We start from the raw sequence: 55,147 nt of genomic DNA, 5'->3' as shown, positions 1-55,147 counted from the left end.
GCACGGAGCTCCGCACGGCGCGAGGAGCCGCCGGGCTCACCCAGAAAGAGGTGGCCCGTGAGATGGAGTGGTCGCCGAGCAAGCTGCTGCGGATCGAGGCGGGCGAGGTGGGAATCTCCGTCAATGATCTACGCCAGCTGCTCATCCTGTACGGGATCTCCGGCGCCGAAGAGATCAACTCGCTGCTCGACCTGGCTCGGCAGAGCCGTAAAATGCCGTTCACAGAGTACCGGGACCTTTTCGACAAGGAGTTCCTGGAATTCCTCGCGATGGAGTCGTCCGCCCATGTAACACGGACTTTCCAGCCACTGAACCTCCCTGGCCTCCTCCAGACAGAGGAGTACGCAGAGGCGGTCATCCGCATCTACTCACCACAGAGCCTGGCCTCCGAAACGGAGCGCATGGTCGAGGCACGCATGTTGCGCCAGGAAGTCCTGGAAAGAGAAGAGGCACAGTTCTTCTTCATACTCGACGAGTCGGTCATCCGACGGCAAGTGGGCGGCCCCGGCGTGATGCAGGCCCAATTGCACCGCCTGGCAGAGCTGGCCGACCATCCGAACATCAACGTGATGGTGCTCCCGTTCCATGTCGGGGCACACCGTGCGGCCGCGCATTCCTTCACGCTCTTCGAGTTCACCGAGGCGATGCCTTCATTCGTCTACGTCGAGGACCTCACGAACGCGGCCATCAGCACGGCGCCCGAGGACGCCGCACGCTACCTCGATGTCTTCTGGGAACTGGAAGAACGGACGATCAAGGGCGACGTGATACCCCAGGTGCTGCGGCGGGTCGCCGCGGGCCTCACCACGACACCGGCCGAATTCGAGCCGGACGGCAGCGAGTAGACCACCACCCACGGGTGGCCCCGTGCGCCCCGGCTCAGCCCGGGGCGCACGGAAGCACGGGCACGGCGCAAGGTCGGACAGAGAGACAGGGCAAGGCTGTGGCTCCGCGCATGCGGAGCCACAGGGGGCGTCCTCGCTGCAACGAGTGCGCCCCGGCCAACCGCCCGGGCCACCGGAGGTCGGCACAGACACAAGGGGACCGCCCGACACCGCGCGCATGCCGGATCGATGCTGGTCAGAACATCCGAGCCGACTCGGGGCAGTCATCTCCTTGTGATGGTGTCTTTCCCCTGCCGGACCTGTTAAACACCAATCTGCTACCTAGCGTGTCGCCGGATCGCAATCGGGCCAACTCCGGAACGAGAGCGCGTCCACGACGATTTCCGCGTCGACCACGGGGCGCATTCGCGTGCACCCCGCCAGTGCGCTGACCGAACGATCAAATGACGGATGATCACAGCTGGGTCCGGGAATTGATTCAGACGGGTCCGGCCGCCTGCAAACGGCCGGGCTCGAAAGCAATCCAAAGTCCCGGGCCATCAGGAGCAGGCATGTCGTCATTACCGCAAGAACCGTCCTCCCACCGGGAGCCGGCACGGATACCCAGGCTCCCCCGAGCGAACGCCATAGCCGCGATCACCGTATCCGTCGCCTCACTCGTGGCGGCGATTCTCGTCCTCTGGCTCGTCCCCGACGAAGCGGGACGGGCCATTGCCGGCACGGTGGCCACGGCGGGACTTTCCCTGGCCGGACGGCTGGGCGCCCCGCACCGCTGATACGAGGAAGGCGAGGGCTTGCGTGCCGCGTTCCGAACACCGCCCGCAAGCCCTCGCCTTCGGACGGCGAGCCGGAAACATCAAGTCCAGGGCCGTCCCGGCGCGCCCGTGTAGCTCAGAACCGCCGAGTCCGTTCTTCGGCGACGGCGCTGGTGAGGAAGAACTCCCAGGTGCTGGGCGCGAAATGAAGGTGTGCGCGTTCCGGTTCCTTGGAATCGCGCACCAACACCGCACGGCCCGTCCATGCCACTTCCACACACTGGTTTCCGGCGCCGTCACTCCACGACGCCTTTCTCCATGTCCAGCAGTCCTTCACGCCAGCCCTTTCCAACGGGGAATCCCCCGGGGTCCAGGCCATGGCTGAACCTGCTCCCTCGAATCCAGGGGACTCAGGATGGCCAGAACCCTACAGCACTCGGGACACCGCGCCGCGCAGCTGACACCGAGGGCCCCGCTTCCCCAATTGCCCTGTCGAATAAGGTGATTACGAACCCCGGCAGATCACTCGGGACACGTGGCGCACACACCGGTCGCCGGGCCGGCCCGTTCCCGTGTTCAGCCGGGCAGTATCAGTACGAACGCCGTGTGCCCGGGACGACTGCTCACATGGACGGTGCCGCCGTGGGCCCCGATCACGGCCCGGACGATCGCGAGCCCCAGCCCCGTACCGCCGGTACTGCGCGCACGTGCCTGGTCGGCGCGGACGAAGCGGGTGAAGACCTCCGGCTGGAGCTCCTCGGGAATGCCCGGTCCGTTGTCACTGACCGTCAGCCGCGTACAGGTGCCGTCCCGGGTGAGGGCGACGGTCACCTCGGTGCCGGGCGGCGTGTGCGTCCGGGCGTTGGCCAGGAGGTTGCCGACGGCCTGGTGGAGGCGGTGGGCGTCACCGCTGACCATGACCGGCTGCTCCGGGAGGTCCAGCAGCCATTGGTGCTCCGGGCCCGCCACGCGTGCGTCGTCAGTGGCGTTCAGGACCAGCAGGGTCAGGTCGACCCGCTCGTGCTCCAGGGGCCGTCCCGCGTCGAGTCGGGCGAGCAGGAGCAGATCGTCGACAAGCCGGGTCATGCGGCGTGACTCGGACTCGACGCGCTCCAGCGCGTGGCGGACCGCGCCGGGTACGGGGCCGGGATGGCGCAGGGCGAGTTCGGCGTGGCCGCGGATGTTGGCGACGGGCGTGCGCAGTTCGTGGCTGGCGTCGGCCGCGAAGTGCCGCAGGCGCTCCTCGCTGGCATGGCGCCGGAGCAGAGCGTCTTCGACGTGTCCGAGCATGTGGTTGAGAGCGGTGCCGACCTGGCCCACCTCGGTGCGGGGATCGGTGTCCGCCAGGGGCCGCGGCATGGCGACCTCACCGTTCGCCAGCGGCAACCGCGCGACGCCCGCCGCCTGGGCGGTGACGCGCTGCAGGGGACGCAGGGAGATCCGTACCCACACCGCGCCCGCGACACCGGTGGCGACGAGAGCCACGCCGAACACCAGGGCCTCGACGGCTTCGAGACGGTGGAGCGTCTCCTCCACGGGGTGCAGCGGCAGACCTGTGAGCAGGATGTCCCCGTCGTCCCCCCTGGTCGCGACCACACGGTAGGCGCCCAGCGCGGACAGGCGGACCCGGTGGCCCCGCCCGTCGACCGCGACGCCGAGCAGTGCGCGGCGGTCCTCGCGCGTGAGCGGTACGGGGCGGTCGGTGGCATCGTCGACCACGGCCGCCCGGGTGACGGAGCCGTTCAGCAGGCGGGCGCCGAAGGTGGCTTCGGCCTGGCCCCTGGTGTCGGGGCGGTTGTCGGCGTCCGGGGTGGACTCGTGCTCCAGACTCGCGGCGAACCGGCCGCCGGACGCGACGAGTTGCTCGTCCAGCCGCCCCATCAGGAAGCCCTTGAGGGCGAGGACGGTGGTGACCCCGACGGCGGCGCACGCGAGGGCGAGGAGCAGGAGGAGCCCGGCGGTCAGCTGGCAGCGCAGGGTGCGCGGCCACGGCCGTCTCATGATGCCCCGGGCTTGAGGACGTAGCCGACCCCGCGGACGGTGTGGATCATCGGCGCGCGTCCCGCGTCGATCTTCTTGCGGAGATAGCTGATGTAGAGCTCGACGATATGGGCCCGGCCGCCGAAGTCGTAGGCCCACACCCGGTCGAGGATCTGCTCCTTGGACAGCACCCGGCGTGGATTGCGCATGAGGAAGCGCAGGAGCTCGAACTCGGTACGCGACAGCTCCACGACCGCCCCCGCCCGCCTCACCTCCCGGGCCTCCTCGTCCATCGTCAGGTCGCCCACCGCCAGCCGGTCCGCGTCCGACTCAGCGGTCATTCCGGCCCGGCGCAGCAGGCCGCGCAGCCGGGCCAGGACCTCTTCGAGGCTGTAGGGCTTGGTCACGTAGTCGTCCCCGCCTGCGGTGATCCCCGCGATGCGGTCCTCGACCGCGTCGCGTGCGGTCAGGAACAGCACGCACACGCGCTGCGCGTCGCGGCGCAGGGCGCGCAGCACGTGCAGCCCGTCGAGGTCGGGCAGCATCCAGTCCAGGACGACCGCGTCGGGCTGGAAGTCGCGTGCCACGGCGAGCGCGGACGCCCCGTCGGCCGCGGTGCGCACCCGCCAGCCCTCTGCGGCCAGGACCCCCGCCAGGACGTCGGTGACGTCGAGTTCGTCATCGACGACCAGGACCCGTACGGGCTCTCCGTCGGGACGGTGCAGGGCAGGTGGTCTACGGCGCTCTTCCATGATTCGTCCAGCATCCCTCCCCCACGGCCCCGCACACGGCCCCGGCACCTCAGAGTTTGCTCTGAATCCCCGCTGAGGCCGGTCCGAGGAGGGTTTTCAGAGGATACGCAGAGGTTGGGCTGTGAGGCTGACCGCCCACCACCCGAGCGAACCGCTGCGAGACGCGTATGACCGCCACGTTCCCCACCCCGGCCCGCGCGGGCCGCGCCCCGGCGAGCTGGCGGCCGTCGTCGCCGTCGACGGCGAACGCGCCGTCGCCACCTCGGGAACCGCCGAACGGCCGGAGCACCTCACCCCGTCCGCAGCACTCACCCGATTCCCGAAGGAGCCCCCTGTGGGACCCGACCTCATCAACGGCATTCCCGCACACGTCCTCCTGGTCCACGTGGTCGTGATCCTGGTGCCGCTCACAGCGCTCTGTCTGATCGTGTGCGCGTTCTGGCCCTCGGTGATGCGCCGTTTCGGGCCGGTCCTGCCGGCCCTCGCGCTGGTGGCACTGATCAGCGTGCCGCTCACCACCCACGCGGGTGAATGGCTGGAGCGGCACGTGGACAGCAACGCGCTCGTCCGGCGCCACACCGAACTCGGAGACCAGCTCCTGCCCTGGGCCACCGCCCTCTTCGCCGCCTCCCTCGCCCTGTGGTGGGCCTACTCCCGGGCCCACGGCGCGAGCCCCGCGTCCGACGGCGGCACCGCACGGCCCGCCGTGCGCCTGCCGCTGCGCGTGATCGCCTCTGCGCTCTGCCTCGCCGTCAGCATCGGCGCGACCGTGCAGGTCTACCGGATCGGCGACTCCGGCGCCAAGGCCGCCTGGCACGACGGTTACTCCGCCACCGCCCGTCCCGACCACGGCTGACACACGGTCAGCATCTGTCTCGAAGCGCCTGTCGTGGTCCGGAGCGCGAGGACCGGGTGCCCGGGTTTGGCGGACCGGCACCGCGCCGGACGGGCAGGACATGTCTCCTCAAAAGCCCGGGGTCGGTCGGTACTCGTCAGGGCCGCTCGGCCCCTGCCCCGGCCCGCGGCGCCAACCTCGAAGCAAGGGCACCCATCCGCCGCGAAGGGCCGCAGTCGGTGCGGTCCGGGAATGCCCCGGCCCCCTAACCACGGCTCAGGTCGCGGGATATGGTCCCCGCCCACTCCTTGATGGCGTCGAAGTCGCGGAAGTCGCCGCCCTTCCCGGAGCGGAGGATCATCGTGGCCATCCGCCCCTTGGCGCCTTCCCTCAGACAGCCGCCGAAGGTGACATGCCCCCGCACACCCAGCCGGGTCATCGCCCGCTGCACGCCGCTCACGGGCGGCAGATCCTTCTCGGATGCGGAGGCGTCGAGCGGGCCGCTGCTGAAGAACCACACCGGGCAACCCGCCAGCAGCGCGCGGTGGTGCCGTACGAAACGGCGTGCGTCCTTGTGCCAGCGCCCCGCGTACAGGGCGCCGCCGAGCACGACGGCGTCGTAGGGCGCGATGCTCGTCACTGTTGACGCCGCGAGCACCTGCGCGGTCAGCCCGCCCTTGAGCAGGACATCGGAGACGGTTTCGGCGATCTCCTTGGTGGATCCGTTCGTCGTCCCGTAGGCGACCAACACCATACCGGTCATGTCCGTTTCCCTTCTCAGCGCGTTCGGCGCGGGTACGGGTCCTGGGAATGGTTCGCGTCCGGCGTACACGGGCCGCCGGCGCCTGTACGGGGGACTAACCGGCCCGCCGCGGGCAAGGGTCGGCCGTCCGCTCCCGCCGCTTCGGCCCGCGACAGCGGCGGGTGCGGACCTCAGCGATGGGGCACGACCGCCACGGGAACTCGGGCGTGATGGAGCACTCCGTGCGTCACGGGCCCGATGTGGAGGAGACCGCCTCGGATCCGGCGGCCCACCACCAGCAGCGCGGCGCCCTCGGCCGCCTCGACGAGACGCTCGGCGGGCCGGTCCACGACACACCCCAACTCCATGGGCACCGAGGGGAACTTGGCGCGCCACGGCGACATCATCTCCTCCAGCACGTTCCTCTCCTCGGCTCCCAGGGCCTCGACGTGGCGCCGGTCGACCGCCGCGGGGTCGTACCCGTAGATCGGCGGCGGACTCCAGGTGTGGACGACGCGGAGTGCGCCCTGCCGGGCCGCCGCGGCGCCGACGGCGTACTCGATCAACTCGTCGCAGGGACGTGACAGGTCGAGTCCGAGCACGACATCACGTGATCCGCCTCCGTCCCGTACCGCGTCGTCGGCGCAGGCAGGACAGCTTTCCTCGATCGGCGGTCCCTGCCGGACGAGGGTGACCGGCCGCCGTGCGTGGGCCAGGACGGCCATCGACACCGACCCCGTCAGGAAGCCGGCCAGAGTGCCCAGCGCCCTTGACCCCAGGACCAGCACCTCGGCCTCGTCCGACGCCGATCTCAGGATGTCCACGGGCCGGCCGGGGATCTGCTCCGCGACGACGTCCGTGCCGGGGTGGGCGTCGCGCACCCGCTCGTACACGTCGTCCAGCATGCGTTCGGCCCGGAGTTCGTCGTTGTCGGGCCCCTCCGGCAGTACGACCGCGTCGCCCATCGGGGCGTTCGCGAAAGCGGGCGTCCACGGCTGCCACACGTGCAGCAGCCGCAAGGAGAGCCCCCGCCGTGCCGCCTCGTGTGCCGCCCAGAAGGCAGCGGCTCTCGACTCGGGCGAGCCGTCGATTCCGGCGATGGCCTGACGGGGCATGACGTCCTCCGGGAGGGGCCTGGGAGCTGGCGGACAGCTCCAGACTGCTCCCCGCACCGCCCCGGCCGGGAGGGCCGAACGGTCCCGACCCGGCCGCGGGTCCGGCGGGCGCCGGGCAGGGTGGCCGCCGCATCACCCACGTGCCCCCTCCCGGCGCGGGCACCGGTCGGCGCTGCTCGCCGGGCAAGGCGGCGGTGGGGGCGGGCACGGTTCAGACGACGAGGACCCGCCGCCCGCGCGTGTGTCCGGCCTGGCTGTCGGCCTGCGCGGCGCCCGCCTCGGCCAGCGGGTACGACTTCTCCACCGGGATGCGGAGTCGCTGCCGTGCGATGAGATCGGCGGCTTCGGCGAGGGCCTGCGGGACGTCTCCGGTCACACCGGAGAACCGGACGCCGTGTTCCGGTGCGCCGAGGTCGGCGATGGAGATCACCTTGTCCGGGTCCCCGGTCAGCTCAACGAGTTCGCGGATCACGCCCGAACCCGCCAGATCGAGTGCCGCGTCCACCTCGCCGAGGCCACGCACCCGTTCGACCCAGCCCTCGCCGTACGTCGTGGCGAGGGCGCCGAGTTCGCGGAGGTACTCCTGGTTTCCGGCTCCGGCCGTGCCGATGACCGTGATGCCGCGCTCGCGCGCGATCTGCAGCACCGCCGACCCGACTCCGCCGGACGCGCCGCTGACCAGCAGCGTCTGCCCGGGCCGCACACCGGCCTGGCTCATGATGCGCAGCGCGGTCTCCACCACCGACGGATACCCGGCGGCCTCTTCGAAGGTCAGGTCCTCGGGCATCCGGGCCCAGGCCGACAGGACGGCGAACTCGGCGTACGCGCTCACACCCCGGCCGAACACGTGGTCGCCGACCTCGACCCCCTCGACGCCCGGGCCGACCTCGTCCACCACCCCGGCGGCGTCCTGCCCGATTCCGGAGGGCAGCTCGATCGGGCGGGTCTGCTGGAACTGGCCTTCCCGGATCCTCCAGTCGACGGGGTTCACACCCGCCGCCCGCACGGCGACGCGTATCTGGCCGGGGCCCGCGTGGGGCTCCTCGGCATCGGTGAGGTGCAGGACGTCCTGGCCGCCGAACTCGGCGAAGCTCACTTTCTTCATGGGGCCGACCGTAACACTAACGGTTAGGCTTTTGAAACGGTTACGGATTTGGATTTGGTAGTGTCAGCGGCATGACCGTGCCGACCGGACGCCGTGAACGCAAGAAGGCCGCCACCCGCCAGAAGATCGCCGACACAGCGCTGCGGCTCTTCCTGGAACGCGGGTACGACGCGGTGGGCATCCGCGATGTGGCCGCCGAGGCCGACGTGGCCGTCACCACGCTCTTCTCCCACTTCGCCTCCAAAGAGGCACTGGTCTTCGAGCAGGACGACGACTTCGAACAACGGCTCACACGGGCCGTCACCGACCGGGCCCCGCACGAACCGCTCATCCCCGCACTGCACCGCGAGGTCCTGGGCATGGTCCGCCACTGCACGGCGGACGGCTCCGCCCCGGTCTACCGCATGATCGACGAGTCACGCGCGCTGCGGGAGTACGAGGAGTCGATGCGGCTGCGCCACGCGGAGTCGCTGGCCGCGGCCCTCGTCGCCGACCCCGGCCTGCCGCAGAGCGCCACCGCCTGCCGGACGATCGCGAGGTTCGTGATCGACGCCTACGCACTGGCCCGCGAGACGGCCGACCCCGAAACGGCGCTCGACGAGACCTTCCGGATGATCGAGGCGGCCTGGGAAGCCGCCTGACGCGGGCCACCCGAAGGGATCGACCGCCCGCCCTTGCGACGCCCGGCCAACCGGGACGCGGGAGGCAGAATTGACCCTCACACCATGTGAGGCGGTGGACTGCTCCCACCTGCCCGGCAATCCGCCGGGGCAGGGCTCACCGCAGTCTTCGCGAAGGGCTCCCCGTGCTCGACTACACCGGCTCCGGCCCCTACTGCTACGCCAACTCCCTTGCCATGGCGCTCGGTTCGGAGTCCCCCTCCACCGCCGTCATCGAGACCCTGACCGGCTCACCGTTCGGCGCCCAGCTCATCGCCGGATCCCTGCCGCTCTTCGACCCCTACGGCTGGCACCCCGAGATCGGCCTCGACTCCGCGATCGCACACTTGGGCTGGAGCTGTGAGCGCACCGAGGGCGGCACGCCCGCCGAGGCACTCCAACGGCTGCGGGCCGCGTGCTCGCGCGGCCCGGTCCTGGCCGGGCCGGTGGACATGGGGCTTCTCCTGTACCAGCCCGGTACGCCGAACGCCGACGGCGGCGACCACTACGTGGTGGTGCTCGCCGTCGACGAGGACACCACCGAGCTCCACGACCCGCACGGCCACCCCTACGCGACCATGCCCACCCCGGCGTTCCTCGCCGCGTGGGAGGGAAAGTCGATCGGCTACCTCGACGCCCCGTTCGTCCTGCGGACCCATTTCACGCGCGAGCGCCGGGTCTCCCCCACCGAGGCGCTCCGGCAGTCGCTGCCGACGGCCGCACGCTGGCTGGCGGGCCGGGACGACCTGCCCATGCCTCCCGGCTCCCTGGGCGGCGCCGCCGCCGTCGAAGCGCTCGCCGACATGGCCGCCCAGGGCCTGCCCTCCCCGGTACGCACGCTGCTCACCCACTTCGGCGTCCGGGTGGGCGCACGCAGGCTGAACGACGCGGCCACCTGCCTGGACGAGCTCGAACTGCCGCACGCGGCCTCCATCGCGCGCCGCCAGGCCCGGATTCTGGGCGGCCTGCAGTACCCACTGGTACAGGGCGACGACCGGGCCGCCGCAGCCCGACTGCGCGAACTCGCCCCCACGTACGCACGGCTGCATGCGGCCTTGCGCGAGGACCCGGCGACAAACAGGACGTCAACTGCCGTTTCCAGCAACGGCAGTTGACGTCTCAACGCCGGTGCGTCCGCCTCCTCAACCGCCGGATCCGACGCGGGCCGTCTGCTGGTCGGCCAGCGCCCGCTGCGCGCGGAAGTTCTCCCGGTAGGCGTCGTGCACCGCGGCGTCGTCGTACTTCAGGAGCGCCTCGTCGTTCGTCGTCAGCGCGCTCTTCGTGTACGGGTGGCTGCCGGTGAAGACGATCTTCTGGTCGGCCTTGCCGAGGTAAGTGCCGTCGATCAGCAGGTACTTGGAGTGCGTGGCCATCGCGTTGCTCGTCGCCGGGTTGGCGTCGCCGTCGTCCGCGTCGTCCAGGCGGTGCAGCGCGATCCCGCCGAACCTGGTCGGCTTGGCGAGCTGGTCGGCGATCGCCGTACCGGCCCCGGCCACGTCGAGGTAGCGGTAGACGATGTCGACGTAGCAGCCCGCGTCGTCGAGCTCCCAGAGCTTCTTGGCGACCTCGGGGCGGGTGATCTGGTGCATCGCGACCCGCACGACGGTGCGGCCGTCCTCGGTGCCGTGGCCCGGGGAGTTCCCGTGGCAGGCGGGCTGTCCGTTCACCGGGTCGTCGACGGTGTTGAGGATGTTCATGATCGGGTCGGAGGCGGCGCGGGGGAAGAAGTACGCCTTCGCGTCGCCCGCCGGATACTCCGTCGGGTAGTCGGCGACCCGCGCCTTCGTCCCGGCCTGGGCGGCGGCGAGGTCGTTGAAGTAGCCGGTGTACGCGGTGTACAGCGCGGTGTTGCCCACCACGGTCAGCGCGTCGTTGAAGGCGTGCTGGCGGTCCCACGGGGTCTGGTTGGCGGATGTCTGCACCACCACGTCGTCGACCGGCACCGTGCCCGTGCCACTGCCGGTGGTGCGGGAGAAGAGCACGAACTTGTTGTGGTTGACCCCGTGGAAGGAGTCGTTCGGGTTCGGGTCCTTGGCCAGGCACGCCTGGTTCTCCGCACAGACCCGCACCCATGAAGTGCCCGACCCCGGCACGGGCTTGAGGCCCTCGGCGAGCTTCGGGTAGGTGACCTTGCCCGCCCAGTGCAGCAGGCTCTCGTTGTCCAGGACGACCTGGACGTTCACCCCGCGCCGGTGCGCCGCGGTCAGCCGGGCCGCGAGGTAGTCGGAACCGAGCACGTACATCGACATCCTGATGTCCGAGCCCTTCTGGGCCCCGTCGACGAGCCGGGCCAGATGCCCGAACACCGCGTCCTGGGCGGCCGTGTCCCCCGCCGGGTTGTTGAACACCGCGCCGGTGGTGACCAGCGGCGCCGGATCGGCGACGGCGGTGGCGGGAACGCCGGTGAGCAGGGGGGATATCCCCAGCGCCAGGACAAGCAGGGATCGGGTCGTCTTCACGCCGCACACTGTATCCAGCCATACGGACAGGGCTGCGGACCACCCGTCCGCCGGAGACGGGCACCGGGAGAATTCCGCGCCGGGCGGACCTGTTTGTGCGAGCTGCGCGCACCCCACACACATTCACCCCATCGGCCCACGCGATTTCCCCCGGGGGCCGGGCGCGGTGAGGGTGGAGGTTCACCCCCTCACATGCAGGAGGAACTCGTGCGTATTCGTACCGCACTCGCCGCGACCGCTCTGGCCGCCACCACCCTCATAGGCACCGCGGGCGTCGCGTCCGCCGATCCCGTGCCGCCGAACGGCGTGGCCGAGGACTCGCCCGGTGTCCTGTCCGGGAATGTCATCCAGATTCCGGTGGACGTCCCGATCAACGTCTGCGGCAACACGATCGACATCATCGCGCTGCTGAACCCGTCCGTCGGAAACACCTGCGAGTCGGACGGCGACTGACGATCCCGGCGAGCCGTATTCCTCGGCCCTGGGACCAGCGCTGTTTCCAGGGCCGAGCTGCCCCGCGGGCCTCATGCCGGCGCCGCCCGTCCGGGCGGGTCGCCTCACACGTGCTTGAGCGCCTCGCGTACGGACAGGGGGGACAGCCTCCCCCGCTCGTCCTCGACGAACGCACGCACCGCGCCGGGGTCGGTCTTGCCGTACTCGCGCAGGGCCCAGCCGATCGCTTTGCGGATGAAGAAGTCCGGGTGCCCACTCTGGCGCAGGCAGTAGGAGAAGAGCCGGTCGCTGTCGGTGTTCTCCTTGTAGCGCAGTTGGTGGAGCAGCGCGGTGCGCGCGACCCACAGGTCCTCGTCCTCGATCCACTCGTCCATGACCGCGACGAGGTCCCGGTCAGCGGCGACCAGGGGCCCCACGACGTGCGCGGCCAGGTGGTCGACCGTGTCCCACCACGAGACGCTCTCCACGAGGTGGCGTGCCACCGGCAGGAACGCGGCCGAGCACTGCGCCGCGTACCGCCGCGCGTAGTCGACGGCGAAGTAGTGGTACTCCCGCTCCTCCAGCCGCCAGCACCGCAGCACGACCGCCGCGACGTCCGCCTCGGCAGGCCGTGCCAGCCCGTCGAGCACCACCCGCGACAGCGTCCTCCGCTGGGGCGACCGGATGCCGAGGAAGGGCGCGACGCCCTTCATGTAGGCGAACATCTCGCCCGCGCGGTGCTCGTCGGCACCGGTCGGATAGACCGTGGTCAGCCGTGCCAGAACGGTGTCGGCGAGGGCGCTGGGCGGGATGCGGGGAGCCATGGGGACACGCTACGGGCGGCGGACCGGGATCAGCCGCGGCGCCGGGCCGTGGCCAGGGCCTCCTTGACCTCCTGGGCCACCCGGGCCGCGTCCGCCGGGTTGTTCACCACGTCGGTGTGGTTCATGTCGACGACGAGGACGTCGCTGGCCGAGTAGTGCTGGTGCACCCACTCGTCGTAGCCGGACCAGAGGGTGCGGTAGTACTCGACGAGGGCCTCGTCCTGCTCGAAGTCGCGTCCGCGCAGGCCGATGCGGTGCAGGACGGTCTCGAAGTCCGCCTTGAGGTAGACCATGAGGTCGGGCGCCTTGCGGTACGGCAGGCCGTCGATCTCGCGCATCATCTCGGCGAGCAGCCCCTCGTACACCCGCATCTCCAGGGAGCTGATCCGGCCGAGGTCGTGGTTGACCTTGGCGAAGTACCAGTCCTCGTAGATGGAGCGGTCCAGGACGTTGTCGCCCTGCTTGTACGCCTCCTTGATCGAGGCGAACCGCGTCTGCAGGAAGTACAGCTGCAGCAGGAAGGGGTAGCGCTTGGCCTGGATCTCTTCGGGGCTCGCCGTGTAGAACAGCGGAAGGATCGGGTTGTCGTCCACGCTCTCGTAGAAGACGGTGCTGCCCAGCTCCTTGGCGAGCATTTCCGCCACGCTGGTCTTGCCGATCCCGATCATGCCTCCGACGCAGATCACTGCCATCCCTCACTTCTCCCCGTTGGTCTTCTGTACGCGGGCCCCCGGCCACCGCACAGGTACCGCTTGCCGCGATGTGCCCACCCGCTCGCGGCCACCCTGAAGAATAGACGGCCCTTCGGCCCTCCCCCGCCAGCGCCTTCGGCGGTCCCCGGTGCGCGGGCCGCTTCCCTTCACGGGCGCTCACGGACAGCGACATCACGGGCACGCCTGGATCGCCGCGCACACCGCTGATGGCATCTCCGTGTTTGTCGCGTGAGGGTCGGGGCACCTGCGGGGTATCGCGACAGCGACACGGACGACCTGATGAGGAGGCCCGTTTCATGAGCGCCAACGAGAAGGCCAAGGCGAAGGTCGAGCAGGCAAAGGGCAAGGTCAAGGGGTCCGCGGGCCGGGCCGTCGGCAACGAGCGCATGGCTGCCGAGGGACAGGCCGAGAAGAGCAAGGGCGATGCCCGTCAGGCCAAGGAGAAGGCCAAGGACGTCTTCAAGCGCTGACACCCGGTCTTCGCGCGACACCCGACATGGGAAGCGGCCCCCGACTGGGGGGCCGCTTCCCATGTCGCCGCTCACATCGGACCGGCTCACCGCTCACCTCGGCCCGGCGGCGTCGCCGCGCACGGCGGTCGGGCCGGCCGGCCGGATGGTGAAGACCTGGTCGAGGCCGAAGCGGGTTCATGCGGTGCTTCCGGTGCGCGGCCCGGTGGCGGGTACGGGTACGCCAAGGGCCAGCAGGGCGGTGTCGTCGTCGAGGCCGTTGCCGAAGCTTTGCAGCAGGCCGGTGAGGGCCCGCATCACGGCGTGGGGCGGTTCACCGGCGTGCCGCGTGGCGAAGGCGAGGAGGGCGTCGTCGCCGTAGAGGCTGGTGCGGTCCTGGCCGGTACGCGCCTCGGTGAGCCCGTCGGTGTAGAGCAGCAGGGTGTCGCCGGGGTGGAGGACGGTGGTGGCGGTGGTGAAGCGGGCTGCGGGCAGGATGCCCACGAGGAGGCCGCCGGGCGTGGGCAGGAAGTCGGCCGTGCCGTCGCCGCGCAGGACCACCGCCGGCGGGTGGCCGCCCGACGCCAGGTGGACGGCGGTCCGCCCGGTCTCCGCGTCGGGTTCGAGGGTGCCGAAGACGGCCGTGCAGTAGCGCGGGTCGCCCCCGTCGGCGTAGCGCTCGTGCAGCAGCGTGTTCAGGGTGGTGAGCGCGGCGACGGGATCGGGGTCGTGCACGGCGGCGGCGCGCAGGGTGTAGCGGGTGAGCGAGGTGAGTGCGGCGGCCTGGGGGCCCTTGCCGCACACGTCGCCGAGGAAGAAGGCGAAGCGTTTGCCGTCGACGGGGAAGACGTCGTAGAAGTCGCCGCCGAGCCGGTCGGGGGACGCGGTGTGGTAGTAGGCGGCCGTCTCCATGCCCGGCACGGGCGGCAGGCTGTCGGGCAGCAGCGACTGCTGGAGCGCGGCGAGGGCGTCCTGCAGTCGGGCGCGGTCCGCCTCGGCCTGTCTGCGCGCCTCCTCGGCCGCCTTGCGTCCGCGCAGGAGCTCCTCCTCGTAGGCCCGGCGGTCCCGGGCGTCGAAGACGGTGGTGCGGATCAGCAGCGGTTCGCCGTTGCTGTCGCATTTGAGCGCGGAGGACACCAGTACGGGAATCCGGCCGCCGCCGGTCTGCTTGATGTCGAGGGCGATCGCGCTGATCTGGCCCCGCATCCGCAGCAGCGGCGCGAAGTGGGTCTCGTGGTACAGCTTTCCGCCGACCGTCAGCAGGTCGGTGAAGCGCATGCGGCCCACCACGGCGGCGCGTTCCAGGCCGAGCCAGTCCAGCAGGGTGGTGTTGATCTTCGCGATGGTGCCGTCCATCAGCGTGGACAGATATCCGCACGGCGCGGACTCGTAGAGCTCCTCGGCGCTGTCCTCCAGCAGCGCGGCGAACGCCGCGTCCGGTGTCCCCTCGCCTGCGGTGCCTTGCGGTTCGGGCTGCTGGCCGGTGCGGCACGTCATCGCCGCGCCGCCAGGAAGGCCGTGAGCGCCTGGTTGGTCGCCCCGGGCGCGGACAGGTGCGGGCAGTGTCCGGTGGCGTCCAGGGTGACCAGCCGCGAACCGGGGATCGCCGCGTGGACGAAGGCTCCGACCTCGCGGGGCGCGATGACGTCGTGGGCGCACTCCAGCACCAGGGTGGGCACCCGCGTACGTTTCAGGTCGTCCCTGGAGTCGGAGAGGAACGTGGTGCGGGCGAAGACGCGCGCCATGTCGGGATCGGTGGCGCAGAAGCTGTTCTCCAGCTCCCGGCCCAGCTCGGGCCGGTCCGCGTTGCCCATGATCACCGGGGCCATCGTCGCCGACCAGCCCAGGTAGTTCGACTCCAGTGACGCCAGCAGTTCCTCGATGTCCTCGGCGCTGAACCCGCCCCGGTACCCCTCGTCGTCGATGTAGCGCGGCGAAGGGGCGATCATCGCCAGCGCCCCGATCCGCTCCGGTGCCCTCTCCGCCGCCAGTACGCCGACCATCGCGCTCACCGAATGCCCGACGAACACGGCGTCGCGCAGGTCGAGCGCCTCGCACACCTCGACCGCGTCCTGTGCGTAACCCTCCAGGGAGGAGTAGCGCGCCGCCGAGAACGCGGACGCCTGCGAGCGGCCCGAGCCCACGTAGTCGAACAGCACCACCCGGTACTCCTCGGCCAGGGCGGGAACCGTCAGACGCCACATGTTCTGGTCGCATCCGAAGCCGTGCGCCAGTACCACCGCCGGTCCCCGGGGGTTCCCCATGACGGTCACGTTGTTCCTGCGCGCGATGTCCATGCGCACAGTCTCTCAACCTCCGCGCCCGTTCCCCGCGCACCCCGCGAGCGTCCGGTTCGCGAGGTGTGCGGCGCCACGGGGTAGGCGCACGTCAACCGGACGGTCCTGCGCCGAAGTTGGGCCCGTCCGGCCCGCTTCCCGTTCCCCGTCGTCAGCGGGCGGCGCTCTCCCGTACGGGGTGCTTGCTCAGGATCGAGACGCGGTTGAAGGCATTGATGGCGATCGCCACCCAGATCACCGCCGAGATCTCGTCCTCGTCCAGCACCGCGCGCGCCTCCTCGTAGGCCCGTTCCTGGGCGAGTGCGTGCGCGGGGTGGGTGGTGGCCTCGGCCAGCGCGAGGGCCGCGCGCTCGCGGGCGGTGAAGAGTTCGGTGTCGCGCCAGGCCGCCAGCACACCGAGCCGCCGGGTGCTCTCACCGGCCTTGAGCGCGGCACGGGTGTGCACGTCGAGGCAGTAGGCGCAGCCGTTGAGCTGGGAGACGCGCAGGTTGACCAGTTCGACCAGCAGCCGGTCGAGGCCGGCTTCGGCGGCCGTCGTGCGCACGGCGTCGGCGGTCCTCACCAGTGCCTGGTACGCGGCGGGGCTCCGCTTGTCCAGGTAGATCCGGCCGGTGGCCGGGGAGGCGTCCGCCGTGCGTGTCGTGTCGCTCACCCTGTACTCCTTCGCCTGTTGTGATCAGGACTATGATCATCCACAGTTATTGAAAACGAAACCACCTAGGTGAAGAGAGGTCGGAACATGGCTGACACGGGGGTCGAGATCCTCACCGCCAGGGACGTCCCGCTGGGCGGACCGCGCGCCATGACCGTACGCCGCACCCTGCCCCAGCGGGCCCGCACGCTCATCGGCGCCTGGTGCTTCGCCGACCACTACGGCCCCGACCCGGTCGCCGACTCCGGCGGCATGGACGTCGCCCCGCATCCGCACACCGGCCTCCAGACCGCCAGCTGGCTCTTCAGCGGCGAGATCGAGCACCGCGACAGCCTGGGCACCCACGCCTTCGTGCGCCCCGGCGAACTCAACCTCATGACCGGCGGACACGGCATCGCCCACACCGAGGTCTCCACCCCCGCCACCACCGTGCTGCACGGCGTCCAGCTGTGGGTGGCCCTGCCCGCCGAACACCGCCACGCCCCGAGCGACTTCCAGCACCACGCCCCCGAGCAGTTGCGGGTCGAGGGGGCCCGGATCAGGGTGTTCCTGGGCACCCTGGCGGGCGAGACCTCCCCGGTCCACACCCACACCCCGCTGCTCGGCGCCGAGATCGTCCTCGACCCCGGAGCCGCCCTCGACCTCGACGTCGACCCGGACTTCGAACACGGGCTGCTGGTCGACCAGGGCGACGTACGCCTCGACGGAACCGCCCTGCGCCCCGCCGAACTCGGATACGCCGGCACCGGGCGCGGCCGATTGTCCCTGGTCAACGACTCCGGCCAGCCGGCCCGGGCCGTCCTGCTGGGCGGCCCGCCGTTCGAGGAGGAGATCGTGATGTGGTGGAACTTCATCGGCCGCAGCCACGAGGACATCGTCGAGGCGCGCACCGCGTGGGAGGAGCACTCCGACCGGTTCGGCAGCGTCGAGGGCTACCCCGGCGACCGCCTGCCCGCCCCCGCCCTGCCCAACGCCGTCATCACCCCGCGCAAGAACCCCTCCCGCCGCTGAACCCCGTTCCCGAGCAGGCCACCCCCGTTCCCGAGCAAGTCACCCCGTACCGAGCAAGCCAAGGAGCCACCGTGAGCGAGCAGACCACCAGCCCCGTCGTCCGTCACGTCGACGCCCGCCACCGCTACGAGATCCTCGTCGACGGCAACCCCGCCGGGCTGACCGCCTACCGCGACCGCGACAACCAGCGGGTCTTCTTCCACACCGAGATCGACGACGCGTACGCCGGACAGGGCCTCGCCGCGATCCTCGTCGAGCAGGCCCTCGGCGACGTCCGCGAGGCCGGGATGCGGATCGTCCCGATCTGCCCGTACGTGGCCAAGTTCCTCACCAAGCACACCGAGTTCGCCGACATCACCGACCCGGTGACCCCCGAGGCCCGGGAGTGGCTCGACGCCCGGCTCGGGCGCTGACGGCACCGCTCCCCCGCACCCCGGTGGCGGCCGGGAACACGTAAGGTGTGGGCGGGCGCGGTGAGATCACAAGGAGTTCGTGTGACCGCGGCCAGTCTTGAGCACGCCACCGTCCCCGCCGACACGGGAGAAGTGACCCTCCTGATAGCCCGCCGGGTGGAGCCCGGCCACGAGGCCCTCTTCGAGCTGTGGGCCAAGGGCATCCTGGAGACCGCGGCGGCCTTTCCCGGCCACCTCGGGTACGGCCTCTTCCGCTCCTCCGGCGGCGACGCGCCCTGGTTCCTGGTGCACCGCTTCCAGAACAGGGAGGCGTGCCGGACCTGGCAGGAGTCGCCGGAGCGGGCGGCCTGGTTCGCCGACTGCGAGGGGCACCACCACACGGAGATCGCGCGGCGCCAACTGACCGGCATGGAAACGTGGTTCGCCAAGCCGGGCTCCACGCGGCCCGCGCCGCCCCGCTGGAAGATGGCGGTCAGCGCGACCCTGGCGATCTACCCGATCTCCGTGCTCGGCAGCCTCTTCCTCATGCCGCGCCTGGCCCCGCTCCCGCTCCTGCTCAGCAGCGCGATCGCGGCCTGCGTCTTCAACACGCTCATGACGTACCTGGCGATGCCCGCCGTGAGCAGGCTGCTGCGCGGCTGGCTCACCTCGTAACCGGTGTCGTGAGCGGCCGACATCGCGGCAGCGGACGTCGTGCGGCCGTTGTCGCGAGCAGCCGACGTCGTGAGCTGTCCGCGGCCCGTCCGCGAACGCGGAACCGGCCCGCTCCCACCGCCGCCGCGGGGGAACGGGCCGGTTCACCGGGCCGTACCGGCTCAGCCGTACGCCTCGACCCACATGTTCACGGCGCCGCCGCCCATGCCGCAGTTCAGGATGGACGCCCACTCCTGGCCACCGGAGCGGCCACCCTCGGTCCCGGTGTACGGGCCGCGCACGCCGCTGACGTTGGCACAGTAGCCGTGGACACGCCAGCGGCCGTTCTCGTGGTCGCACCAGCCCACGCCGGCGCCGTCGCTGCGGTTGTAGGCGTGGCAGCTGCTCGCCGCTCCCGCCTGCGGCGCGGCGAACAGCATCGCCCCGGCCGCAACGGCCAGCGCGGTGGAAACGGTACCTGCCATGCGCAGTCGCTTCATGGCAATCCCCCTTCTGAAGCAGGCTCCGCGCGCCCTCGGTCGCCCGGGACGCGGAGCCGGTGGAACGGTGCGGCCGTCCTGTCCGACCACACCGGTGAAGTCATCGGGAACCCGACGGGGAGAAGGCTGGCAAGCACCCCTAACAGCCCGCTAACAGCTGTACGGAGGCGTCGCTTCCGTTGTACGGAGGCAGCCCTTGCGTTGTGCGGAGGCATCGCTTCCGTCGCGCGGCGGGACCATTCGGTGGCCCGTACCCGGACGCGCCCGGCCACAGTCGGCCCACCTTGTTCATGGTCGACGCACTGCGCTCACGGCCGACGCGCCCCGCTCGCCGTCACCGCGACTCCAGAGCCGCCTGCGCGACGAGCGGGTCCAGGAGCACGCCGAACTCCTCCAGGGCGATCCGCCGGACGTCCTCCGCGGCCGGACCGCCCGGCCGGGCCCTGGAGCGCGCGAGGGCGGCGGCCCCACGGGCCAGGACGTGCTCACGGCCCGCCGTGTGCGGACCGTTCAGGGCGGTCAGGACCTCGCGCCACAGCGTCACCGCGCCCGCCCCCGCTTTCGCGCGCGCGGCGCCCCGCTCCCGCTCGGGGGGCCGGCGGCGCTGTACGGGCGGGACGTCATGCCGCCATGCTCCTCCACGTCGGCGCCGCACCGACGGCCCACACGGAGTGCACACGGCTCAAGGCATCCGATTGGCCCACCCCACCCCGACGGTGCGCGGTGGACCGGCACACGCCACTCCGGCCCCGGCAGCAAGAAGAGCGGCCTAGCCTCACTCCCCGCCAGGGGGCGGGATCAGGCCCCCGGGTCGGGGCGGCGGGCGCCCGCCCGCTCCTCGGTCAGGGCGATACGGGCGGTGATGCGCTTGCCGGTGTCCTCCCGGCGCGCCTCGAACGCCTCGCAGACGGCCATGACGATCTCCAGGCCGTGCTGGCCCACCCGGCCGGGGCCGGCGGCGCGGGCCATGGGCAGGACCGGGTCGCCGTCCCACACGGAGACCTCCAGCACCTCGCCCCGGATGCGCAGGTCCATGGCGAGGGGGCCCGGCGCGTACTTGCAGGCGTTGGTCACCAGCTCGCTCACCACCAGCGTCACCAGACCGGACTGGCGGGCCGAGACGGCGTCCCGACGGGTGAGCCGGGCATCGGCGAGGAATTCGGCGGCCCGGTGGCGGGCTTCGGCGATGCACGGGCCGCTCCCGTCCAGCACGACGGACAGCTCCTCGTCGTCGGGCATCAGGGCACCACCGCCCTCGCCCCAACCGGTCTCACTCTGCAAGAGTTCCCCCACCGCTCGCCCTCACTCCCCTCGCTCACGCCCCACGCCCTCACGTCCTGGCGGCACGCGCTCTTGGCGTGATCCGTGCGTCCGCCAGGATCGCATCCCGCCCGACACCGCACCATCCCCCGGGCTCCCGATCGCGACGGCGCGGCCGTGGGAGTCCTCTGCCCGCATGTGCCGGAAACACCCCGACCGGACGGCGACGGACCCGGAGCACGTCCGAGCGAACCTCCAAACGCACCATCGCATCTGCCGGGCCTTTTGGCAGATGGACCAAGCATGAGTGAATCCTCTATGCGATATCGCCTCGCAGATGCAAGATGAAGAAGTTGTCCGGGGCGCGCAGGCCACCGCCCCGGCCCAGGTCCCGGTCCAGGCCCACAAGGCGAGGTCCCCATGGTGATGCGCACGTACCACGGCAGTACCGCAGGCGTCGGCCTCGGCGCCGCAGGCTCCGGCCACCGCGTCGGTCACCGCCCCGACGAGCGCATCGCCCGGGTCATCGCCCAGGCCCTCGGTGACGCGCGCACCGTCCTCAACGTCGGCGCGGGCACCGGCTCCTACGAGAGCGAGGACCGCGCGATCACCGCGGTGGAGCCCTCACCGGCCCTGCGGGTGCGACGCCCGGCCCAGCTCGCCACCGCCATCGACGCCGTCGCCGAGGACCTGCCCTTCGCCGACGGCCAGTTCGACGCCGCCATGACCCTCTTCGACATCCACCACTGGTCCGACAGCGTCGCCGGGCTGCGCGAGATGCGCCGCGTCACCCGCGGCCCCGTCGCCGTCCTGACCTGCGATCCCGCGCGCGTGCGCGACTTCTGGCTGTACGAGTACGCGCCGGACGTCCTGGAGATCGAAGCCCGCCGCCACCCGCCCGTCGACCGTCTCGTCGCCGCTCTCGGCGGCACCGTCACCGTCGAGCCCGTGCCGATCCCCCTGGACTGCACCGACGGTTTCAACGAGGCGTACTACGGCCGCCCGGAGATGCTCCTCGACCCCGCGGCCCGCCAAGCCTGCTCGGCCTGGAGCTTCATCGACGACGCCGCACGCCGGGACTTCGACGTCTCGCTGCGCCGCGCCCTGTGCTCCGGCGCCTGGGACGAAGCCTTCGGCCACTTGCGCCACCGCCCGCTCTACGACGGCTCCCTGGTCCTCCTGCGCGCTCTGCCCTGACGCCCGGCGGCCACAACCGCGCGCGCCGCCCTTCCGGGCGGGTCCCGGAGCTATGTCGGCGAAGTCGGGGTAGGGACACGGGAGCGAGGCGGCGCGAACGCCGCCGTCCGTAGCAGAGGGAGAGCCGAGGATGACGTACGAACAGCCGCTGCCCAATCCCGAGTCGGCGGTGGCGGGGCCCACCAGGGCCGAGCACGCGGGGCGGGCCGCCGTACGTCGTCAGGCCCAGGGCATGACCCATCACGAGGCGGCCAAGGCGTTCCACCGGCTGGCGGCGCGCGCGGACAGCCCGGCGCCGGAGGACATCGGGGAGCCGTCGCAGGAGCCGGACGGCGGGCGCCGGGCCGCCGAACTCGCGGAGTGGGAACGGATCGTGGAGCAGTTGGCCGGGCACGCGGGCACCTACGACGTCGAGTCGGACCCGTACGTACAGGGCGAACGGGCCGCCATGGGCGAGGCGTAGGACGCGCCCCCCGGGGGGGTCCGGCTACGCCTGCTGGACCACCACGGCCACCGCGGGCGGGAGTACGGCCGGGCGGTCGAGGAAGGCCAGGACCGCCCGCTTCTGCGGGAGGTACACCTCCGGCAGGTCGATCTCGGGCAGGGTGATCTCGCCCTGGCGCACGAAACCGAGGCGGTTCAGGAGGGCGAGGGCCTTCTCGTTGCGGGCGTCCGGCTCGGCCACCGCGCGCCGGACGGCCGGGTCGCGGAACGTGAAGCGGATCAGCGCGCCCACCAGGGTGCGGCTGAAGCCGGGGCGGGGGCGGTCGGAGACCGGGGCCAGCATCAGATGGACGCCGATGTCGCCCTCACGCACCTCGTAGCACTCGCTGACGCGGTCCTCGGTCGGCTCGTACGTCTGGAAGAGCGCCACCGGCTCGTCGTCGAGGCGGACCAGGAACGCGTGGTGGGTGTCGCGGCGGTCCACGTCCTCGTAGATCTCCTGGACCAGTTCCCGGCTCGCGCCGTTCATGCCCCAGAACTGCGCCCGCTCCTGGACGACCCAGGAGTGCAGCACCGCGCAGTCGGCGGCCGGATCGACCGGGGTGAAGCGAAGGGCGCCGAAGCCCTCCACGGTCTCCGTGTACGCGTCCGCGCGCGAAGGCGCGGGGGGCAGGGGGGAATCGAGGACGGTGGACTCGGGTCTCATACGGCTGTTCCTTCGCGCGGGCAGGCGGGCGGAGCCCGTGGGCGTCCTGGGCGGAGCACACGAGGCGTTGTTAGGTTAGGCTCACCTAAACTATAGATGTTTGAGGTGATAGCCAACAGGTCACCCTGTTTTTCTCTGCCGATGCCGTGCCGGTACCGCGCTCATGCCGCAGGGGCGACGCGGATTGGCGGATCCGGCTGGGGGAACCCGATACGACAAGGACGGTTCACTCCGCAGGCGCGAACAGACAAGGCAGGCACGCATGCCCGTGAAGCACCCTCGGCACCGGGGCAACGACCGGGACCTCGACATCAACCCGCTCTTCAGCCGCGAACCGGTGCACGCCCCGCGCTACGCGCTCCCGGACGGGGAGATGGCACCGGACACGGCGTACCAGCTGGTCCACGACGAACTGATGCTGGACGGCAACGCCCGTCAGAACCTGGCCACGTTCGTGTCGACCTGGGCGGAGCCGCAGGCGCTGCGGCTGATGGCCGAGTGCGCCGAGAAGAACATGATCGACAAGGACGAGTATCCGCAGACCGCGGAGCTGGAGGCCCGGTGCGTGCACATGCTGGCGCGGCTGTGGCACGCCGAGCATCCGCGCAACGCCATCGGGTGCTCGACGACCGGCTCCAGCGAGGCGGCGATGCTGGGCGGCCTCGCGCTCAAACGCCGCTGGCAGCAGCGCCGTCGCGCCGAGGGCAGGCCCTGCGACCGCCCCAACCTCGTCATGGGCATCAACGTGCAGATCTGCTGGGAGAAGTTCGCCGACTACTTCGAGGTCGAGCCGCGCTACGTACCCATGGAGGGCGACCGCTACCACCTCAGCCCCGACAAGGCGGCGGAGCTGTGCGACGAGAACACGATCGGCGTCGTCGCCGTGCTCGGCTCGACCTTCGACGGCAGCTACGAGCCCGTGGCCGAGCTGGCCGCCGCCCTCGACGACCTCAACTCCCGTACGGGCGTGGACGTTCCCATCCACGTCGACGGAGCGTCCGGGGCGATGGTCGCCCCCTTCCTCGATCCCGACCTGGTGTGGGACTTCCGGCTGCCGCGCGTGGCCTCCATCAACACCTCCGGCCACAAGTACGGCCTGGTCATGCCCGGGGTCGGCTGGGCGCTGTGGCGCGACGAGGACGCGCTCCCCGACGATCTGGTCTTCCACGTGAACTACCTCGGCGGGGACATGCCCACCTTCGCCCTGAACTTCTCGCGGCCCGGCGCACAGGTCGTCGCCCAGTACTACAACTTCCTGCGCCTGGGCTTCGACGGCTACCGCAGGGTCCAGCAGACCTGCCGTGACATCGCCGTGCGCCTCTCGGGCGAGATATCCAAGCTCGGCCCCTTCGAGCTCATCACCGACGGCAGCGACATCCCGGTGTTCGCGTTCCGCGTCCGTGAGGGCATCGACGCGTTCTCCGTGTTCGACGTGTCCGCCGCCCTGCGCGAGCGCGGCTGGCTCGTCCCCGCCTACACCTTCCCCGAGAACCGCACCGACCTCGCCGCACTGCGCATCGTCGTACGCAACGGCTTCAGCCACGACCTGGCGGACCTGCTCCTGGAAGACCTGCGCCGAGTGGTCGCGCGCCTCGGCAAACAGCGAGAGCCGCAGCGCGACGCCGAGGACGCCGGAGGGTTCGCCCATGGAGCGGAGACGAAGCACCCGCACCGCCCGGCCCGCCGCTGATCCGGCCGCCACCGGCCACCCGGCGGGCCTCCAGCCACCGTCCCGCCACCCGGCGGGACGGACCGGGCGCACCCCAGGGAGAGAGACATGTGCCGTCTGTTCGGTCTGAGCAGCGCCCCGCAGCGCAGCCGCGCCACGTTCTGGCTGCTGGACGCCCCCGACAGCCTGAGCCGGCAGAGCCACCGCGAGCCGGACGGCACGGGGCTGGGGTACTTCACCTCGGACGGCACGCCGGTGGTCCACAAGGCACCGCTCGCCGCCTACCAGGACCGGGACTTCGCCCAGGAGGCCAGGCAGGTCCAGTCGGCCACCTTCCTCGCGCACATCCGTTTCGCCTCGACCGGCGGACTGGACAGCCGCAACACCCACCCCTTCGAGCAGCAGGGACGCCTGTTCGCGCACAACGGGGTCATCGAGGACCTCGACCGGCTCGACGAACGGCTGGGCCCCGACCGTGCCCTGGTCCGGGGCGCCACCGACTCCGAGCGGTTCTTCACCCTGATCACACGCGAGACCGCGGGCCACGGGGGCGATCTCGCCGCCGGAATCGAGCACGCGGCGCGGTGGATCGCGCGGAACCTGCCCCTGTTCGCCCTGAACCTCGTCATCACCACCCCCCAGGAGCTGTGGGCGCTGCGGTACCCGGAGACCCATCCGCTGTACGTCCTGCGCCGCCCGGCCGGAGGCCGGCACGGCACCCGCCACCTGGACCACAGCGGCAGCCACGGACACATGCGCATGCACTCGGCGCATCTGGCCCGGCACCCCGCGGTGGTGGTGGCCAGCGAGCCCATGGACGACAACCCCGACTGGGAGCTGATGGAACCCGGCGAACTGCTGCACGTTCGGCGCGATCTGCGGGTCACCCGGCACGTCGTGCTCCCCGACCCTCCGACGCATCGGCTCACCCTCGCCGACCTGCGCCCCGAGGCCGCCGCCTCGCAGCGCGCCGCCTAGGGTCCGGCACCGCCATCACGTTGGAGCGCCACCCGCACGGCGTCTGATGGCGAGCCGTGACCGCCTTGGCAGTTCGGCCCTGCGGACGGTGCCGGACAGCCCACCCCGGCCGCTTCGCGGGGGAATACCGCAAGGAATACGGAGTACCGCCGTCACGGACCCTGAATTCCTGATCCGCACGAACGCGAGGCTCTGCGATCGCCGCGCCCCTCACCAGGGTTCCGGTCGCCCACGCCACACAGTCGCGTACGTTCGAGCCCGAAGGCTGCGCGCACTTCCTGGACCGTACCAACGGCTCGTTCGGTCAGGCGCCCACTCAGCGAAGCAGCAGCCGCCCGGGAGCCTCCCTCTCGAAAATCCCGACCAGCCAGTCGAACACCGTCGGGCCGTGGCCCTCCCTCGCGGCGGCGAGCTCCGCCGCGACGCTCTCCCGGTTGGTGAAATGGCAGTGCGCCAGGCGCCTCTCCAACTGCCGTGCCGTTTCCGCGTGTCCGAGCGCCTCGCGCGCCTCCTCGTGGTCGTGCCACTCGAATCGGAAGTCGCCGTCGTCCGGAGTGCCGAATCCGCCATGAAGGCAGTCGGCCAAGGCGTCGAGGTTCTTGCCGAAATAGCCGCCCGGCCCGTTCACGCTCTCGCCGATCACCCGCCAGAAGTCCTCCAGGGAATGGATCCGCCTGCCGTCGAGTACGTAGATCATGCTCACGCAATGAGCGTAAAGCCGACGGCCGCCGTCCTGCCGCGAATATCGTCGGGTGGGTCCGAAGCAGACACGCCGGGAGCGAACTTCCGCTTTTCGAGGGCTGATCGGACTCCTTCACCGATGATGGGGAATGTCCCGGACAACAGATCTCACAACGCGGGGAGTCGTACATGGCGGTGGAGGCCGACACGCAGCAGGGGCGCGTCACCGGGCGGGTGTGGACGGTGCGTCTGGCCCCCTACGGCCGCCCTTCCGCGGGCACCGTCCGGCTCTCCTGTTCCCGGCCGGCCTGCGCCGACCAGCGCTTCACCACCGCGGCCCAGGCCCGCAAGGGCGCGGTGGAGCACGTCAACGGGCACTTGGCGCACGTCCGCTCGGGCGGCGGACCGCGCGGCGACGTGTGGTGCGCCTGCCGCGCCGCCGACTGCGCCTGGCACACGCCCGACACCCTCGACGGACACCGCGGCGGTGCGCGGCCCGCGGCGGCGGCGGTGCGGTGCGGGGGCCCGGTGGTCCTCACGGTGCACGCCGACCGCGCCGGACGGCTGTGGCGGATCGCGGAGACGTGTGCGCGGTGCGCGGCGGCCACCGGTGACTGCCGGGTCCTGGACACCGCTCCCCCGCCGCCCCGCACCGCCCCGGCCGGACCGGCCCCGGACAAGGCGGCCCCGCAGGGCGGGCCCGCCGGCCGGGCGGCCGAGCCGAGTGGGCCCGTGGGCGGTGCCACGGCGGTGTTCTCCGACCACACCCCGGTCACCGCAACCCCGTCCTCCCCTCCTACGGTCCCCGCCGCCCGCACGACTTCACCGGGTGACGCCTCACCGCAGCCGCAGCAGGAAGGCAAGATCGCGCAACGGGCGGTACCGCACGATCTCCGGCCCGACTCCCTGCGCGTGGAACTCATCGAACTGGGGGACGAGTTCCGCGCCTACCAGCAGCGCACCGCGCCCGACCTCTCCCTGCTCGCCGACCTCCACGACCGCAAGGCCGTCGCCTTCGCGCAGTGGGCCGATGTCACCGGTGACGGCTCCCTGCGCCGCGAGGCGCACCGGGCCCGCAAGGCGGCGCAGACCACGCGCGAGATGCACGAGAACCGGTGCGGCGGCCCCGGGGGCGCCGCCGCGAGCGGGGACGGCCCGCCGGTGGAGCGGCTGCTGACCCGGGGTCAGGCCGCCCATGCCCGTACGGTACTGGACCACGTCCCCGGTCTTGCCCCGAGCAACGAGGCCGCGGTGCACCTCGCGGTGCTCATGCTCACCCTGCGCTGCGCGCGCACCGGGACCGGGAACATCACCGGGCAGGACCTGACCGGCTGGCTGCAGGAGGATGCCGAACGGGTGGTGGAGCAGCTGGTCGCCGCCGACTGGCTGCGTCTGCCCGGCACGGTCGAGGAGGCGCTGGCCTCCCGCCCCGAGGACCCGGCCGCCGTCGTCGTCCCCTCGCTCCTGCCCGACGAGCCCTGTCCGTTCGCCTTCGGCAAGACCACCCGCTCCAGGATCTCGGGCTGGGCCCAGAAGGCGTCGGGCGACCGCAGACTCCGCAAGAGGAAGCCGGCCGCACCCGCCCGGCTCCTCGCCCTGTACACCGCCGCCCACATCCGCCCCGACGGGCGTCTCGGCGAGGCCGGGGACAGCGCAGGCGACGGACTCGGCCTGGAGCGCATGTCCGCGTTCTGCGCCGTACCGACCGAGGAACTCGCCGAGCACGCCGCACTGCTGATCGCGGCCGACTGGCTCACGGAGGCCGATGTCGACGTCGAGGCCGGAACCCTCCGCGGAAGGCTCGCCGAACGGGTCTGGCCACTGGGCGGGCTGCTGTAGCGGTCCGGTCCTGCCCCCGGGCCCGTCGCGGGGAAGCAGTGCGCGCGTACGGGGTGTCGGTGGCAGCGGAAGCCTCCCGCAGTTCGTGACCGCCGCTACCCGAGACGACCCGCCCCCTCACACCCCCGCCCGCGCCGGACGAACAGCGGACCGTGACGCACGGGCCGCCAAGGGGATGACGGCGAGGGCGGCAACCCCCGCGCAGAGCGCCAGCGTCGGGTAGCCGCTGCCCGCCACCACCAGACCCGAGACCATCCCGCCGGTGGCACCGGCCACGGACATGGCCACGTCCACCAGCCCCTGGGTGGCCGCCCGCTCCTCGGGCGCGGTGGCGTCCGTGACCAGGGCGGTCCCGCTGACCAGGCCCATGTTCCAGCCGAGGCCGAGGAGGACCAGCGCGGTGGCCAGCAGGGCCGTTCCGGCCGGGCTCTCGGGTGGTGTGAACGCGGCCAGGGTCCCCGCCGCCAGCAGGACGACACCGGAGGCGGCGGCCACCGGAAGACGGCCGACCCGGTCGACCAGCAGCCCGGTGAGCGGCGACGGTAGGAACATCGCACCCACGTGCAGCCCGATCACCAGACCGGCGGCTTCGGTGCTGTGGCCGTGCCCGGTCATGTGTACGGGCGTCATCGTCATCACGGCGATCATCACCAGCTGGCCGGTGACCATCACGGCCGCGCCGGTGACCACCCCCGCACCGCCGGACCGGACGCGTCGGCCGCCCCACTCCCCCGCCTTCTCGCCGCGCTGCCGCTCGCGGGCCAGCAACAGCGGGTCGGGGCGCAGCCACAGGGCCAGTACGAGGGCGGCGGAGGTGTAGGCGACGACGGCCAGCAGGAACGGGCCCGTCAGCCGGGGCAGGCCCCAGGCGTGCGAGACGGCTCCGGTCGGCCCGACCAGGTTGGGTCCGGCGACCGCCCCGAGCGTGGTGGCCAGCAGCACCGTGCCGGTGGCCCGGCCGCGCTGCTCGGGCGGGGCGAGGTCGGCCCCGGCGTACCGGGCGAGCAGATTGGTCGCCGTGCCGGCGCCGTAGACGAAGAGCGAGAACAGGAGCAGGGGGACGGTACGGGCGGTGGCGGAGGCGATCACGCCGAGGCTGCCGAGCGCCGCGGTGGCGTGGCCGAGGGCGAGTCCGGGGCGGCGGCCCCAGCGCTGGGAGATGCGTCCCGTGAGCAGCGCGCCGAGTGCGGCTCCGGCCGTGAACAGGGCGACGGGCAGCCCCGCCAGACTGGTGGAGCCGAGGAGGTCCTCGGCGAGCAGCGCGCCCACCGTGATGCCCGCGGCCATGCCCGCACCGCCCAGCGCCTGGGAGGCGACCAGCACTTTCAGGATGCGGCGTTGGACGGCGGGCGGCGCGGGCCCGGAGAGGTGGACGGCCCCGGAGGCTCCCGGGGCGCGGTCCGGCGCGGCCGTCATGCGGCGGGCCCGTCGCAGGGCTCCAGCGCCGAGATCTCGGCCAGGTCGAGCCCCATCTGGTCGTGCAGGAACCGCACGATGGTCCAGTGCGGGAGCGCATCGAGGTCGAACGGCCCGAACGCCGCGGTGTAGAACGGGATCCAGCGCAGGGCCTCCTCCGCGGCCGTCTCCCGTCCCGGCCCGGCGGGCCGTCCGTCCTGGTAGTCGGTGTACGCGATGCTGCGGTGGTGGATGAAGTGCCCGCCGGGCAGGCGCTCTTCGCACAGTTGCCGGTACTCGCGGGTCTGCAGGATGAGGAAGTGCCAGATCTCGTCGATCTCCTGCTCCACCGGCAGGAAGAGCCCGGCGAGCCGGTCGGCGTGCCGGGAGACCAGGTACAGATAGCGCAGACACTCGCGCACCTGGTGTGCCACCTGGGGGCGTTCGTGTGCGGTCGTCGCCGTGAAGTGCTCGACGACCTCTTCGTACAGCGCCTGGCCGAGCAGGTCGGAGGCGGTGGGCGCGGGGCGGACGGGGGCAGCGGGCGTGGTCATGGCCGGGGTCCTGTTCGCGTACGGGAGTGACGGGGGGGACGGGGGCGGCCCGTGGGGGCCGGGCGCGGTAGGTACGGGGTCGGCCCGTGAAGGCCCGGGGGCAGGGGGTACGGGAGCGGGGGCCGGCCTCGCGGAGTGGTCGGGGTGCGCGGGGGCTCCGCGAGGCCGGGGATCGGGGCCGGGGATGTGGGGCCCGGCGGATGGGGACGGTGTCCGGTCAGTCGGCGCGGGCCAGCCAGGCGTACTTGCCCGAGCGGCCGATCGGCAGGCGGGTGTGGTGGGCCACCGTGCAGGCCCGGCCGGTGAGTTCGGACACCAGGTCCGTGAGCCGGGCGGTCTCGTCCGCGTCGAGCGGGGCGTCGTCGAAGGTCGTGAAGGACAGGACGGCGTGCCCCGTCCCCGAACCGCGACGGCCGTTGCCCTCGGCCACGGCGGCCTCCCCCGCGTGTGCGGTCCCCCCGCTCCGGCCGGCCGGGCGCAGTTGGTGCAGGAAGATACGGGGGGACGCGACGGCGATGCGGGCGTCGAGGTCGGCCTGGGCGACCGGGCCGTGCGGGGTGTCGAGGAGCTCCTTCTCCCGGCCGCAGAAGACGCTGATGCGCTCGGGGTCGGCCGAGCCGTCCAGGGTGCGCACGCAGTCGCCGGAGCGGTAGCGCACCAGCGGCATATAGGGGTTGCGCAGGCTGGTGACGATGAGGCTGTGGATGCCGCTGCCGGGGGCGACGGGGATGAGTTCGACGCTCATGTCGTCCAGGTGCGGGCGGTAGCGGCCGGTGGTGGGGTCGCTGGAGTAGAGGTAGCCGAGTTCGGTGCTGCCGAACAGGTCGACGACGGGGCAGCCGAAGCGCTCGCGCAGGAGGGTACGGACGTTCAGCGGGGTGTACTCGTAGGCGTGCACGATGCTGGCCGGAGGGGGGAACTCGTCCCACAGCCCCCAGGCGTCCACCTTCCGCACCAGGTGGGCGAGGTGGTAGCCGGAGCAGTCCAGGTGGTAGGTGCCGTCGGGGTGGGCGGCGCTGACACGGCGGATCTCGGCGAGCATCCGGAGCACCTCGGCGCGGTCCCAGTCGGCGGGGTCGAGGACGCGGTTGAGGTAGAGCGTGCGGTCGTCGAGCCAGCGCTCGCCGGGGGTGGCCGAGGGGTTGCGGGCGTTGACCCGGGCGACGTGTTCGGTGGCGAGGACCGTGGTGAGGGAGAGGCGCGCCGCTCCGGCGTGCCAGGTGGCGCGCAGGTCGGGGTGTTCGCTCCAGAGGCGGTAGTAGGAGCGGAGCAGGAAGTAGGGCGGCCGGATCAGCTGCATGCGGGCGTGGTTGGTGCCGGTGGACAGGACGTATTCGGCGTCCCCCTTCGCCAGGGCCTCGGCCAGGCCGGGCGTCATCCAGTTGTCGGGGAAGCCGCGCGCGATCTCGGTCTTCTCCAGGATCGGGAAGTCGCCCCGGGCGAGGGACGCGCGGTAGAGCGGGATGTCCCGGACCCGGTCCACGACTTCGGGGCTGGGCAGCGGGCTCATGGTGCCTCCGTGGGTCGTGCGGGGAAGGAGCGGGGGCCGTGCCGTGGGGGACGGCGACGGCCCCCGCCGATGGTGGGGTGGGTCAGCTGATGCAGCCGGACTTGCCGGCGGCGCTGATGCAGCCGGACTTCGGTATCGCGCTGATACAGCCGTCCTTGGCGCCCTGCGCCGAGTTGGCGGCCACCCACTTGTCCCAGACGGTGTCCTGCGTCATCTGCCGGATGAGCTTGTCCATGGTGGGGCTCCTCGTGTGCCGGAAATCGGGGAACTGCGAACGCGGGGTGGCCCGGTGGATCTTCGGCCACCCACCATCCGAAGGTAAAGAGGAAGTCAATCAAGTGTCAATGGGTGGTCAAGTCAATGGCGTGAAAGGTGCCTTGACCTGGTCGGGGGTCTTCGGAGCAGCGCGGGCAGGGGGAAACGGCCCGCCGGGTCGGAGCCCCGGCGGGCCTGTCATCTGCGGGTCCGGCTACGGCAAAGGACTCCCCTGCGGACCGGCCAGGGCCCGCTCCGCGGGGCCGGGAATCACCCTGACCGGTTCGGTACCGGCGTCGTTGTGCCGCTCCGCCCAGTTCTCCAGGGTGGTCTGGCAGGCGTGGTCGAGATGGCGCGCACCGGTCAGGTCCAGCTCGATCGGCCGGTCCTTGGGCAGGGCCTCCAGGGTCTCCACGATGCGCGGCAGCCGCAGGAAGGTGGCATTGCCCGCGAGCGTCACCACCAGCCGCCCGCCGGTCAGTTCGCGCACGTCGACCTGGACGTGCGACGTCTCCCAGGCGGACTTGGCGACGGCCAGGACCAGGCCGAGCACCACCCCCTCGAACATGTTGGTCATGACGATGGCGATGGCGGTGACCCCGAGGACCAGCGCCTCACCCCGGTGCCCGCGCGCCAGCGGACCGATCTCCTTGACGGGGATCAGCTTGCAGCCGGCGTGCACCAGCACACCGGCCAGCGCGGCGAGCGGGATGATGCCGATGGCGGCCGGGAGCAGCACCGCGAACAGCAGCAGCCACGCGCCGTGCAGGATGCGGGAGAGCGAAGTGCGGGCCCCTGCCCGTACGTTGGCGGAGCTGCGGACGATGACCGCGGTCATCGGCAGTGCGCCGAGCACCCCGCACACGGTGTTGCCGACGCCCTGGGCGACCAGCTCCTTGTCGTAGTGGGTGCGCGGGCCGTCGTGCATCCGGTCCACCGCCGCCGCGCTGAAGAGGGACTCGGCGGAGGCGATCAGGGTGAAGGCGAGGACGGTGCCGAGGACGGCCACACCGCCCAGGTCGGCCAGGTGCCCCAGACCGGGCGGCTGGACGGCGTCCACCAGGCCCCGCACCGTCACGTTCGCCACGTCGAGGCCCAGACCCGCGACGGCCGCGGTGGCCAGGGCGACGGCCGCCAGCGGCGCGGGCACCAGCCGCGCCGCGGCGGGCAGCCGGGGCCACAGCACCAGCACCGCGACGGTGCCGAGCCCCACGGCCGCGGAGGTCGACGCGGCGCTGTCGCGCGCCACGTCGGCGACGAGCCCCGGGATTCCGAGGATCTTGTCCGGGCCGGACCGGGGCTGGTCCTGCCCGGCCATGGTGTAGAGCTGCCCGAAGAGCAGCACGAGGCCGATGCCCGCCAGCATGCCCTGGACGACGGACACGGAGATCGCACGGAACCAGCGTCCGCAGCGCAGCAGTCCGAGCGCGATCTGCAGCACTCCGGTGAGGAGCACGATGGCGCCGAGCATGGCGAGGCCGAACTCCTGGACGGCCTCGAAGACGAGTACGGTCAGCCCGGCCGCGGGGCCGCTCACCTGGAGCGCGCTGCCGGGCAGGAAGCCGACGACCAGGCCGCCGACGATGCCGGTGATCAGGCCGAGTTCGGCGGGGACGCCGGACGCCACGGCGACCCCGACGCAGAGCGGCAGGGCCACCAGGAAAACGACGAGCGAGGCGAGGGCGTCCTGTCGCAGGACACCTGGTCGGCGCAGTTCACCGAAGGACGCGGGCAGGAACGAGGGGCTGGATGGCATGGTGGGGCTTCCTCGGTCGATATGACGGGCCGGAAGAGCAGCCGGAAGAACAGGTGGATACGGGGGCACGCACCGCCGCCCGCGCGACCGGCCCCGGTCCGGGGCACGGTGCCGGACGGGAGCGGGAGCCCTGCGGGCGCGGTGGGCGCCGTGGGAACAGGAATGCGACCGCCCACGCGTGGGGCGGGAGTCTTCACAGCGTCTCGAACGCCGGGCGCCCCTCGTCGCCGGTTCTGCCGGACACTGCGCGCACCCCGGGGCACGAACGGGCCTGATGGGTGGGTGACTTCATGGTGGCCTGCCTCCTGCGCCACGGCGTGGGGCCGGGACGCGGTGTGGTCGGGTCAGGGGGAAAGGGGGCGGTCCCGGCACACTGGTGGGGATGGCCGGACCGCACCCCGCGGCTCAATCCGAACGATGTCCGCCCCATCAACTTTGCCATTGCATTACCTCTGAACGGCAGGGCACATTCGCGCCAAAGAATGGGCGATTACGGCCACTGACCTGCAAGTTGGTCCACTCGTAAACCATTACCCAGTGCTTCGGTAAGAGTGACGACATGTTCTGTCGTGAAGCGGTCGATTTCCGCCACCACCCAGGAATCCCGCCCCCGGCAGCGACAGCGGAACGGTCCTGTCGCGGCAGCCCATAAGGGGGTTAGCCCCAGGGAAAGCAGGTGGCTGGCGGGATCCCGGCCGCAGACCTTGATCAAAAATACTGGGCCCCGGACAACACACCACCCACCAGCCCCACGGGAGCCCTTCGTGTACGAACACGCCCACGCAGCAGCCGGATCACACACGCCCAGCAGGACGGCCTCAAGCAGGCGCGGGGCGCGCACAGTGCGGGTGGGCGCGGTCGGCGCGATCGCCACAGCGGTACTGGCCGCGGGCCTCACCCTGCCCGCCTCGGCCACCGGGAGTACGGGGCAGACACCGGCCGGGCCGGACGGACACCGGGCGACTCGGGCGGCCCTGGAGTCGGTGGTCCAGGAGGGGCCGCCCGGCGGGATCGCGCGCGCCGAACAGGGCCACGACACCTGGACGGGCAGTGCGGGTACGTCCGACACGACGACCGGCCGACCGCCGCGCGCCGACGACCGCTTCCGGATCGGCTCGATCACCAAGACGTTCGTGGCCACGGTGGTCCTCCAACTGGAGGCGGAGGGGAAGCTGAGCCTGGACGACACCGTGGACCACTGGCTGCCGGGCCTGGTGAGCGGGAACGGGCACGACGGCAGCAAGATCAAAATCCGTCAGCTCCTCAACCACACCAGCGGCGTCTACAGCTACACCGATGACGCGGAATTCAAGCGCAAGGCGTTCAGCACCGACTTCCTCCAGCACCGCTACGACACCTGGACACCGCGCCAGATCGTCCGGCTCGCCATGTCCCACCAGCCCACTTTCGCCCCCGGCCAGGGGTGGAGCTACTCCGACACCAACTACATCCTCGCCGCCATGGTGGTCCAGCAAGCCACCGGCCACTCCTACGCCCACGAGATCGAGCAGCGGATCCTGCGCCCCCTGCGCCTGGACTCCACCACGGTGCCGGGCAGCCGGACCCGGGTTCCCGGGCCCAGCGGACGCGCGTACTCGAAGCTCACCGGAGAGCTCGCCGGCCCCGGAGAGCCGAACAGCACGACCTACGACGTCACCGAGCTCAACCCGGCCTTCGCGGGCGCCGCCGGAGAGATGATCTCCAACAACCGCGATCTCAACCGGTTCTACCGGGCCCTCTTCTCCGGCCGGCTCCTCGCCGAACCCCAGCTCAAGAAGATGATGACGACCGAACCGGTGAAGGACATGCCGACCTTCTCCTACGGTCTGGGGCTGATGAAACTCAAGCTCTCCTGCGGCGTCGAGGTATGGGGGCACAACGGCGGCATCCAGGGCTCCATATCCGAGACCGTGGCGAGCGCGGACGGCGCCCATGTGCTGTCGCTGAACTTCAACGGCGACTGGAACGTCCATGAACAACGCGTCGTCGAAGCCGAGTTCTGCGGCGCGTAAGGGTCGGAGGCACGGCGGTCGTGGTGGCGGCCCTGGAAGCGCCACCACGACCTTCCGACACCGTCAACAGCATTCGTCCGCAGCTCTGTTGACCGTAGGCGCCTCAGCGCGCGGCGTGGATCTCCAGCGCGGCGCGGACCGCCGACTCCACGGCTCCCTCGATCCAGGCGGGTTTGAGGGAGGTGTGGTCCCCGGCGAAGTGGAGGGGGCCCTCGGGGGTGGCGATGTCGTGGAACAGTTCGGTGTGCTGGCCGGGCAGCAGCACCGACGCCTCGCCGTAGGCGTACGGGTCGCGCGCCCAGCTCTGGGTGCGTCCCGCCCCGGTGTAGAAGACCTCGATGCGCTGGCCGTAGATGTCCTGGAGCCCGGACAGGGCGTGGGGGTAGCGGGCGTCGTCGTCGAAGGCGTCCCAGCGCATGGCGTCGTCGGCCCAGGTGTAGGAGGCGAGCACCACTCCGCCCGGGCTGCCCGGCACGGTGTGGGAGGGGTTGAAGGTGAAGCGGTTGGGGTTGTCGCTGACCGACCCGCCGCCCAGGCTGGCCACCGCGCCCGGCTGGTCGCGGGTCGAGGAGCGGTAGGCGGCGTAGTAGGTGCGCTGGCTCTCGGACAGGCGATCACCGGTGACGGAGCCGTGCCGCCCGAGCAGGCTGCCGTCGTCGGGGGCACGGCCCCTGCGGTACGCGTCGTACAGGCCCGGTGCGATGGTGTCGAGCTCCCGCTTCCAGTCCGCCTCGGTCAACTCCCACCAGCGGCGGCTGAATTCGAGCACCACCTTGGTGGCGCTGTCGTAGTGGAGCTCGGTGACGGCACGGCGTTTGCCGTACGACATGAGCGGGGCGACCTGGATGTGGCGCAGCCCCGAGAACGGCACGGTGACCAGGGCGAGGTCCGCGGTGAACTGCTCGCGGACCGGAGCCCCTTCGCGCCCCTCGGAGACGGTGTCGACCCAGACGTGGGGGCCGGTGGCGCGCACGTGCGGGGTGTCGGTGTGCGGGCGCCGCGGGTCCCAGTACTCGATCCGGGTGACGCGCCGGTCGAAGCGGACGCACGGCCGGACCTCCTTCAGCAGTGCGTCGGGCAGCGCCGCCGTGCCGCCGCGCAGCTCCCAGAACGCGGTCTGCGGACTGATCAGCGCCGCGTCGAGAAAGCTGTGCAGGAAGGAGAGCGGCAGCCGGGAGGTGATGTCCTCCAGGCAGCCGACCAGGTCGATGGTGGCGTCGTCGAGCTTGGCGGCCTCGCTCAGGAAGCGGCGCATGGAGAAGTCGCCGTAGCGTTCGACGACCCTCGCCCAGCCGTCGATCGTCTCCTCGGCCGACTTGTTCGTACGGCGTCCGTCGGGGCCCCGCGTGCTGAACTCGTCCCGGACCGGGTCCAGGGCGGTGTTGAGGATCGTCGCGGAGGGGACGTCCCAGAGTGAGCGGGGCACACCGAAGGAACGATTCACCTGTCGTGGGTCGCGCGCGTAGTCGGCCCGGCGGACGCGCAGCCCGTTGACGTGGATCCAGGTCTGCTGCGCCGGTGTCCCGTCGGCGTGCTCGTCGACCAGGCGGAACTTCTGCCGCTCCACCCCCAGGTGGTCGAGGAGCGCCATCACCAGGGGGTGGCTCCCGGGGATCCGCATGGCCCCGGCCTCCGCGTACTGGCGGGGATCGGTGAACGGCTGCGCGGCGCGCTCGTGGCCCCCGGTCCGGAAGGTCTTGATCCTGCCGCCCACCCGATTGCCGTTGGCCTCCAGGAGGGTGACGGTGTGTCCGGCGCGGCGCAGCAGCATGGCGGCCACCAGACCGGCCGGGCCCGCCCCCACGACCAGCACCTTCTTGGGGGTGGTCGCCGACCGGGGCAGGCCGCCGCCCACCAGCGCCTGGAGGTAGGACGGCACCAGGTCCTCGCCGTCGGGCCCGCGCAGCAGGAGCGCACGCGCCACTTCGAGGCTGCGGTGGGCGAGGGTGTCCCCGGCGGAGGGAGCCCGGAGGAGATCTCCGGACGGGGAAGCGGCGGCGGTCGCGGGGGCTGTCGCCGCCGTGGTCAGAGCGGCGGCGCTCGCGGCGGCCGTGGCGGTAAATCCGCGCCGGGACAGGGAGTTGGACCGGGACGGGGTCCCGGAGGGGTAGGACGATCGCATGACTTCACCATGCATCCACACCTGCCGCCCAAAGCAGCGGCCACGCTCACACACCCGCCCGTCTTTAGCCCGGATGGCCCAGACCCACGGTCCGCGAACCCGAGGTGTGCGGGGTGGACGCGTCGAGCTGGTCGAACCGGGTCTGGGTCTGACGGTAGGCGTCGGGCTCGATGCCCAGCGGCGGGGAGAAGGAGTGCTGGAGGCTCGACACCAGGTACACCCCGAACCCCAGGACGGTTCCCAGCAGGATCATCACCAGCATGTGCCGCGGGCCCGCGTTGATGCCGACGAGCGCCGGATACAGCACGACCAGCACCGCCGTGGCGATCAGCGCGTAGAAGATCGGGTCCGGAACGGTCCACCGCATGTCGCTGGAGCGCTGGTTGCGGGCGGTGGTCACGGTGTCCAGGGCGGTGGTGAACGTCTCCTTGGCGGCCTTGTCGTCCTCGCTCGACCCCGGCGCGCGTGCGGCCGTCCGTCTCACCTGGTCGAGTACGCGCGAGGCGCGCGGGCTCATCTCCCGGCGCCGCATGAGGGCCCACTCGGGCCCCGCCACCTCCGGGACATAGGCCCTCAGTTGCTCACGCACCACCCGCCCCTGCCCGGCGGGCAGCGCGGCGGCGGCCACATAGGCGGCCTCCAGCCCACGGGCCTCCTGGTAGGTGTGATCGCTCGCCGCATTGCGCTGCTGCCAGGAGCTGGCCACCAGGAAGGCCGCCGTCAGGACGAACAGCGCCAGCGTCGCACTCCCCACGAACGCCAGCGCCGGGGCCTCCAGATGGGACTTCTTCGACGCTTCGCTCCGCGACAGCGCCCAGGTCAGAGCGAACGCCGCCGCCGCACCCACCAGGGCGCACACGACTCCCACACCGAACATGTCAGTCCTTTCCGCCCTGCGGGGCCGATTTGCGGGATACGGAGGTGATGGCGACCAGCAGGGCGGGAAAGGCCACGACCACCAGCGAGATGAACGCCCAGTCCATCCCCTCGTCGAGCGGGCTGCCGCCCCGCTGCGGCCGGTGCGCGGCCACCGCGGTGTCCGGCGGCAGCGGCCCCGTGGTCGGCACCGCACGCCCCGGCGTCCGACCGGCCGGAGCCACTCCGGCGACGCCTCCCGGAGCGATGCCCGGGGGGACCGCAACACCCGGCGGTACGGGGACGCCGAGGCCCGCGAGGAAGCCGGGGGCGAGCGGCGCGGGCGGCGCCCCGCCCGGCAGGGGGGCGACGGCGGCAGGGGGCCCAGGCCGGGGTGGCGCGCCGCGCAAGGGGGCCCCAGGGCCGCGCCTCCCGCCGGCCGCCTGCCCGACCGGAGCGACAGGCCGGGCCCGCCTCGGCGGAACGGGCACGGTGTATCCACCGGGGGCCTCGGCTTCAAGGGCCAGTGGGGGCAGTGGCGTTCCGGCCGGTGACACGGCCTCGTCCGCGGTGGTTCCCGTGGCCCGGGCCACGGACTCGTGCGGGCCGGGCCGGTCCGGCGCCGGGGCCGAGCACTCCAGGGCCGAGCCCGTCGGCAGACGGGCGGGAAGCCCCCCGCCCGGGACACACCGCAAGGCCGCCGGGTCGAGCAGCGGATCCCGCAGCCGGACGTTCTCCAGAGCCGCCGGGCCCGAGTACACCAGCCGATAGAAGAGACGTTTCTGCGATGCGGCGCGCTCCAGCGTCAACACCGAGGCCCGGGCGTCGTACCCCGCCGACGCGGTGGCGGCAGCCGTTCCGTACTCCTCCCACGTCGGCACCCCCGTGGCGGTCACCCGGACCACATGGCGGCCCGCCACCGCGCGGACCGCCGCACGGCACACCATGGTTCCGAGCGGGGCCAGCGACGCTCGCGGACATGCCGCCACGCCTCCCACGGCCTGCGCGTCGACCACTTTGACGTCGCGCAGCCCGTACTCCGCGAGGTTGCGCAGACGATAGGCGCGCATCAGTTCCTGCCCGGCCCGGACCCGGACACCCACGGAGACAACGCTGTTCGTCGACACCGACATCCGCAGTGCGCCGCCGTCGCCACCTCCCCGGGGCGCCGACCCGAGCAGGCAGACTCCCACCCCGGCCAGGGCCGCCGCCCTCGCGATGCCGGACCATCGATGACAGGCATTCATGGCGGCATTATGGGATCGCGAAGATCAACTCGGGCTCATGCCGCGCGGAAAGCGGAGAGAACACCCCCGACTCCCCCAACGCCACTGCCCGCGATGGCCTATGGCCCAGGACTCTGGCACATGCCAGCGTCCAGCCCGCTCGCGGCCCGTCCCGTCCCGGTGGCATGGTCGGGACGTCATGCGTGCACGACACGCTCAAGCGCCGCCCGGCCCGCCGGTCCCCATGTCGGCTTGCCGTCGGGGAGGCCCCGGTCCCCGTTCCGCCCCATGACCGTGAGGAACAGGCATTTCAGAACGGCCAGCCCGCGAGCGCGCCGGATCGTGGCCTCGTCCGCGCGCGCGTACACGTCGAAGAAGCGTGCGGCGGCGCCCGCGGGCAGGAGCACCCATGCGGCGGCGAGGTCCCACGCGGGGTCGCGCGCGAACATGTCACCGAAGTCGATCACACCCGAGAGCGTCCCGTCCGAGACGACGGCATTGGCGGGATGAAGGTCATCGTGCACCCGCACCGGCGGCCCCGTCCACGCGAGGGCCACGGCAGCGTCGTCCCAGACCGCCCGCACGGCGTCGGCCATGTCACTGGGCGCGACAGACCGCAAGAAGCAGTTGTCCCATCCACCCACCACCTCGCGGGCGGCCGGCCCCGCGAGGCCCGGATGCTGTTCCCGCACCAGGCCACGGACCGGGTCCGCCGTGATCTCGATGCCGCAGCCGGTCATACGAAGTCACGCTACTGGGGCGGGTGTTGGGACACCCCTCCCCGCCCGCCACTCGTCCACCGTCATGCGCCAGACGACGTCGATCCCCACCTCGCCGGGGGCGCAGGGGCCTTCCGGAACCCGTGTGCGTGCGACCTCGGTGAAGCCCAGGCGGCGGGCGACGGCTCCGCTCGACTGGTTCGCGGCGTCGTGGCAGATCTCCATGCGGTCGGTTCCCGCCAGTTGGAAACCCTCGCGGACCAGACCCGACGCGGCCATCGTCGCCAGGCCCTGGCCCGTCCACCGGGAGTGCACCCAGTAGCCGATCTCAAGACCGCCGGGACCGATGCGGCGGTGCAGGCCGCACCCGCCGATCACCACGCCTCCCGCTCTGATCGCGTAGTTGTAGGCCCGGCCGGCCTCCCACTCCTCCTGCCCCCGGGCCAGGAAGTCGACGGTCTGCTGTCTGCTGTGGCCGGCCGCCCAGGGCATCCACGGCACGAGATGGTCCAGGGATTCGTGGATCGCCCGTTCCAGGGCGTCGAGATCGGTCATGCGCAACCGGCTCAGCTCGACACGATCAGAACGGAGGCTTTCGGAAGGCTCTTCCATTCCCGGATGCTCTCGCGGCCCCAGCCGCGCCCACAACGCAATATCAGCGGGCGGGCGCGGCTCGTTCCCCGGCGCGCTGCCGCCTTCGCCCGGCCGGGCGATGTCAGTGCCGCCGACTAGCATCCGTGGCATGCGCGAGTACTTCACGGCCGAGGGGCCGAAGCTGTCCTACCTGGACTTCGGCGGTCCGGGCACACCTCTGCTGGCCCTGCACGGGCACTACAACGAGGCGTCGGCGTTCACGGCCCTGGCCGAGGCGTTGGCGCCGCGGTGGCGGGTCATGGCGCTCGATCAGCGCGGCCACGGCGAGTCCGACCGCGCGCCGAGCTATGAGCGCGACGATTACGTCGCCGACATGGCCGCCTTCCACCAGCACCTGGGCCTCGGTCCGGTGGCGGTACTGGGGCATTCCCTGGGCGGCGTCAACGCCTATCAGTTCGCGGCCCGTTATCCCGACCGTGTCTCCGGGCTCGTCGTCGAAGACATCGGCGCGGTCGTCGACTGCGACTGGCGTTTCACGCTGGGACTGCCGCACGGGGCGCCCACGCGCGCGGAGTTGGTGGATGCGCTCGGGCCGGTGGCCGAGTACCTGGAATGCGCCTTCCGTCGAACCGGCGACGCATGGGCGTACTCCTTCGACATCGCTGACACGGTCGCGTCCCAGAAGGCCCTCAATGGTGACCATTGGCCGGAGTGGACATCGGTGGCGTGCCCCACCCTCCTGGTCCGTGGGACGCGGAGCGACGAGCTCTCCGCCGATCACGCACGCGAGATGATCGACCGGCACACCGGCACCGCCCACCTCACCGAGCTCTCCGCCGGACACGTCGTCCACCACGACGCGCCGGAGCAGTTCGCCGCCGCCGTCACCGACTTCCTCTCATCCGTTCCCGTCCGCGCCACCCCCTGACCGACCCACCCCCTGACCCACCCACCTCGCGCCCGCATCCGACGCGGCGACAGCAGCCGCAGTCAGTGCCGCCTCCCACAGTTCCGTTCCATGGGCCAAGAACCCCACCGAGCCGCTGATCGGCAAGATGCGATCAGTGGCCCGCGCCCTGGAAGCCCGGGTCCAGGGCGACGACGGCGAGCACTACGACTGAGCCGGGTCTACGCGACCGGGCCACCCGCGTCAGGCGGCCTTGCGCTGCGGGCCGGTGTCGGCGAGCACCTGGGTGCGGACGCGGGCGCAGGTCTTGTTGATGATGCGCGAGACGTGCATCTGGGAGATGCCGAGGCGCTCGGCGATCCGGGCCTGCGTCATGTCCTTGAAGAACCGCAGGTACAGGATCTCCTTCTCCCGTTCGGGCAGCTGTTGCAGGGCGTCCTTCACGGACTCGCGGTCCACCACCAGGTCGTAACGGCTCTCGTCACGGCCGAGGGTGCTCTGCAGGCTGTACGAGTCGTCCTGGTCGGGGGCGAACGTCTTGTCCAGGGACAGGGCGCTGTAGGCGTCCATGGCCTCCAGCCCCGCGCTGGCCAGTTCCACGCTGAGGCGGGCCTGGTCGGCGATCTGCGCGAGGACGGGGTGGGGATGACCCGTGTTGTGCAGCTCGCGCAGGGCGCGGCGGACCTTGTTGCGGGCGTCCTGGACCCGGCGGGGCACGTGCAGGTCCCAGCCGTGGTCGCGGAAGTGGCGTTTGATCTCGCCGTCGATCGTGGGCACCGCGTACGCCTCGAACGGCCCGGTGGCGCGGTCGTAGCGGTCGATCGCCTTGACCAGGCCGAGCGCGGCGACCTGGCGCAGGTCCTCGCGGGGCTCACCCCGGTCGCGGTACTTGTCGGCGAGCCGGTTCGCCATCGGCAGCCACGCACGGGCCAGCTGGTCACGCACCTGCTCCCGCCCCGGCCCCTCCTCCAGGCGCTCCAGGCGGGTGAACAGACTGCGGGTGTCGGGGGCATCGGCATGCCGGGCCGCACGTGCGGTACGACGGGTTGCGGGCAGTGCGGTGGTGGCGGTCACGGGGTCTCCCAGCCGGCGTTGACGTCAGGCGGATTGACGCCCTCGCTCTGGAAGTGGGCATGCGGCCGTACAGAGCGGGGCGCGCGTGCCTTCCAGTCCGAAGCACGAGGAGCGCCTGCCCCGCGCCTCCGCCCGCAAACGGGGCTTCCCTCAAATGGTTGAGCCGCCCAGCCCCCTCGTAGCAGACGCCGATGCCGCGCCCGGCAGGCTGCCTCGATCTGCCGTTCGAGTTCAGCGGCGAGACGGTACGAACCAGGCCATCGCACCGTACGAGACCAGGCCAATATGGGCGCCCGCCGGTCGGCGGCGGCCGACCGGGGGAAGTTACGCAGGGCACGGCAGAGGACCTGGGGCGGCGCGTGCGCGCGCGTGCTCTGCTGACAAGCAGGTCGCGCCAGATTCAGGCAGGTCCAGACAGGTTCACCGGATGAGGAGAAACATGTCCCGCTCACCGCGTCCCGCCCGGCACGTCCTCCGCGCCGCCTACGCGTGCCTGGCCGCCGGGCTCGCCCTGGCGCTGCCCGGCGCGAGTCCGGCCGTCGCCGTCGCGCCGCCGCTCTCGCACCCCCGGATCGTCCACCACTTCGACCTGGCCCGGAAGCAGCAGCCGGAGAACATCGCCCTTGAGCCGGACGGCTCGGCCGACCTCACGCTCTCCTACGCCCGCCAGATCGTCCGGGTCGACCGCGAGGGCCGCTCCACCGTCCTGGCCACCCTGCCCGCCCCGAAACACTCCCGGACCCCGCTCGTCAACGCCCCCCTCGTCACGGGCATCGCACGCACACACGACGGCACGCTCTACTTCGGCTACGCCACCGGCACCACGGACCTGCACGGGATCTGGCGCCTGCGCCCCGGCGGCGGGCCCGAACGGATCGCGGCCCTGCCCGTCACCGGATTTCCCAACGGCCTCGCCATCGACGAGTCCGAACACCGCCTCTACACCGCCGACTCGGCGCTCGGCGTGGTCCACGTCGTACCGACGCACGGCGGCACCGCGAGGACCTGGTCCGACGACAGCCTGCTCAAGCCGTCCGTCGCGTTCGGCGCCAACGGCCTCAAGGTGCACCGGCACGCCGTATGGGTCACCAACACCGACACCGGCGACCTGCTGCGCATCCCCGTCCGCCACGACGGCACGGCCGCCCCGGCCGAGGTCCGCGCGAGCGGCCTCACCAGCGTCGACGACTTCGCCTTCACGGGACGCGGGGACGCCCTGATCGCCACCCTGAACCTCTCCGGCGAGGCGGCGTACGTCGAGGCGGACGGCAGCCACCACACCGTGCTCACCAGCGGCGACGGCCTGTCCAACCCCACGTCCGTGGCCGTACGCGGCAACACCGTATACATCCCGAGCGCCGCCTACTTCACCCACACCGACCCCAACCTCCTGCGAGCCGACCTGCATTCCTGACCCCGTTGTGGGAGCGGTCAGCCGGGGCCGGAGTGTCAGTGCCCGGGGCTACTCTGCGGGCCATGGAGACGATCTACCAGACATGGGCGGAGACAGTCGCCCTCTTCGAGCGGCGCGGGTTGGCGCAGGAGGTCTACGGCAGCCTCTACGAGGACGAGTACATCCTGCACCCGGGGCCCGCGTCGCTGCCCGGCTCGCTCCGGCTCGACGACCACCAGTACCGGCACGAGAACCCCTGGATCAAGGCCGGCGGGCGGCCCGAGTACGAGGGGATCGACGGCGCGGTCACCGGATACGTCATCGACGGTGATCTCCACGTCGACGGCAACATCCTCAACCTCGACCACGGCAGCCCGTCGTTGATCGTGCTCGGCGATCTTAAGGCCGCCAACCTCGTTCTCAGCGGCAGCTCACACCTGTTGGTCAAGGGTGACGTCGAGGTGGAGACGTTCTTCGGCAACTCCACCGACCAACTCGTCGACATTCGCGGCGACTTGCGTGCCACGGTGGCGGTCATGTGGGACGAGTTCCTCCCCGAGGTGGGAGGGAGCCTGCACGGCCGGGCCCTGATGCCCGGGTATCTCGATCCGGACGACTGCGGTCTGGTCATCCAGGACCCGGCCGCGCAGGCCGACTTGGCCGATCTCCTGGTGCCGGACGTCCTCCTCGCCCGGGGCGGCTCCCCCGACGACGACGCCTACCTCGCCGACGCGGGGCTGCACTACGAAAACCTCATCGACCGGATGGCGCGGGGGCTGCCCGTGACCCGTACGGGCCGCACCGTCACACCCCTGGAGATGCTGCCCCCGGAGTAGCGGACCGGGCCGGGCACGCATGACAGCCAACCGGACCGTACGCGGTCTCAGCCTCGTACGTATACGAAGCTCGTACACGAAACACGTATACGAACGAATGCCGTGGCGAAGATCGAAGCCCCCTGTCCGGGCAACTCGGTGCACGGACAGGGGGCTTGGGATCAGCTCAGCTTCTTGAGCTGAGCGTCGATCACGGCCTTCGGCTGCTCGGCCTTGTTGGCGAGGCTCCAGGCGTAGAAGGTGGCGAGCGTGCTGCCCTTGCGGACGGCGACGAGGTAGTGGTTCGCGGACACGCCTTCCATGTCCGCGGTCATGGTGAAGGCGACCGCCTCGTCGCCTCCGGCGTAGGCACCCGTTGACACCTTGGTGATGTTGGTCTTCTCGCCGTCGGCGACGACGGTGAAGCCACCCGCGCAGTCCGTGCCCGCCTTCTTCAGGGTGGCCAGGGCATCGGCGGCACCGTTGCCGTTGTAGGAGGCCAGCGTGTCGGCGGTGATCGTGCCGCTCAGCGCGTCGAGGCCCGCCTTCGCCTTCTCCTCGGCCGAGGCGTTCGCGGCGGGAGCCTTCGGCACCGCCATGATCTTGCGCGTCGCGCTCGCGCCGGGCGCACCGATCGCGCGCAGCGCGAAGACGTCGACGATCGGCTTGCAGGCGGCCTTTTCGGTGCTGACCGACTTGCTCGTCGCCATGTCCGCCGCGGTCGCCTTGGTGACCTTGTGGTCCTTCAGGTCGGCCTCGGTCAGTGCGGCCTTGTCCACCTCGGCCTGGGACAGCGCCTTCTGGCCCGAGGCCGCGGGCGCGCTCGACGACGACTTGTCGCCCTGGGGCTTCTCCTTCGCCCCGGAGTCCTTCGAGTCGTCCGACCCGCAGGCGCTGACGAGCAGGGCCAGCGAAAGCGTGGAGACGGCTAGGGCGGTACGGCGTACAGCGGTGCGACGCATGATGTGAAAAGGCTTCCTTCGAATCGGCGACCGACGACGCACCCCCGCACACCGTCCACGGACCTGCGGACCTGCGGACCTGCGGACCTGCGGAAACGTCGTATGCCGAGCAATCTATGCACCGCCGCACCCAAGAACCGACGGTCTCGATCATGGCGTCCTGATCGTGACGACAGCGCAACGGCATGTCGATGTGATTGAGACTCCGGTCCGTACAACCCTTCAGGATCACCGCAACAGACACCGCCGGGGCCGCGCCTCCCCTGTCATGCCGTACGCGCGCCCGCACACCAAGTACGCGTATACGCCCGTGCGCCCATTCATTGGGGTGGGGTGACAACCCCGGCGTGGGTCGCACGTCGTGGCGCCGGGGCTCCGATCGTGTCGCAGACGGATGTCATGCCCCACCTGCGCGCGCTGCAACGGATCGCCGACCGCAACGGCGGCAACCGCGCGCACGGCACCCGGGGTTACGCGCAGTCGGTGGCGTACGTGCGGCACGCGCTGGAGCGGGCGGGCTTCCGCACCGAGCTGCGCCACTTCTCGTACAACGGCGCGGACGGCTACAACCTGATCGCCGACTGGCCGGGCGGCGACCCGCGCCACGTACTGCTCACCGGCGCCCATCTCGACAGCGTTCCGGCCGGTCCGGGGGTCAATGACAACGGTTCCGGCTCCGCGGCGGTCCTGGCCACGGCGCTCAAGGTGGCCGAGTCCCGTCTCAAGCCCGCACGGCACCTGCGTTTCGCCTGGTGGGGAGCGGAGGAGGCGGGGCTGATCGGCTCGGCGCACTACGTTCGGAGCCTGTCGGCGTCCGAGCGCGAGGCCATCGACCTGTATCTCAACCTGGACCAGGCGGGCAGCAGGAACACCCGGCAATGGTTCGTGGTGAACGACGCGCAGCACGGGGAGAGCGCCGGATTCCAGGCGTTCCAGGCGTGGTTCGCGGCGCGGGGCCTCGCCACCTTCGACGTCGGGGTGGGCGGTTCGGACCACGAGTCGTTCGGGAACGCCGGCATCCCGTCGTCCGGCTTCAGCACCGGCATCTCGGACTGCATCCACGACGCGTGCGACACCCTCGCCAACGTCGATCCGGCGACGCAGACCACCAGTACCAACGCACTGGTCGCGGTGGTGTGGCAGCTGGCCGCCACGTACGCGCACACCTCCCCCCGGTCCTGAACACCGACCCTCCGCCGCACAACACCAGGAAGCACTGATGCAGCCATCGAAACACCGCCGCGGGCGCGCCACCGTACTGGCGGCCGCGACCGCTCTCGGCGTCGTCCTGACCGCCGTCCCCGCCACGGGCGCGACCACAGTGAAGGACCCGTACTTCCCCGACGACGGCAACTCCGGTTACGACGTGACCCATTACGACGTGCGGATCGCCTACGATCCGGCGCGCGCCGACCATCTGGAGGGCGACACGACCGTCACCGCCCGTGCCCTGCGGCAGCTGGACCGCCTCAGCCTCGATCTCAAGGGCTTCGAGGTGGCATCGGTCACCGTGAACGGTGTTCCGGCCAGGTCGTTCTCCCGCTCCGGGGCGCACAAACTGCTCGTCGAACCGGCCGGACGTCTGGCCCGGGGCGCCGCGTTCGCGGTCCGGGTCAAGTACGCCGGCGCGCCCGACGCCGAGGGCTGGCACATCCTGGCGTCCGGCGGCGCGAACGCGGCGGGCGAGCCGCACTCCGCGACCTCCTGGTACCCGGCCAACGACCACCCCTCCGACAAGGCGACCTTCGCGCTCACCGCGACCGTTCCCGACGGCTGGACGGTCATCGGCAACGGCCTGCCGGGACCGACCACCGCCACGGGCGGCCGGACGACCTTCCGGTGGAAGGAGGACAGGCCGCTGGCGACGTACGTCAGCACGGTCGCCATCGACAGGTTCACCGTCCACCGCTCGCGGCTGCCGGACGGGACGCCGGTCATCACCGCGTACGGTCCGGACGTCCCCGTGGACACGGTGGTGGAGGACCAGCAGCGGGACGTCCTGGCGTTCCTCGCCTCGAAGTTCGGCCCCTATCCGTTCTCCTCGGCGGGTGCCGTCGTGGTCGGCTGGTCGAAGGATCCCGCGGCCCGCGCGCTGGACCTGGAGACGCAGAGCCGCCCCACCTACACGGGTGGTCTCTTCGACTCGGCGGTGGTGCACGAGAGCGCCCACCAGTGGTTCGGCAACAGCGCCTCGTTCACGGACTGGCGTGACGGCTGCCTCGCGGAGTGCTTCGCCCAGTACGCCAACCAGCTGTGGGAGGAGCACCAGGGCGCCGACCTCGACACCGGTTTCTACAGGTCCCTGGTCGAGAAGCACAAGGACGACCCGTCGTTCTGGGCCACGAGGCTCTACGACCCCGGCAAGGGCAAGGAGGTCGACGCCGCCCTGTACTTCAAGGGCTCGCTGATGCTCCACGCGCTGCGGCGCACCGTGGGTGACGACGCGTTCTTCACCACCCTGGGCCGCTGGACGGGCGAGCACGCGTACGGCAACGCCTCGTTCCCGCAGTTCGAGGCGCTGGCGGGCAGGGTGTCGGGCAAGGACCTCAAGGGGTTCTTCGACGCGTGGGTCCACGGCACGACGCTTCCGGCGCAGCGGTACCTCTATCCGGGGAGCCTCGCCGCGGCGCGGTGAGGGTGCGTCGTTCGTCCCGGTGGCCCGCGGCCTGTGTGAGCCGCGGGCCACCGGGTCCGATCTGGCGGGGCAACCGCTTCGATCTACAGGACGGGCGTCGCCAGGGCCAGGTCCACCGTCACCGGGTCGTCGCCCCCGTGGTGGGTGGCCGACGACTCGAAGGGGGCGTGGCCCGCGGCCGTCGCGGTCAGGACGTAGGCGCCGCCCCGCGGCACCGGCACGGTGTACCGGCCGCTCTCATCGGTGCGGGCCGAGCCCGCCCGGCGGCCGTGCCCGTCGATCAGCGTGACCTCGGCGTGGGCCACGGGCGCGCCGCTCGCGCCGACGACCAGACCGTGGAAGGCGGCCAGCGCCTCGGTGGCCCGTTCGAGGACCGCGTCCTCCTCGCTGCTCGCGCGCAGCTGGAGCTTGGCGGCGGGGCGGCCCTTGGGCAGGAAGACAGCGAGCGTCAGTCCACCGGCCACGGCGGCCGTCGCGATCAGGAACGAGACGCGGAAGCCGTGCATGGTCGGGAGCGCGACGGGGCCGAAGTCCTTCGAGGTGTTGGCGAGCACCATGCCGATGACGGCGCTGGACACCGATGTGCCGATCGAGCGCATCAGGGTGTTGAGGCCGTTGGCCGCGCCCGTCTCGGACGGGTCCACCGCACCGATGATTAGGGCGGGCAGCGAGGAGTAGGCGAGGCCGATGCCCGCGCCGACGACGATCGAGATGACGATGGTCTGCCAGACCTCGCTCATCAGGCCGAGCCCCGCGCCGTATCCGATCGCGATGATCACCATGCCGAGGATGAGGGTGGTCTTCGGGCCGTACTTGGCCGAGAGGCGGGCGTAGACCGGCGCCGTCAGCATCATCGTGAGGCCCAGCGGCGCCACGCACAGACCGGCCACGACCATCGACTGGCCGAGGCCGTATCCGGTGGCGGAGGGAAGCTGGAGCAGCTGCGGGAGCACCAGCGAGATGGCGTAGAAGGCGACGCCGACCATCATGGAGGCGAGGTTGGTGAGGAGCACCTCGCGCCGGGCGGTGGTGCGCAGGTTCACCAGCGGCGCCTCGATGCGCAGCTCCATCACGCCCCACAGGACCAGGACCAGGACCGCGGCGCCGAGCAGGCCGAGCGTGGTGGCGGAGCCCCAGCCCCAGTCGCTGCCCTTGGTGATCGGGAGCAGCAGCAGGATGAGACCCGCGGAGAGGCCGAGCGCGCCCAAGACGTCGAAGGTGCCCTCCGCCCTGACGTCGCTCTCCGGCACGAAGAGGAGGGTCAGCAGGATGGCCACCACACCGAGGCCCGCGGAGCCGAAGAAGAGGGCGTGCCAGTTGGTGTGCTGGGCGACCAGGGCGGCGAGCGGCAGTGCGAGCCCGCCGCCGACGCCTATGGAGGAGCTCATCAGGGCCATGGCCGAGCCGAGCTTCTCGCGGGGCAGCTCGTCGCGCATGAGGCCGATGCCGAGCGGGATGGCGCCCATGGCGAAGCCCTGGAGGGCGCGGCCGGAGATCATGACGAGGAGGTCGCTGGTGAAGCCCGCGATCAGTGAGCCGATCACCATGATGGCGAGGCTGGCCAGCAGCATGCGGCGCTTGCCGTACAGGTCGCCGAGGCGGCCCATGATCGGGGTGGCCACGGCGCCGGCGAGCAGCGTCGAGGTCATGACCCAGGTGGCGTTGGAGGGTGAGGTGCTGAGCAGCTGGGGCAGGTCCTTGATGACCGGCACGAGCAGCGTCTGCATGACCGCGACCGTGATACCGGCGAAGGCGAGTACGGGGACGACACCGCGAGTGCCGCGCGATGCGGCCTGCTGGTCGGTCGTCGGCTGGGACATTACGAGGTCCTCCGGAGCGGGAAGTGATCGGCGGCGGCACCTTGCCGGTACGCGTACCTCAAACCAGTTTCCCGGGGCGACTATTCCAGTGAACTCCGTTGAATTCCGCACCTGTACGAATCTTGACCTGGATGGGAAGCGCTTGACCCTTTCATTGCTTCGCCATTGGCCGGATCCCGCCGGAGGCCGGGCAGGGACGGCGCGCCGCCGTGCGCGGGACACCGGGAGCCGGGCCCCGCGCACGGCGCCGCGGCCCGGAGCGCTCAGCCCCGCCGGCCGTAGGCGCCGCCCGCCCTCACCGCGCCCAGAACGGAAGGCGCGGGCACGTGTTGGCACACGTGTAGTTGCCCGGCATGAGGAGACCCGCGTCGTCCTCGTAGTTGTCGCCGCCCACGAAGTACACCTCCGGCACCCAGCCCCACCTGCCGTTGTCGGCCTTGGTGCTGCCCCACCAGTTGTTGGCCGCCGATCCGAGCCGGAAGTCACCGCCCTTCATCTCCGTGACGAACCAGTTGGCCGCGCCGCCCTGTTCGAGGTACCCGACGACGGGAGCGCTCGCCGAACGGCTGGCGTAGACCGGGACGTGCCCTTGGGTCAGGTTGCAGAACTTGACCTCGGTACCGGGCCAGACCCGTCCCGTATCGGGGTCGGTCAGGTCCCTCTTGGCCGGGCTGTGGCAGGGCACGTTGTCGGTCGCGTACGACGTGGGCACCGCGATGGCGCCGAGCCCGGCCAGGGCCAGGACGACGGTGGCGAGTCCGCGCTTGAAGTAGATCATGTAGCCCTGAACGATCAAGGCGGAACCGGGTCACGCCCGTAGCCGCCGCCGTGGGGGCCTCCTCCACCACGGCGGGGCCAACGGGCCGGGGCTCAGCGGGCGGCCCGGCCCGCCGACGGCAGATAGCGCGGTGCGCGCCAGGCCCGCAGGTGCTGCTCCACCGCGCCGCCCAGCGACAGCAGCCGCGCGTCCGCGCGGTCACCGGCCATCAGCAGCAGGCCGACCGGAAGCTCGCCCACGGACCCGGCGGGCACGGACAGCGTGGGGTAGCCAGCGACGGCCGCCGGGGTGGAGGACGGGATCACGTCGTTGTCACCGCGTGCGCAGTCGGTCGTCCAGGCCGGCGGGTTCGTCGGGGCGGCGATGGCGTCCAAACGGTGGGCGGCCAGCGTCTCGTCGATCGAACGCCGGGACAGGTCCTTCAGCTCCGCGCGCATGACGCGGTACTTCGGGTCGGTGGTCGGCGGCGCGGCGAGGGCCTGCTCGAACAGCTCCTGCCCGGCGAAGCAGGTCCGCTCCCGGGCATGGGTGCGGTTGAACGCGATCAGCCCGGCGAGGTCGCGGGGGCCGCTCCGCGTACCGAGGTACGCGTCGATGTCCCGGTGGAACTCGCTGAGCAGGGCCGGGAATTCGAGCTCGGCCAGCCGGTCCTGGTACGGGGGCGTCACCTCGACGACCTCGGCACCGGCAGCCCGCAGTTCGGCGGCGGTACGGGTCATCAGCGCATCGACGTCGGGGCCGAGCGAAGGTAGGCGCCAGAGCCCGATGCGCTTGCCCCGCAGTCCGTCCCGGCGGTCCCCCGCTTTGCCCGGACGCGCCCCCTGTCCGGCCCGCGCGTCGGAGGCCGACGCGTCGCCCAGGCCGGCGGGCAGCCCGCCGGTCAGCACGGAGAGCGTCAGCGCGGTGTCGATGACGTTGCGGGCCATGGGCCCCGCGGTGTCCTGCTCGGCGGAGATCGGCACGACGCCCCGCCCGCTCACCAGGCCCAGGCTCGGCTTGAGGCCGACCACTCCGTTCATCCCGGCCGGGCAGACGATGGAGCCGTCGGTCTCGGTGCCGATCGCCACCTGGGACAGCGACGCGGCGAGGGCGGCGGCCGACCCCGCGGAGGATCCGCACGGGTTGCGGTCCAGGACGTACGGGTTGCTGGTCTGCCCGCCGACTGCCGACCACCCCGATGTCGGCTTCGCGGCCCGGAAGTTCGCCCACTCCGACAGATTGGTCTTCCCCAGGATCACCGCCCCGGCCGCCCGCAGCCGCCCCACCAGCGCGGCATCGGCGGCGGGCGGGCGCCCTGCCAGCGCGAGCGAACCTGCCGTGGTCGGCAGGTCCCGGGTGTCGATGTTGTCCTTGAGCAGTACGGGAATCCCGTCGAGCGGTCCGCGCAGACGGCCGCCGCGATGCCGGGCGTCACTGGCCGCGGCCTGCCGCAAGGCGGACGGGTCGGTGTACAGCACCGCGTGGATCTTCGGATCGACGGCCGCGATCCGGCGCAGATAGGCGCGGGTGAGCTCCAGCGACGTCAGGGACCCCTCGTCCCTGCGCGCCTGCAGCTCCGGAATCGTCACGGTGTCGAGATCGATTCCCTGAAGAGACGAGGATCCGGGCGGCGGCGCGTCCGAGGCGCCGATGCCCTGCGCGTTCGAGCCGGGCGCGCCCGCCAGCAACGACCCGGCGACCAGAGCGGTGATCAGTGCGGCAACTCCACTCATTCTCATGGGACTCAGCGCACTACACCCTCACCGTCCGGCGCAAGGGGCCCCCGGGCCGAGCCTCCTGTCCGGACGGCCGCGCACCACCGCTCGGCGCACGCAGGGGCACGGGCCGCCGGGGCACGGGCAGAGGGGCCACGAGCCACAGGCGGACGGGCCACGGGCCACCAGGACACGGGCCGACTGGCCAGGGCCGATGGACCACGGACCGGCGGGGCATGGACCGGCGGGTCACGGCCGACGGCTCAGTCGATGCAGAATTCGTTGCCCTCGATGTCCTGCATCGCGATGCAGGACTCGTCGAAGCCGTCCGCGCGCATCACCTGCACACACACCGCGCCGAGCGCGACCAGCCGTGCGCACTCGGCCTCCAGCACGGCGAGGCGCTCCTCACCCACGAGCCCGGTACCGACCCGCACGTCCAGGTGCACCCGGTTCTTGACGACCTTCCCCTCGGGAACGCGCTGGAAGTACATCCGCGGCCCGACGCCAGAGGGATCCATGCAGACGAACGCCGCTCCCCGACGCTCGGCGGGCAGCGACCGATCGTACGCGCCCCAACTGTCGAAACCTTCCGGCGGCGGCGGTACGACGTAGCCCAGCACCTCACACCAGAAGCGGGCGACGCGCTCCGGCTCGGCGCAGTCGAAGGTGACTTGGAACTGCTTGATCGTTGACATCGACGCACCATAGCAGGGGTCGAGTCGGTCAATTCCCGTGCCGGATATGCCTGTTGTCGACATGACGACCATCTCAACCCTCGGGGCCTTCCATACCCGCTACCCCCGTCACCAGGGTCATCCATTCGTATGACCCCAGGGTCAGCCGCCCGGACCGGCCAGGGCAGCCGAGACGTCGACGGTCCCGTCGCGGGTGCGGCGCCAAGATGGATACCGGACTCGCGTCGCCCGGCCCCGAGGGTGCTCGGCCCGATGGCGGTGTCCACGAGCGCAACCCTGTCGAAGAGGAGCAACCGCATGACCCCCCACAGCCAGAGCCAGGACCTGCTCGTCGGCGCGGAGCGGGGTGACGTCGACGCCGTGCGGGCCGCGCTCGGCGGCGGTGCCGACATCGAGGCCCGTGACCAGCACGGCCGTACGCCACTCCTGCTCGCCGCGATCGGCGATCACGTGGCAGCCGCAGAGGTACTGGTCGCCGCCGGTGCCGACCCCGATGCGCAGGACGACCGGGACGACAGCGCCTGGCTGGTCACCGGGGTCACCGGTAGCGTCCCTATGATGCGCGTCCTGCTCCCGGCGGGCCCCGACCTGCGGCTCCGCAACCGCTTCGGCGGCGTCTCCCTCATCCCGGCCGCCGAACGCGGCCATGTCGAGTACGTACGTGCCGTGCTGGACGAGACCGACATCGACGTCGACCACGTCAACCGTCTCGGCTGGACCGCACTGCTGGAGGCCGTCATCCTCGGCGACGGTGGCCGCGCCCACGAGACGATCGTGCGGCTGCTCCTCGCGGCCGGGGCGACTCCCGGTCTCGGTGACCGCGACGGGGTGACCGCGCTGGAGCACGCCGAGCGGCGCGGCTTCACCGGGATCGCCGCACTTCTGAGGGCCGCGGGATGAGGCCGGCCGCCCTGCTCACGGCCGCCTCCGCGGTGGGCGTGCTGGTCCTCACCGGCTGCACCGCCTCGGCCGACCGGGACGGGCGGGCCGATGCGCCCGTATCCACGCCGGTCCTGCAGTCACCGCCGCTTCGCGCTCCCGCGCCGGACCGCCCCGGAGCCGAAGGCGGCGACGGCACCCTCCTGGTGAGCGACTTCGGCTCGGACACGGTCACCTTCGTCGATCCGGCCAAGGGCGCCACCGGCTCGGTGAAGGTGGGAGTCGCCCCGTACGGTCTGGCGCTGGGCGGCGACGGGCGCGCCTGGGTCGCCACGGCCGAGGGGGTCGCGGTCGTGGACACCCAGCGCCGCGCACTGCTCGCGCGGATCCCGTACCGGACACCGGGGCTCGGGCCCGTCACCGGAGGCGAGTACCGGGGCGGGGGCATGGGCATCGCCCTCGCGCCGGACGGCCGACACGCCTATGTGGGTGTCAACGTGCCGAATGGAAAAGGGGTGTTGGAGACCATCGACACCACGACTCTGAAGG

Annotated in this window: 54 protein-coding genes and 1 pseudogene (2 of these 55 running past the window's edge); 22 read left to right on the top strand and 33 right to left on the bottom strand. The window is 71.6% G+C overall.

Translation table 11 applies throughout. The features are described 5' to 3' along the window. On the top strand, positions 1-845 hold the 3' portion of the coding sequence (locus AB5J87_RS34425; protein WP_369382650.1) for a helix-turn-helix domain-containing protein. It extends 49 nt beyond the left edge of the window; 845 of the gene's 894 nt are visible here — the last part of the coding sequence; the start codon falls outside the window, past its left edge; the stop codon is at positions 843-845. Positions 846-1,736: 891 nt separating this feature from the next. Here the strand turns inward: AB5J87_RS34425 and AB5J87_RS34420 are convergent. The 3 genes from AB5J87_RS34420 to AB5J87_RS34410 all read right to left on the bottom strand — a co-directional run bounded on the left by AB5J87_RS34420 (position 1,737) and on the right by AB5J87_RS34410 (position 4,332). Next, positions 1,737-1,979: a DUF397 domain-containing protein gene (locus tag AB5J87_RS34420; RefSeq protein ID WP_369382648.1), complete on the bottom strand. Its 243-nt coding sequence runs from the start codon at positions 1,977-1,979 to the stop codon at positions 1,737-1,739. A 197-nt stretch (positions 1,980-2,176) separates the two neighbouring features. Beyond that, positions 2,177-3,601 carry a sensor histidine kinase gene (locus tag AB5J87_RS34415; protein ID WP_369382647.1) on the bottom strand — a complete coding sequence of 475 codons (1,425 nt, stop codon included), beginning with the start codon at positions 3,599-3,601 and terminating at the stop codon, positions 2,177-2,179. After that, positions 3,598-4,332, bottom strand: a complete 735-nt coding sequence (locus AB5J87_RS34410) for a response regulator transcription factor (RefSeq protein WP_369382646.1) — start codon at positions 4,330-4,332, stop codon at positions 3,598-3,600. Before AB5J87_RS34410 ends, AB5J87_RS34415 begins: the two co-directional genes overlap by 4 nt. A gap of 121 nt (positions 4,333-4,453) precedes the next feature. Between AB5J87_RS34410 and AB5J87_RS34405 the strand changes: the two genes are divergently transcribed. Next, complete coding sequence (locus AB5J87_RS34405) at positions 4,454-5,188, top strand: DUF2231 domain-containing protein (RefSeq protein ID WP_369382644.1); 735 nt, start codon at positions 4,454-4,456, stop codon at positions 5,186-5,188. Between the two features lie 244 nt (positions 5,189-5,432). Here the strand turns inward: AB5J87_RS34405 and AB5J87_RS34400 are convergent, their stop codons facing one another. The 3 genes from AB5J87_RS34400 to AB5J87_RS34390 form a co-directional block, all read right to left on the bottom strand. Further along, positions 5,433-5,930, bottom strand: a complete 498-nt coding sequence (locus tag AB5J87_RS34400) for a flavodoxin domain-containing protein (protein WP_369382642.1) — start codon at positions 5,928-5,930, stop codon at positions 5,433-5,435. 170 nt (positions 5,931-6,100) lie between these two features. Next, positions 6,101-7,024, bottom strand: coding sequence for a universal stress protein (locus AB5J87_RS34395; protein ID WP_369382641.1), 924 nt, complete (start codon positions 7,022-7,024; stop codon positions 6,101-6,103). Positions 7,025-7,235: 211 nt separating this feature from the next. After that, positions 7,236-8,129 (bottom strand): NADP-dependent oxidoreductase, encoded by an 894-nt coding sequence (locus AB5J87_RS34390; RefSeq protein ID WP_369382640.1) that lies wholly within the window; start codon positions 8,127-8,129, stop codon positions 7,236-7,238. A gap of 71 nt (positions 8,130-8,200) precedes the next feature. Here AB5J87_RS34390 and AB5J87_RS34385 point away from each other — a divergent pair, with 71 nt between their 5' ends. Next, on the top strand, positions 8,201-8,770 hold the full coding sequence (locus AB5J87_RS34385) for a TetR/AcrR family transcriptional regulator (protein ID WP_369382638.1): 570 nt from the start codon (positions 8,201-8,203) through the stop codon (positions 8,768-8,770). A gap of 164 nt (positions 8,771-8,934) precedes the next feature. Continuing rightward, positions 8,935-9,903: a hypothetical protein gene (locus tag AB5J87_RS34380; RefSeq protein WP_369382637.1), complete on the top strand. Its 969-nt coding sequence runs from the start codon at positions 8,935-8,937 to the stop codon at positions 9,901-9,903. Positions 9,904-9,930: 27 nt separating this feature from the next. Here the strand turns inward: AB5J87_RS34380 and AB5J87_RS34375 are convergent, their stop codons facing one another. Next, positions 9,931-11,247 carry a phospholipase D-like domain-containing protein gene (locus AB5J87_RS34375; RefSeq protein ID WP_369382636.1) on the bottom strand — a complete coding sequence of 439 codons (1,317 nt, stop codon included), beginning with the start codon at positions 11,245-11,247 and terminating at the stop codon, positions 9,931-9,933. A 207-nt stretch (positions 11,248-11,454) separates the two neighbouring features. Between AB5J87_RS34375 and AB5J87_RS34370 the strand changes: the two genes are divergently transcribed. Further along, positions 11,455-11,700, top strand: coding sequence for a chaplin (locus AB5J87_RS34370; protein ID WP_369382635.1), 246 nt, complete (start codon positions 11,455-11,457; stop codon positions 11,698-11,700). Between the two features lie 104 nt (positions 11,701-11,804). Here the strand turns inward: AB5J87_RS34370 and AB5J87_RS34365 are convergent, their stop codons facing one another. Then, complete coding sequence (locus AB5J87_RS34365) at positions 11,805-12,503, bottom strand: DNA alkylation repair protein (protein ID WP_369382633.1); 699 nt, start codon at positions 12,501-12,503, stop codon at positions 11,805-11,807. Positions 12,504-12,532: 29 nt separating this feature from the next. Then, positions 12,533-13,195: a deoxynucleoside kinase gene (locus AB5J87_RS34360; RefSeq protein WP_369382631.1), complete on the bottom strand. Its 663-nt coding sequence runs from the start codon at positions 13,193-13,195 to the stop codon at positions 12,533-12,535. Positions 13,196-13,512: 317 nt separating this feature from the next. Here AB5J87_RS34360 and AB5J87_RS34355 point away from each other — a divergent pair, with 317 nt between their 5' ends. Continuing rightward, positions 13,513-13,686, top strand: coding sequence for a CsbD family protein (locus AB5J87_RS34355; protein ID WP_369382630.1), 174 nt, complete (start codon positions 13,513-13,515; stop codon positions 13,684-13,686). A 177-nt stretch (positions 13,687-13,863) separates the two neighbouring features. Here AB5J87_RS34355 and AB5J87_RS34350 read toward each other — a convergent pair whose 3' ends face one another. From AB5J87_RS34350 to AB5J87_RS34340, 3 genes are all read right to left on the bottom strand, one after another. Beyond that, entirely contained in the window at positions 13,864-15,162 is a 1,299-nt protein-coding gene (locus tag AB5J87_RS34350; protein ID WP_369382628.1) for a PP2C family protein-serine/threonine phosphatase, read from the bottom strand. Continuing rightward, positions 15,159-15,962, bottom strand: a complete 804-nt coding sequence (locus tag AB5J87_RS34345; RefSeq protein WP_369382627.1) for an alpha/beta fold hydrolase — start codon at positions 15,960-15,962, stop codon at positions 15,159-15,161. The genes AB5J87_RS34350 and AB5J87_RS34345 overlap by 4 nt, the downstream gene beginning before the upstream one ends. A gap of 151 nt (positions 15,963-16,113) precedes the next feature. Beyond that, a complete protein-coding gene (locus AB5J87_RS34340) occupies positions 16,114-16,614 on the bottom strand; it encodes a carboxymuconolactone decarboxylase family protein (protein ID WP_369382626.1) in 501 nt (166 codons plus the stop codon). A gap of 87 nt (positions 16,615-16,701) precedes the next feature. On the opposite strand from AB5J87_RS34340, the gene AB5J87_RS34335 reads away from it, so the two are divergent. The 3 genes from AB5J87_RS34335 (at position 16,702) to AB5J87_RS34325 (ending at position 18,692) form a co-directional block, all read left to right on the top strand. Continuing rightward, positions 16,702-17,625, top strand: a complete 924-nt coding sequence (locus AB5J87_RS34335; RefSeq protein WP_369382625.1) for a pirin family protein — start codon at positions 16,702-16,704, stop codon at positions 17,623-17,625. Positions 17,626-17,696: 71 nt separating this feature from the next. Then, entirely contained in the window at positions 17,697-18,038 is a 342-nt protein-coding gene (locus tag AB5J87_RS34330; RefSeq protein WP_369382623.1) for a GNAT family N-acetyltransferase, read from the top strand. Between the two features lie 81 nt (positions 18,039-18,119). Continuing rightward, entirely contained in the window at positions 18,120-18,692 is a 573-nt protein-coding gene (locus AB5J87_RS34325; RefSeq protein ID WP_369382622.1) for an antibiotic biosynthesis monooxygenase, read from the top strand. Positions 18,693-18,853: 161 nt separating this feature from the next. On the opposite strand, the gene AB5J87_RS34320 is transcribed toward AB5J87_RS34325, so the two are convergent. The 3 genes from AB5J87_RS34320 to AB5J87_RS34310 all read right to left on the bottom strand — a co-directional run bounded on the left by AB5J87_RS34320 (position 18,854) and on the right by AB5J87_RS34310 (position 20,410). Beyond that, positions 18,854-19,156: a hypothetical protein gene (locus tag AB5J87_RS34320; RefSeq protein ID WP_369382621.1), complete on the bottom strand. Its 303-nt coding sequence runs from the start codon at positions 19,154-19,156 to the stop codon at positions 18,854-18,856. A gap of 349 nt (positions 19,157-19,505) precedes the next feature. After that, positions 19,506-19,715: a hypothetical protein gene (locus AB5J87_RS34315; RefSeq protein WP_369382620.1), complete on the bottom strand. Its 210-nt coding sequence runs from the start codon at positions 19,713-19,715 to the stop codon at positions 19,506-19,508. Between the two features lie 254 nt (positions 19,716-19,969). Beyond that, on the bottom strand, positions 19,970-20,410 hold the full coding sequence (locus AB5J87_RS34310; protein ID WP_369382619.1) for an ATP-binding protein: 441 nt from the start codon (positions 20,408-20,410) through the stop codon (positions 19,970-19,972). Positions 20,411-20,851: 441 nt separating this feature from the next. On the opposite strand from AB5J87_RS34310, the gene AB5J87_RS34305 reads away from it, so the two are divergent. Then, positions 20,852-21,628, top strand: coding sequence for a class I SAM-dependent methyltransferase (locus AB5J87_RS34305; RefSeq protein WP_369382617.1), 777 nt, complete (start codon positions 20,852-20,854; stop codon positions 21,626-21,628). A 130-nt stretch (positions 21,629-21,758) separates the two neighbouring features. Next, positions 21,759-22,091, top strand: coding sequence for a hypothetical protein (locus AB5J87_RS34300; RefSeq protein ID WP_369382616.1), 333 nt, complete (start codon positions 21,759-21,761; stop codon positions 22,089-22,091). 24 nt (positions 22,092-22,115) lie between these two features. On the opposite strand, the gene AB5J87_RS34295 is transcribed toward AB5J87_RS34300, so the two are convergent. Continuing rightward, positions 22,116-22,778, bottom strand: a complete 663-nt coding sequence (locus AB5J87_RS34295; protein WP_369382615.1) for a GNAT family N-acetyltransferase — start codon at positions 22,776-22,778, stop codon at positions 22,116-22,118. Positions 22,779-23,040: 262 nt separating this feature from the next. Here AB5J87_RS34295 and AB5J87_RS34290 point away from each other — a divergent pair, with 262 nt between their 5' ends. Both AB5J87_RS34290 and AB5J87_RS34285 read left to right on the top strand, forming a co-directional pair. Then, positions 23,041-24,468 carry a glutamate decarboxylase gene (locus AB5J87_RS34290; protein WP_369382613.1) on the top strand — a complete coding sequence of 476 codons (1,428 nt, stop codon included), beginning with the start codon at positions 23,041-23,043 and terminating at the stop codon, positions 24,466-24,468. Positions 24,469-24,555: 87 nt separating this feature from the next. Beyond that, positions 24,556-25,425 carry a class II glutamine amidotransferase gene (locus AB5J87_RS34285; RefSeq protein WP_369382612.1) on the top strand — a complete coding sequence of 290 codons (870 nt, stop codon included), beginning with the start codon at positions 24,556-24,558 and terminating at the stop codon, positions 25,423-25,425. 316 nt (positions 25,426-25,741) lie between these two features. On the opposite strand, the gene AB5J87_RS34280 is transcribed toward AB5J87_RS34285, so the two are convergent. Further along, positions 25,742-26,128, bottom strand: a complete 387-nt coding sequence (locus AB5J87_RS34280) for a barstar family protein (protein ID WP_369382611.1) — start codon at positions 26,126-26,128, stop codon at positions 25,742-25,744. Between the two features lie 167 nt (positions 26,129-26,295). Here AB5J87_RS34280 and AB5J87_RS34275 point away from each other — a divergent pair, with 167 nt between their 5' ends. Beyond that, on the top strand, positions 26,296-27,945 hold the full coding sequence (locus AB5J87_RS34275; protein ID WP_369382610.1) for a hypothetical protein: 1,650 nt from the start codon (positions 26,296-26,298) through the stop codon (positions 27,943-27,945). 117 nt (positions 27,946-28,062) lie between these two features. Here the strand turns inward: AB5J87_RS34275 and AB5J87_RS34270 are convergent, their stop codons facing one another. The 5 genes from AB5J87_RS34270 to AB5J87_RS34250 all read right to left on the bottom strand — a co-directional run bounded on the left by AB5J87_RS34270 (position 28,063) and on the right by AB5J87_RS34250 (position 33,415). Continuing rightward, positions 28,063-29,361: an MFS transporter gene (locus tag AB5J87_RS34270; protein ID WP_369382609.1), complete on the bottom strand. Its 1,299-nt coding sequence runs from the start codon at positions 29,359-29,361 to the stop codon at positions 28,063-28,065. Then, complete coding sequence (locus AB5J87_RS34265) at positions 29,358-29,894, bottom strand: hypothetical protein (RefSeq protein WP_369382607.1); 537 nt, start codon at positions 29,892-29,894, stop codon at positions 29,358-29,360. Before AB5J87_RS34265 ends, AB5J87_RS34270 begins: the two co-directional genes overlap by 4 nt. A 217-nt stretch (positions 29,895-30,111) precedes the next feature. Beyond that, entirely contained in the window at positions 30,112-31,404 is a 1,293-nt protein-coding gene (locus tag AB5J87_RS34260) for a hypothetical protein (protein ID WP_369382605.1), read from the bottom strand. Between the two features lie 82 nt (positions 31,405-31,486). Continuing rightward, entirely contained in the window at positions 31,487-31,639 is a 153-nt protein-coding gene (locus AB5J87_RS34255; protein WP_369382604.1) for a hypothetical protein, read from the bottom strand. Positions 31,640-31,873: 234 nt separating this feature from the next. After that, positions 31,874-33,415 (bottom strand): SulP family inorganic anion transporter, encoded by a 1,542-nt coding sequence (locus AB5J87_RS34250; RefSeq protein ID WP_369382603.1) that lies wholly within the window; start codon positions 33,413-33,415, stop codon positions 31,874-31,876. Between the two features lie 848 nt (positions 33,416-34,263). On the opposite strand from AB5J87_RS34250, the gene AB5J87_RS34245 reads away from it, so the two are divergent. Then, the gene (locus AB5J87_RS34245; RefSeq protein WP_369382601.1) at positions 34,264-35,427 is read left to right on the top strand and encodes a serine hydrolase domain-containing protein; all 1,164 of its coding nucleotides are present in this window, start codon (positions 34,264-34,266) and stop codon (positions 35,425-35,427) included. A gap of 103 nt (positions 35,428-35,530) precedes the next feature. On the opposite strand, the gene AB5J87_RS34240 is transcribed toward AB5J87_RS34245, so the two are convergent. The 5 genes and pseudogenes from AB5J87_RS34240 to AB5J87_RS34220 all read right to left on the bottom strand — a co-directional run bounded on the left by AB5J87_RS34240 (position 35,531) and on the right by AB5J87_RS34220 (position 40,961). Then, positions 35,531-37,549, bottom strand: a complete 2,019-nt coding sequence (locus AB5J87_RS34240; RefSeq protein WP_369382600.1) for a flavin monoamine oxidase family protein — start codon at positions 37,547-37,549, stop codon at positions 35,531-35,533. A 64-nt stretch (positions 37,550-37,613) separates the two neighbouring features. Continuing rightward, positions 37,614-38,426, bottom strand: coding sequence for a hypothetical protein (locus AB5J87_RS34235; RefSeq protein ID WP_369382599.1), 813 nt, complete (start codon positions 38,424-38,426; stop codon positions 37,614-37,616). A 1-nt stretch (position 38,427) separates the two neighbouring features. Then, complete coding sequence (locus AB5J87_RS34230; RefSeq protein WP_369382598.1) at positions 38,428-39,651, bottom strand: hypothetical protein; 1,224 nt, start codon at positions 39,649-39,651, stop codon at positions 38,428-38,430. 176 nt (positions 39,652-39,827) lie between these two features. Continuing rightward, positions 39,828-40,268 (bottom strand): annotated as a pseudogene (locus tag AB5J87_RS34225) (phosphotransferase); the annotation flags it as partial. A gap of 108 nt (positions 40,269-40,376) precedes the next feature. Beyond that, positions 40,377-40,961: a GNAT family N-acetyltransferase gene (locus AB5J87_RS34220; protein WP_369382597.1), complete on the bottom strand. Its 585-nt coding sequence runs from the start codon at positions 40,959-40,961 to the stop codon at positions 40,377-40,379. A gap of 130 nt (positions 40,962-41,091) precedes the next feature. On the opposite strand from AB5J87_RS34220, the gene AB5J87_RS34215 reads away from it, so the two are divergent. After that, the gene (locus tag AB5J87_RS34215; protein WP_369382595.1) at positions 41,092-41,871 is read left to right on the top strand and encodes an alpha/beta fold hydrolase; all 780 of its coding nucleotides are present in this window, start codon (positions 41,092-41,094) and stop codon (positions 41,869-41,871) included. Between the two features lie 222 nt (positions 41,872-42,093). Here AB5J87_RS34215 and AB5J87_RS34210 read toward each other — a convergent pair whose 3' ends face one another. Beyond that, positions 42,094-42,924: a SigB/SigF/SigG family RNA polymerase sigma factor gene (locus AB5J87_RS34210; protein WP_369382594.1), complete on the bottom strand. Its 831-nt coding sequence runs from the start codon at positions 42,922-42,924 to the stop codon at positions 42,094-42,096. Positions 42,925-43,363: 439 nt separating this feature from the next. Between AB5J87_RS34210 and AB5J87_RS34205 the strand changes: the two genes are divergently transcribed. Together AB5J87_RS34205 and AB5J87_RS34200 are read left to right on the top strand one after the other, a co-directional pair. Beyond that, a complete protein-coding gene (locus AB5J87_RS34205) occupies positions 43,364-44,338 on the top strand; it encodes a hypothetical protein (RefSeq protein WP_369382593.1) in 975 nt (324 codons plus the stop codon). Positions 44,339-44,400: 62 nt separating this feature from the next. Beyond that, positions 44,401-45,153, top strand: a complete 753-nt coding sequence (locus AB5J87_RS34200) for a hypothetical protein (protein WP_369382592.1) — start codon at positions 44,401-44,403, stop codon at positions 45,151-45,153. Between the two features lie 161 nt (positions 45,154-45,314). On the opposite strand, the gene AB5J87_RS34195 is transcribed toward AB5J87_RS34200, so the two are convergent. Next, positions 45,315-46,094: a hypothetical protein gene (locus tag AB5J87_RS34195; RefSeq protein ID WP_369382590.1), complete on the bottom strand. Its 780-nt coding sequence runs from the start codon at positions 46,092-46,094 to the stop codon at positions 45,315-45,317. A 399-nt stretch (positions 46,095-46,493) separates the two neighbouring features. Between AB5J87_RS34195 and AB5J87_RS34190 the strand changes: the two genes are divergently transcribed. Together AB5J87_RS34190 and AB5J87_RS34185 are read left to right on the top strand one after the other, a co-directional pair. Next, positions 46,494-47,276 carry a M20/M25/M40 family metallo-hydrolase gene (locus tag AB5J87_RS34190; protein WP_369382589.1) on the top strand — a complete coding sequence of 261 codons (783 nt, stop codon included), beginning with the start codon at positions 46,494-46,496 and terminating at the stop codon, positions 47,274-47,276. A gap of 37 nt (positions 47,277-47,313) precedes the next feature. Further along, a complete protein-coding gene (locus AB5J87_RS34185) occupies positions 47,314-48,729 on the top strand; it encodes a M1 family metallopeptidase (protein WP_369382588.1) in 1,416 nt (471 codons plus the stop codon). Positions 48,730-48,812: 83 nt separating this feature from the next. Here AB5J87_RS34185 and AB5J87_RS34180 read toward each other — a convergent pair whose 3' ends face one another. The 4 genes from AB5J87_RS34180 to AB5J87_RS34165 all read right to left on the bottom strand — a co-directional run bounded on the left by AB5J87_RS34180 (position 48,813) and on the right by AB5J87_RS34165 (position 53,719). Further along, positions 48,813-50,549, bottom strand: a complete 1,737-nt coding sequence (locus tag AB5J87_RS34180) for an MFS transporter (protein WP_369382587.1) — start codon at positions 50,547-50,549, stop codon at positions 48,813-48,815. A gap of 295 nt (positions 50,550-50,844) precedes the next feature. After that, positions 50,845-51,345, bottom strand: coding sequence for a hypothetical protein (locus AB5J87_RS34175; RefSeq protein ID WP_369382585.1), 501 nt, complete (start codon positions 51,343-51,345; stop codon positions 50,845-50,847). Positions 51,346-51,419: 74 nt separating this feature from the next. Continuing rightward, positions 51,420-53,045 carry an amidase gene (locus AB5J87_RS34170; protein WP_369382584.1) on the bottom strand — a complete coding sequence of 542 codons (1,626 nt, stop codon included), beginning with the start codon at positions 53,043-53,045 and terminating at the stop codon, positions 51,420-51,422. Positions 53,046-53,284: 239 nt separating this feature from the next. Beyond that, a complete protein-coding gene (locus tag AB5J87_RS34165) occupies positions 53,285-53,719 on the bottom strand; it encodes a VOC family protein (protein WP_369382583.1) in 435 nt (144 codons plus the stop codon). 297 nt (positions 53,720-54,016) lie between these two features. Between AB5J87_RS34165 and AB5J87_RS34160 the strand changes: the two genes are divergently transcribed. Continuing rightward, positions 54,017-54,619: an ankyrin repeat domain-containing protein gene (locus AB5J87_RS34160; protein WP_369382582.1), complete on the top strand. Its 603-nt coding sequence runs from the start codon at positions 54,017-54,019 to the stop codon at positions 54,617-54,619. Next, positions 54,616-55,147, top strand: the beginning of a protein-coding gene (locus AB5J87_RS34155) for a hypothetical protein (protein ID WP_369382581.1). The gene runs 638 nt beyond the window's last position; 532 of the gene's 1,170 nt are visible here — the first part of the coding sequence; the start codon lies at positions 54,616-54,618; the stop codon falls past the right edge of the window. Before AB5J87_RS34160 ends, AB5J87_RS34155 begins: the two co-directional genes overlap by 4 nt.

This window comes from Streptomyces sp. cg36 (genome assembly GCF_041080675.1).
Classification (GTDB): Bacteria; Actinomycetota; Actinomycetes; order Streptomycetales; family Streptomycetaceae; genus Streptomyces.
The sequence above is the reverse complement of the archived record's forward strand: the minus strand, read 5'-3'. Positions and strand labels throughout refer to the sequence as shown.

Excerpts from the sequence above, each read along its gene's own strand:
- AB5J87_RS34420 (WP_369382648.1), bottom strand. The coding sequence starts at position 1,979 with ATGGCCTGGACCCCGGGGGATTCCCCGTTGGAAAGGGCTGGCGTGAAG.
- AB5J87_RS34415 (WP_369382647.1), bottom strand. The coding sequence starts at position 3,601 with ATGAGACGGCCGTGGCCGCGCACCCTGCGCTGCCAGCTGACCGCCGGG.
- AB5J87_RS34410 (WP_369382646.1), bottom strand. The coding sequence starts at position 4,332 with ATGGAAGAGCGCCGTAGACCACCTGCCCTGCACCGTCCCGACGGAGAG.
- AB5J87_RS34400 (WP_369382642.1), bottom strand. The coding sequence starts at position 5,930 with ATGACCGGTATGGTGTTGGTCGCCTACGGGACGACGAACGGATCCACC.
- AB5J87_RS34395 (WP_369382641.1), bottom strand. The coding sequence starts at position 7,024 with ATGCCCCGTCAGGCCATCGCCGGAATCGACGGCTCGCCCGAGTCGAGA.
- AB5J87_RS34390 (WP_369382640.1), bottom strand. The coding sequence starts at position 8,129 with ATGAAGAAAGTGAGCTTCGCCGAGTTCGGCGGCCAGGACGTCCTGCAC.
- AB5J87_RS34385 (WP_369382638.1), top strand. The coding sequence starts at position 8,201 with ATGACCGTGCCGACCGGACGCCGTGAACGCAAGAAGGCCGCCACCCGC.
- AB5J87_RS34365 (WP_369382633.1), bottom strand. The coding sequence starts at position 12,503 with ATGGCTCCCCGCATCCCGCCCAGCGCCCTCGCCGACACCGTTCTGGCA.
- AB5J87_RS34360 (WP_369382631.1), bottom strand. The coding sequence starts at position 13,195 with ATGGCAGTGATCTGCGTCGGAGGCATGATCGGGATCGGCAAGACCAGC.
- AB5J87_RS34355 (WP_369382630.1), top strand. The coding sequence starts at position 13,513 with ATGAGCGCCAACGAGAAGGCCAAGGCGAAGGTCGAGCAGGCAAAGGGC.
- AB5J87_RS34350 (WP_369382628.1), bottom strand. The coding sequence starts at position 15,162 with ATGACGTGCCGCACCGGCCAGCAGCCCGAACCGCAAGGCACCGCAGGC.
- AB5J87_RS34345 (WP_369382627.1), bottom strand. The coding sequence starts at position 15,962 with ATGGACATCGCGCGCAGGAACAACGTGACCGTCATGGGGAACCCCCGG.
- AB5J87_RS34335 (WP_369382625.1), top strand. The coding sequence starts at position 16,702 with ATGGCTGACACGGGGGTCGAGATCCTCACCGCCAGGGACGTCCCGCTG.
- AB5J87_RS34320 (WP_369382621.1), bottom strand. The coding sequence starts at position 19,156 with ATGGCAGGTACCGTTTCCACCGCGCTGGCCGTTGCGGCCGGGGCGATG.
- AB5J87_RS34310 (WP_369382619.1), bottom strand. The coding sequence starts at position 20,410 with ATGCCCGACGACGAGGAGCTGTCCGTCGTGCTGGACGGGAGCGGCCCG.
- AB5J87_RS34305 (WP_369382617.1), top strand. The coding sequence starts at position 20,852 with ATGGTGATGCGCACGTACCACGGCAGTACCGCAGGCGTCGGCCTCGGC.
- AB5J87_RS34300 (WP_369382616.1), top strand. The coding sequence starts at position 21,759 with ATGACGTACGAACAGCCGCTGCCCAATCCCGAGTCGGCGGTGGCGGGG.
- AB5J87_RS34295 (WP_369382615.1), bottom strand. The coding sequence starts at position 22,778 with ATGAGACCCGAGTCCACCGTCCTCGATTCCCCCCTGCCCCCCGCGCCT.
- AB5J87_RS34290 (WP_369382613.1), top strand. The coding sequence starts at position 23,041 with ATGCCCGTGAAGCACCCTCGGCACCGGGGCAACGACCGGGACCTCGAC.
- AB5J87_RS34285 (WP_369382612.1), top strand. The coding sequence starts at position 24,556 with ATGTGCCGTCTGTTCGGTCTGAGCAGCGCCCCGCAGCGCAGCCGCGCC.
- AB5J87_RS34275 (WP_369382610.1), top strand. The coding sequence starts at position 26,296 with ATGGCGGTGGAGGCCGACACGCAGCAGGGGCGCGTCACCGGGCGGGTG.
- AB5J87_RS34270 (WP_369382609.1), bottom strand. The coding sequence starts at position 29,361 with ATGACGGCCGCGCCGGACCGCGCCCCGGGAGCCTCCGGGGCCGTCCAC.
- AB5J87_RS34265 (WP_369382607.1), bottom strand. The coding sequence starts at position 29,894 with ATGACCACGCCCGCTGCCCCCGTCCGCCCCGCGCCCACCGCCTCCGAC.
- AB5J87_RS34260 (WP_369382605.1), bottom strand. The coding sequence starts at position 31,404 with ATGAGCCCGCTGCCCAGCCCCGAAGTCGTGGACCGGGTCCGGGACATC.
- AB5J87_RS34255 (WP_369382604.1), bottom strand. The coding sequence starts at position 31,639 with ATGGACAAGCTCATCCGGCAGATGACGCAGGACACCGTCTGGGACAAG.
- AB5J87_RS34250 (WP_369382603.1), bottom strand. The coding sequence starts at position 33,415 with ATGCCATCCAGCCCCTCGTTCCTGCCCGCGTCCTTCGGTGAACTGCGC.
- AB5J87_RS34240 (WP_369382600.1), bottom strand. The coding sequence starts at position 37,549 with ATGCGATCGTCCTACCCCTCCGGGACCCCGTCCCGGTCCAACTCCCTG.
- AB5J87_RS34235 (WP_369382599.1), bottom strand. The coding sequence starts at position 38,426 with ATGTTCGGTGTGGGAGTCGTGTGCGCCCTGGTGGGTGCGGCGGCGGCG.
- AB5J87_RS34230 (WP_369382598.1), bottom strand. The coding sequence starts at position 39,651 with ATGAATGCCTGTCATCGATGGTCCGGCATCGCGAGGGCGGCGGCCCTG.
- AB5J87_RS34220 (WP_369382597.1), bottom strand. The coding sequence starts at position 40,961 with ATGGAAGAGCCTTCCGAAAGCCTCCGTTCTGATCGTGTCGAGCTGAGC.
- AB5J87_RS34215 (WP_369382595.1), top strand. The coding sequence starts at position 41,092 with ATGCGCGAGTACTTCACGGCCGAGGGGCCGAAGCTGTCCTACCTGGAC.
- AB5J87_RS34205 (WP_369382593.1), top strand. The coding sequence starts at position 43,364 with ATGTCCCGCTCACCGCGTCCCGCCCGGCACGTCCTCCGCGCCGCCTAC.
- AB5J87_RS34200 (WP_369382592.1), top strand. The coding sequence starts at position 44,401 with ATGGAGACGATCTACCAGACATGGGCGGAGACAGTCGCCCTCTTCGAG.
- AB5J87_RS34195 (WP_369382590.1), bottom strand. The coding sequence starts at position 46,094 with ATGCGTCGCACCGCTGTACGCCGTACCGCCCTAGCCGTCTCCACGCTT.
- AB5J87_RS34190 (WP_369382589.1), top strand. The coding sequence starts at position 46,494 with ATGCCCCACCTGCGCGCGCTGCAACGGATCGCCGACCGCAACGGCGGC.
- AB5J87_RS34185 (WP_369382588.1), top strand. The coding sequence starts at position 47,314 with ATGCAGCCATCGAAACACCGCCGCGGGCGCGCCACCGTACTGGCGGCC.
- AB5J87_RS34180 (WP_369382587.1), bottom strand. The coding sequence starts at position 50,549 with ATGTCCCAGCCGACGACCGACCAGCAGGCCGCATCGCGCGGCACTCGC.
- AB5J87_RS34170 (WP_369382584.1), bottom strand. The coding sequence starts at position 53,045 with ATGAGAATGAGTGGAGTTGCCGCACTGATCACCGCTCTGGTCGCCGGG.
- AB5J87_RS34165 (WP_369382583.1), bottom strand. The coding sequence starts at position 53,719 with ATGTCAACGATCAAGCAGTTCCAAGTCACCTTCGACTGCGCCGAGCCG.
- AB5J87_RS34160 (WP_369382582.1), top strand. The coding sequence starts at position 54,017 with ATGACCCCCCACAGCCAGAGCCAGGACCTGCTCGTCGGCGCGGAGCGG.